The sequence below is a fragment of the Klebsiella sp. K-3 genome, assembly GCF_051207495.1.
Taxonomy (GTDB): Bacteria; Pseudomonadota; Gammaproteobacteria; order Enterobacterales; family Enterobacteriaceae; genus Klebsiella; species Klebsiella aerogenes.
The window spans coordinates 56,506-114,176 of the sequence record NZ_JBPNXF010000002.1; the positions used below are offsets into that span (position 1 = coordinate 56,506).

51 protein-coding genes, 1 pseudogene and 2 riboswitches (2 of these 54 only partly in view) are annotated in these 57,671 nt (G+C 54.7%); of the genes and pseudogenes, 29 read left to right on the top strand and 23 right to left on the bottom strand.

The window, feature by feature from the left end; genetic code table 11:
- Nucleotides 1-806: the 3' portion of a bestrophin family protein gene (locus ACSEMK_RS03075; RefSeq protein ID WP_087859604.1), read on the top strand. The gene continues 112 nt to the left of window position 1, outside the view; the window shows 806 of its 918 coding nt (coding positions 113-918); its start codon lies beyond the left edge, outside the window; it ends in the stop codon at nt 804-806.
- Nucleotides 807-844: 38 nt separating this feature from the next.
- Here ACSEMK_RS03075 and ACSEMK_RS03080 read toward each other — a convergent pair whose 3' ends face one another.
- From ACSEMK_RS03080 to ACSEMK_RS03090, 3 genes are read right to left on the bottom strand one after another with little or no spacing between them, the layout of a single operon-like run.
- On the bottom strand, nt 845-1,006 hold the full coding sequence (locus ACSEMK_RS03080) for a DUF2474 domain-containing protein (protein ID WP_064568862.1): 162 nt from the start codon (nt 1,004-1,006) through the stop codon (nt 845-847).
- On the bottom strand, nt 1,006-2,016 hold the full coding sequence (gene cydB, locus ACSEMK_RS03085) for a cytochrome d ubiquinol oxidase subunit II (RefSeq protein WP_015705494.1): 1,011 nt from the start codon (nt 2,014-2,016) through the stop codon (nt 1,006-1,008). Before cydB ends, ACSEMK_RS03080 begins: the two co-directional genes overlap by 1 nt.
- Before the next feature lies 1 nt (nt 2,017).
- On the bottom strand, nt 2,018-3,427 hold the full coding sequence (locus ACSEMK_RS03090) for a cytochrome ubiquinol oxidase subunit I (protein ID WP_015366505.1): 1,410 nt from the start codon (nt 3,425-3,427) through the stop codon (nt 2,018-2,020).
- Nucleotides 3,428-3,880: 453 nt separating this feature from the next.
- Between ACSEMK_RS03090 and ACSEMK_RS03095 the strand changes: the two genes are divergently transcribed.
- The gene (locus ACSEMK_RS03095) at nt 3,881-6,181 is read left to right on the top strand and encodes an FdhF/YdeP family oxidoreductase (protein ID WP_430915110.1); all 2,301 of its coding nucleotides are present in this window, start codon (nt 3,881-3,883) and stop codon (nt 6,179-6,181) included.
- 161 nt (nt 6,182-6,342) lie between these two features.
- Entirely contained in the window at nt 6,343-7,239 is an 897-nt protein-coding gene (locus tag ACSEMK_RS03100; RefSeq protein WP_087859606.1) for a LysR family transcriptional regulator, read from the top strand.
- Here ACSEMK_RS03100 and ACSEMK_RS03105 read toward each other — a convergent pair.
- Nucleotides 7,236-7,964 (bottom strand): annotated as a pseudogene (locus tag ACSEMK_RS03105) (substrate binding domain-containing protein); the annotation flags it as partial. The gene ACSEMK_RS03100 and the pseudogene ACSEMK_RS03105 overlap by 4 nt on opposite strands.
- Here ACSEMK_RS03105 and ACSEMK_RS03110 point away from each other — a divergent pair.
- A complete protein-coding gene (locus ACSEMK_RS03110; protein ID WP_316423944.1) occupies nt 7,897-8,097 on the top strand; it encodes a hypothetical protein in 201 nt (66 codons plus the stop codon). The pseudogene ACSEMK_RS03105 and the gene ACSEMK_RS03110 overlap by 68 nt on opposite strands.
- Here ACSEMK_RS03110 and ACSEMK_RS03115 read toward each other — a convergent pair.
- Nucleotides 8,094-9,500 (bottom strand): MFS transporter, encoded by a 1,407-nt coding sequence (locus ACSEMK_RS03115; protein ID WP_430915111.1) that lies wholly within the window; start codon nt 9,498-9,500, stop codon nt 8,094-8,096. The genes ACSEMK_RS03110 and ACSEMK_RS03115 overlap by 4 nt on opposite strands.
- A gap of 272 nt (nt 9,501-9,772) precedes the next feature.
- Between ACSEMK_RS03115 and ACSEMK_RS03120 the strand changes: the two genes are divergently transcribed.
- Complete coding sequence (locus ACSEMK_RS03120) at nt 9,773-10,291, top strand: anti-virulence regulator CigR family protein (RefSeq protein ID WP_087859608.1); 519 nt, start codon at nt 9,773-9,775, stop codon at nt 10,289-10,291.
- Nucleotides 10,292-10,330: 39 nt separating this feature from the next.
- Here the strand turns inward: ACSEMK_RS03120 and ACSEMK_RS03125 are convergent, their stop codons facing one another.
- Nucleotides 10,331-11,452, bottom strand: a complete 1,122-nt coding sequence (locus ACSEMK_RS03125) for a polysaccharide pyruvyl transferase family protein (RefSeq protein WP_430915112.1) — start codon at nt 11,450-11,452, stop codon at nt 10,331-10,333.
- A gap of 687 nt (nt 11,453-12,139) precedes the next feature.
- Here ACSEMK_RS03125 and mgtA point away from each other — a divergent pair.
- From mgtA to mgtU, 3 genes are read left to right on the top strand one after another with little or no spacing between them, the layout of a single operon-like run.
- Nucleotides 12,140-14,872: a magnesium-translocating P-type ATPase gene (mgtA, locus tag ACSEMK_RS03130; protein ID WP_435336310.1), complete on the top strand. Its 2,733-nt coding sequence runs from the start codon at nt 12,140-12,142 to the stop codon at nt 14,870-14,872.
- A gap of 20 nt (nt 14,873-14,892) precedes the next feature.
- On the top strand, nt 14,893-14,985 hold the full coding sequence (gene mgtR / locus ACSEMK_RS03135; RefSeq protein WP_020078726.1) for a protein MgtR: 93 nt from the start codon (nt 14,893-14,895) through the stop codon (nt 14,983-14,985).
- 11 nt (nt 14,986-14,996) lie between these two features.
- Nucleotides 14,997-15,083: a magnesium transporter protection protein MgtU gene (gene mgtU, locus ACSEMK_RS03140; protein WP_257880777.1), complete on the top strand. Its 87-nt coding sequence runs from the start codon at nt 14,997-14,999 to the stop codon at nt 15,081-15,083.
- A 98-nt stretch (nt 15,084-15,181) separates the two neighbouring features.
- Here mgtU and ACSEMK_RS03145 read toward each other — a convergent pair whose 3' ends face one another.
- Nucleotides 15,182-16,051: an arginase family protein gene (locus ACSEMK_RS03145; protein ID WP_430915219.1), complete on the bottom strand. Its 870-nt coding sequence runs from the start codon at nt 16,049-16,051 to the stop codon at nt 15,182-15,184.
- A 168-nt stretch (nt 16,052-16,219) separates the two neighbouring features.
- Between ACSEMK_RS03145 and ACSEMK_RS03150 the strand changes: the two genes are divergently transcribed.
- Both ACSEMK_RS03150 and zapE read left to right on the top strand, forming a co-directional pair.
- Nucleotides 16,220-16,828, top strand: a complete 609-nt coding sequence (locus ACSEMK_RS03150) for a TetR/AcrR family transcriptional regulator (RefSeq protein WP_087859612.1) — start codon at nt 16,220-16,222, stop codon at nt 16,826-16,828.
- On the top strand, nt 16,812-17,834 hold the full coding sequence (gene zapE / locus ACSEMK_RS03155) for a cell division protein ZapE (protein ID WP_213316118.1): 1,023 nt from the start codon (nt 16,812-16,814) through the stop codon (nt 17,832-17,834). The genes ACSEMK_RS03150 and zapE overlap by 17 nt, the downstream gene beginning before the upstream one ends.
- Nucleotides 17,835-17,910: 76 nt before the next feature.
- Here zapE and katG read toward each other — a convergent pair whose 3' ends face one another.
- Nucleotides 17,911-20,088, bottom strand: a complete 2,178-nt coding sequence (gene katG / locus ACSEMK_RS03160) for a catalase/peroxidase HPI (protein WP_087859614.1) — start codon at nt 20,086-20,088, stop codon at nt 17,911-17,913.
- A gap of 363 nt (nt 20,089-20,451) precedes the next feature.
- Nucleotides 20,452-20,531, top strand: a riboswitch (ZMP/ZTP riboswitch).
- Between the two features lie 17 nt (nt 20,532-20,548).
- Here katG and ACSEMK_RS03165 point away from each other — a divergent pair.
- On the top strand, nt 20,549-21,181 hold the full coding sequence (locus ACSEMK_RS03165) for a LysE family translocator (protein ID WP_087859615.1): 633 nt from the start codon (nt 20,549-20,551) through the stop codon (nt 21,179-21,181).
- Nucleotides 21,182-21,367: 186 nt separating this feature from the next.
- Complete coding sequence (gene mrdA, locus ACSEMK_RS03170; protein ID WP_430915114.1) at nt 21,368-23,287, top strand: penicillin-binding protein 2; 1,920 nt, start codon at nt 21,368-21,370, stop codon at nt 23,285-23,287.
- Nucleotides 23,288-23,292: 5 nt separating this feature from the next.
- On the opposite strand, the gene pqqF is transcribed toward mrdA, so the two are convergent.
- The 7 genes from pqqF to ACSEMK_RS03205 form a co-directional block, all read right to left on the bottom strand.
- Nucleotides 23,293-25,590 carry a pyrroloquinoline quinone biosynthesis protein PqqF gene (gene pqqF / locus ACSEMK_RS03175; protein ID WP_435336311.1) on the bottom strand — a complete coding sequence of 766 codons (2,298 nt, stop codon included), beginning with the start codon at nt 25,588-25,590 and terminating at the stop codon, nt 23,293-23,295.
- Entirely contained in the window at nt 25,590-26,732 is a 1,143-nt protein-coding gene (pqqE, locus tag ACSEMK_RS03180; RefSeq protein WP_435336312.1) for a pyrroloquinoline quinone biosynthesis protein PqqE, read from the bottom strand. Before pqqE ends, pqqF begins: the two co-directional genes overlap by 1 nt.
- Nucleotides 26,719-26,997 (bottom strand): pyrroloquinoline quinone biosynthesis peptide chaperone PqqD, encoded by a 279-nt coding sequence (pqqD, locus tag ACSEMK_RS03185; RefSeq protein WP_113373333.1) that lies wholly within the window; start codon nt 26,995-26,997, stop codon nt 26,719-26,721. The genes pqqE and pqqD overlap by 14 nt, the downstream gene beginning before the upstream one ends.
- A gap of 2 nt (nt 26,998-26,999) precedes the next feature.
- Nucleotides 27,000-27,755, bottom strand: coding sequence for a pyrroloquinoline-quinone synthase PqqC (gene pqqC, locus ACSEMK_RS03190; RefSeq protein WP_087859619.1), 756 nt, complete (start codon nt 27,753-27,755; stop codon nt 27,000-27,002).
- A 2-nt stretch (nt 27,756-27,757) separates the two neighbouring features.
- Nucleotides 27,758-28,675 (bottom strand): pyrroloquinoline quinone biosynthesis protein PqqB, encoded by a 918-nt coding sequence (pqqB, locus tag ACSEMK_RS03195; protein WP_213316115.1) that lies wholly within the window; start codon nt 28,673-28,675, stop codon nt 27,758-27,760.
- Nucleotides 28,676-28,729: 54 nt separating this feature from the next.
- The gene (pqqA, locus tag ACSEMK_RS03200) at nt 28,730-28,801 is read right to left on the bottom strand and encodes a pyrroloquinoline quinone precursor peptide PqqA (protein WP_002905689.1); all 72 of its coding nucleotides are present in this window, start codon (nt 28,799-28,801) and stop codon (nt 28,730-28,732) included.
- A 138-nt stretch (nt 28,802-28,939) separates the two neighbouring features.
- The gene (locus tag ACSEMK_RS03205) at nt 28,940-29,959 is read right to left on the bottom strand and encodes a dipeptidase (protein ID WP_430915116.1); all 1,020 of its coding nucleotides are present in this window, start codon (nt 29,957-29,959) and stop codon (nt 28,940-28,942) included.
- A 247-nt stretch (nt 29,960-30,206) separates the two neighbouring features.
- Here ACSEMK_RS03205 and ACSEMK_RS03210 point away from each other — a divergent pair, with 247 nt between their 5' ends.
- From ACSEMK_RS03210 to ACSEMK_RS03225, 4 genes are all read left to right on the top strand, one after another.
- Nucleotides 30,207-31,199, top strand: coding sequence for an alpha/beta fold hydrolase (locus tag ACSEMK_RS03210; protein WP_213794011.1), 993 nt, complete (start codon nt 30,207-30,209; stop codon nt 31,197-31,199).
- Nucleotides 31,200-31,285: 86 nt separating this feature from the next.
- Nucleotides 31,286-32,023 carry a response regulator gene (locus ACSEMK_RS03215; protein ID WP_045387982.1) on the top strand — a complete coding sequence of 246 codons (738 nt, stop codon included), beginning with the start codon at nt 31,286-31,288 and terminating at the stop codon, nt 32,021-32,023.
- Nucleotides 32,023-33,375 carry an ATP-binding protein gene (locus tag ACSEMK_RS03220; protein ID WP_430915117.1) on the top strand — a complete coding sequence of 451 codons (1,353 nt, stop codon included), beginning with the start codon at nt 32,023-32,025 and terminating at the stop codon, nt 33,373-33,375. The genes ACSEMK_RS03215 and ACSEMK_RS03220 overlap by 1 nt, the downstream gene beginning before the upstream one ends.
- An 88-nt stretch (nt 33,376-33,463) precedes the next feature.
- Nucleotides 33,464-34,654, top strand: a complete 1,191-nt coding sequence (locus ACSEMK_RS03225; protein ID WP_049058346.1) for a cytochrome c biogenesis protein DipZ — start codon at nt 33,464-33,466, stop codon at nt 34,652-34,654.
- Nucleotides 34,655-34,722: 68 nt separating this feature from the next.
- Here ACSEMK_RS03225 and ACSEMK_RS03230 read toward each other — a convergent pair whose 3' ends face one another.
- From ACSEMK_RS03230 to ACSEMK_RS03255, 6 genes are all read right to left on the bottom strand, one after another.
- Nucleotides 34,723-36,204, bottom strand: a complete 1,482-nt coding sequence (locus ACSEMK_RS03230; RefSeq protein ID WP_162750142.1) for a pyridoxal phosphate-dependent decarboxylase family protein — start codon at nt 36,202-36,204, stop codon at nt 34,723-34,725.
- A gap of 9 nt (nt 36,205-36,213) precedes the next feature.
- Nucleotides 36,214-37,599: a diaminobutyrate--2-oxoglutarate transaminase gene (locus tag ACSEMK_RS03235; protein WP_015366536.1), complete on the bottom strand. Its 1,386-nt coding sequence runs from the start codon at nt 37,597-37,599 to the stop codon at nt 36,214-36,216.
- 307 nt (nt 37,600-37,906) lie between these two features.
- Nucleotides 37,907-38,836 carry an ABC transporter substrate-binding protein gene (locus tag ACSEMK_RS03240; RefSeq protein ID WP_430915118.1) on the bottom strand — a complete coding sequence of 310 codons (930 nt, stop codon included), beginning with the start codon at nt 38,834-38,836 and terminating at the stop codon, nt 37,907-37,909.
- Nucleotides 38,837-38,863: 27 nt separating this feature from the next.
- On the bottom strand, nt 38,864-39,604 hold the full coding sequence (locus ACSEMK_RS03245) for an ABC transporter permease (protein WP_430915119.1): 741 nt from the start codon (nt 39,602-39,604) through the stop codon (nt 38,864-38,866).
- On the bottom strand, nt 39,601-40,326 hold the full coding sequence (locus ACSEMK_RS03250) for an ABC transporter ATP-binding protein (protein WP_430915120.1): 726 nt from the start codon (nt 40,324-40,326) through the stop codon (nt 39,601-39,603). The genes ACSEMK_RS03245 and ACSEMK_RS03250 overlap by 4 nt, the downstream gene beginning before the upstream one ends.
- Nucleotides 40,323-41,018, bottom strand: a complete 696-nt coding sequence (locus ACSEMK_RS03255; RefSeq protein WP_430915121.1) for a TenA family protein — start codon at nt 41,016-41,018, stop codon at nt 40,323-40,325. Before ACSEMK_RS03255 ends, ACSEMK_RS03250 begins: the two co-directional genes overlap by 4 nt.
- A gap of 66 nt (nt 41,019-41,084) precedes the next feature.
- A riboswitch (TPP riboswitch) is annotated at nt 41,085-41,188 on the bottom strand.
- Nucleotides 41,189-41,445: 257 nt separating this feature from the next.
- Here ACSEMK_RS03255 and ACSEMK_RS03260 point away from each other — a divergent pair.
- From ACSEMK_RS03260 to ACSEMK_RS03285, 6 genes are all read left to right on the top strand, one after another.
- Nucleotides 41,446-42,570 (top strand): BamA/TamA family outer membrane protein, encoded by a 1,125-nt coding sequence (locus tag ACSEMK_RS03260; RefSeq protein ID WP_430915122.1) that lies wholly within the window; start codon nt 41,446-41,448, stop codon nt 42,568-42,570.
- 14 nt (nt 42,571-42,584) lie between these two features.
- Nucleotides 42,585-43,538: a hypothetical protein gene (locus ACSEMK_RS03265; RefSeq protein ID WP_045382251.1), complete on the top strand. Its 954-nt coding sequence runs from the start codon at nt 42,585-42,587 to the stop codon at nt 43,536-43,538.
- A 66-nt stretch (nt 43,539-43,604) separates the two neighbouring features.
- Entirely contained in the window at nt 43,605-44,711 is a 1,107-nt protein-coding gene (locus ACSEMK_RS03270) for a DUF4056 domain-containing protein (protein ID WP_015705469.1), read from the top strand.
- Nucleotides 44,712-44,783: 72 nt separating this feature from the next.
- A complete protein-coding gene (locus ACSEMK_RS03275) occupies nt 44,784-45,737 on the top strand; it encodes a hypothetical protein (RefSeq protein WP_435336313.1) in 954 nt (317 codons plus the stop codon).
- Nucleotides 45,738-45,846: 109 nt separating this feature from the next.
- The gene (locus tag ACSEMK_RS03280) at nt 45,847-46,269 is read left to right on the top strand and encodes a hypothetical protein (RefSeq protein ID WP_430915124.1); all 423 of its coding nucleotides are present in this window, start codon (nt 45,847-45,849) and stop codon (nt 46,267-46,269) included.
- A 17-nt stretch (nt 46,270-46,286) separates the two neighbouring features.
- Complete coding sequence (locus ACSEMK_RS03285) at nt 46,287-46,835, top strand: RNA polymerase sigma factor (RefSeq protein ID WP_430915220.1); 549 nt, start codon at nt 46,287-46,289, stop codon at nt 46,833-46,835.
- A gap of 47 nt (nt 46,836-46,882) precedes the next feature.
- Here the strand turns inward: ACSEMK_RS03285 and ACSEMK_RS03290 are convergent, their stop codons facing one another.
- Nucleotides 46,883-47,767 (bottom strand): LysR family transcriptional regulator, encoded by an 885-nt coding sequence (locus ACSEMK_RS03290; protein WP_430915125.1) that lies wholly within the window; start codon nt 47,765-47,767, stop codon nt 46,883-46,885.
- 162 nt (nt 47,768-47,929) lie between these two features.
- Between ACSEMK_RS03290 and ACSEMK_RS03295 the strand changes: the two genes are divergently transcribed.
- Nucleotides 47,930-48,907: a nitronate monooxygenase gene (locus tag ACSEMK_RS03295; protein ID WP_113373346.1), complete on the top strand. Its 978-nt coding sequence runs from the start codon at nt 47,930-47,932 to the stop codon at nt 48,905-48,907.
- A 74-nt stretch (nt 48,908-48,981) separates the two neighbouring features.
- Here the strand turns inward: ACSEMK_RS03295 and ACSEMK_RS03300 are convergent, their stop codons facing one another.
- The gene (locus ACSEMK_RS03300; RefSeq protein WP_435336321.1) at nt 48,982-50,265 is read right to left on the bottom strand and encodes a glycoside hydrolase family 10 protein; all 1,284 of its coding nucleotides are present in this window, start codon (nt 50,263-50,265) and stop codon (nt 48,982-48,984) included.
- A gap of 280 nt (nt 50,266-50,545) precedes the next feature.
- Here ACSEMK_RS03300 and ACSEMK_RS03305 point away from each other — a divergent pair, with 280 nt between their 5' ends.
- The 6 genes from ACSEMK_RS03305 to tssM all read left to right on the top strand — a co-directional run.
- Nucleotides 50,546-50,860, top strand: a complete 315-nt coding sequence (locus tag ACSEMK_RS03305; RefSeq protein ID WP_087860815.1) for a DUF2502 domain-containing protein — start codon at nt 50,546-50,548, stop codon at nt 50,858-50,860.
- Between the two features lie 647 nt (nt 50,861-51,507).
- Entirely contained in the window at nt 51,508-52,002 is a 495-nt protein-coding gene (locus tag ACSEMK_RS03310; RefSeq protein WP_430915126.1) for an SH3 domain-containing protein, read from the top strand.
- A gap of 24 nt (nt 52,003-52,026) precedes the next feature.
- Complete coding sequence (gene tssJ / locus ACSEMK_RS03315; RefSeq protein ID WP_430915127.1) at nt 52,027-52,533, top strand: type VI secretion system lipoprotein TssJ; 507 nt, start codon at nt 52,027-52,029, stop codon at nt 52,531-52,533.
- Nucleotides 52,534-52,557: 24 nt separating this feature from the next.
- On the top strand, nt 52,558-53,901 hold the full coding sequence (gene tssK, locus ACSEMK_RS03320; protein WP_430915128.1) for a type VI secretion system baseplate subunit TssK: 1,344 nt from the start codon (nt 52,558-52,560) through the stop codon (nt 53,899-53,901).
- Between the two features lie 14 nt (nt 53,902-53,915).
- Complete coding sequence (locus ACSEMK_RS03325; protein ID WP_032714535.1) at nt 53,916-55,145, top strand: DotU family type VI secretion system protein; 1,230 nt, start codon at nt 53,916-53,918, stop codon at nt 55,143-55,145.
- A gap of 2 nt (nt 55,146-55,147) precedes the next feature.
- On the top strand, nt 55,148-57,671 hold the 5' portion of the coding sequence (gene tssM, locus ACSEMK_RS03330) for a type VI secretion system membrane subunit TssM (protein ID WP_087860814.1). Its footprint extends 1,088 nt past the window's final position; 2,524 of the gene's 3,612 nt are visible here — the first part of the coding sequence; the start codon lies at nt 55,148-55,150; its stop codon lies beyond the right edge, outside the window.

Below are 57,671 nucleotides of genomic sequence, written 5' to 3' on the forward strand. Positions count from 1 at the left end.
CCATCATCAGCTATCAATGGTATGAACAACTTGGCATTCACTTAACCGTTGCGCCCTTTAGCCTGTTGGGGATCGCGATTGCGATTTTTCTCGGCTTTCGTAATAGCGCGAGCTACAGCCGCTTCGTTGAGGCGCGTAATTTATGGGGAACCGTGCTGATTGCCGAACGAACGCTGGTGCGGCAGCTGAAAAATATCCTTCCAGCCGAGGCGGAAACGCATAAAACGTTAGTCAGTTACCTGGTGGCGTTCAGCTGGAGCCTTAAGCATCAGTTGCGTAAAACCGACCCGGCGATCGACCTGTATCGCCTGTTGCCGAAAGAGAAAGTGGCGGAAATTCTCGCCAGCTCAATGCCGACTAACCGAATTTTATTATTGATTGGTAATGAGTTAGGGAAGCTGCGCGAGCAGGGTATGCTCAGCGATATTACCTACGGCTTGATGGATAATAAACTCGACGAGTTAGCCCATGTCCTGGGCGGCTGCGAGCGTCTGGCGAGTACGCCGGTGCCGTTTGCTTACACCTTGATTTTACAGCGCACGGTGTATCTTTTTTGTACGTTGCTGCCGTTCGCGCTGGTGGGCGATTTGCATTATATGACGCCGTTTGTTTCGGTATTTATATCCTACACCTTCCTGTCATGGGATTCCCTGGCGGAAGAGCTGGAGGATCCGTTTGGCACTTCGGCAAACGATCTACCGCTCAATGCAATGTGCAATACCATTGAACGTAATTTGATGGATATGACCGGGCAACATCCGTTGCCGGAAAAAATGCAGCCTGACCGTTATTACAACCTTACATAAAAAAACGCCGGGCGGGTCAGCCCGTCCGGCGTTTAGTATTAGTGAGTGCGCATTCCTGCCGCCGTCATCAATAACTTAAAGAAGGTGGCGACCACGCCGAGCGCCAGCACGCTGGCCCCCCAGATAATCACCAGCCACATCAGTTTGTGCCAGAACGGACGATGATGCGTCGTTAACGTTTTATCAGATTGAGTCGCCATCAATGATACCCCTCATCGGGTTTGATTTTGCCGCGGAACACGTAGTAGCTCCAGCAGGTGTACATCAAAATAACCGGAATGATCAGCAGCCCGCCGACCAGCATAAAGCCCTGGCTCTGCGGCGGTGAAGCGGCCTGCCAGATAGAGATTGCCGGTGGAATAATATTCGGCCAGATGCTGATCCCAAGGCCGCTGAACCCGAGGAACACCAGCGCCAGGGTGAGTAAAAACGGCCCATAGCTGGCCTGACGATTATAGGCGCTACGGACAATCCCCCAGCAGCAAACCAGCACCAGCAACGGCACCGGCATAAACCAGATGATATTGGGGAACGTAAACCAGCGGTGAGCGATTTCCGGGTGAGTCAGCGGCGTCCAGATGCTGATAATGGCGACCACTGCCAGCAACGCCAGCGTCAGCGGGATCGCCAGCTCGGACATTTTGCGATGCAGAGCGCCTTCGGTTTTCATTATCAGCCAGGTACAGCCCAACAGCGCGTAGGCAATCACCAGCCCGACGCCGCAAAACAGCGGGAAGGGCGCCAGCCAGTCGAGGGTTGAGCCGCTAAATTCACGACCCGTGACGCTGAGGCCGTTGAGCAGAGTGCCAACGGCGATCCCCTGACTAAACGTCGCCAATAGCGAACCGCCGATAAACGCTTTATCCCACAACGGACGATGTTCCGGCGTCGCCTTAAAGCGGAACTCAAACGCCACGCCGCGGAAAATCAGCCCCAGTAACATAGCGGTTAACGGGATGCTGAGCGCATCGATGATCACCGCGTAGGCCAGCGGAAACGCGCCATACAGCGCCGCGCCGCCCAGCACCATCCAGGTTTCGTTGCCGTCCCACACCGGCGCGACGCTATTCATCATCATGTCGCGGTCGGTTTCATTTTTATTAAACGGGAACAGAATGCCGATCCCGAGATCGAAACCGTCCATCACGATATACATCAAGGTGGCAAAAACGATGATCGTGAACCAGATAATTGACAGGTCGATACCCATATTATTTTCTCCCTGAGGTATTCATAGGTTCGCGCACTGCGGACAGCGGGCGGGCAGGGGTTTGGTTCTGAGTCGGGTCTTCCGGCGTGTGCGCACTTTCCGGCCCTTTCTTTATCAGGCGAATCAGATACACGTAGCCGACGCCAAACACCGAGGCGTAGACCACGATAAAGGCCAACAGGCTGAGGGACATATGCAGATCGCCATGGGCGGAGACCGCATCCCGGGTGCGCTGAACGCCATAAACTACCCACGGCTGACGGCCAATCTCAGTAGTAAACCAGCCTGCCAGTAGCGCGACCAGCCCGGAAGGGCCCATCAACAGGGCAAAACGCAGGAACGGTTTTGACGTGTAAAGCCGGCCACGCCAGCGCAGCCAGGCGCTGACCACGCCGAGCAGTACCATTAACATACCGAGCCCGGCCATCACCCTGAACGACCAGAAGATAATGGTGGAATTTGGTCGGTCTTCTTTCGGGAAACTTTTTAAGGCTGGAACCTGTTTATCGAGGCTATGGGTCAGGATGATGCTGCCAAGATAGGGAACCTCAATTTTATATTTGGTGCGCTCCTCATCCATATCCGGCAGACCAAACAGCACTAATGGCGTGGCCTCACCCGGTTTATTCTCCCAGTGTCCTTCAATCGCGGCGATTTTTGCCGGTTGATGTTCGAGCGTATTCAGACCGTGCGCATCGCCAATCATCGCCTGAATGGGGGCGACGATCAGCGCCATCCACAGCGCCATCGAGAACATCTTGCGGATTGCCGGCGTGTCATTGCCCTTCAGCAGATGCCAGGCCGCCGAAGCGCCGACGAAAAAGGCGCTGGCAAGGAAGGCGGCGGTGGACATGTGCAGCAGGCGATACGGGAATGAAGGGTTAAAAACGACCTTCAGCCAGTCTACCGGCACCACGATGCCATTCTCGATAATGTAGCCCTGCGGCGTATGCATCCAGCTATTGGACGCGAGGATCCAGAAGGTGGAAAACAGCGTGCCCAGCGCCACCATACAGGTCGCGAAGAAGTGCAGGCCGCGGCCGACGCGATGCCAGCCGAACAGCATGACACCAAGAAAGCCGGCTTCGAGGAAGAAGGCGGTCAGGACTTCATAGGTCAATAGCGGTCCGGTAATACTACCGGCGAACTGCGAGAACCCGCTCCAGTTGGTGCCGAACTGATAGGCCATCACCAGGCCGGAAACGACGCCCATGCCAAAATTAACGGCAAATATTTTTGACCAGAAATGATAGAGCTGGCGGTAGGTATCCTCTTTTGTTTTTAACCACAGGCCTTCCAGTACCGCAAGGTAGCTGGCGAGACCAATGGTAATAGCGGGGAAAATGATGTGGAAAGATACAGTAAATGCAAACTGTATCCGGGCTAAATAAAAGGCATCTAATCCGAACATGGCTCACCCCTGTACGACATTACTTCATTGTATTTATGGAATATTTTCTGCATAGCGGATACGGCTTTACCTGCGTAAAGCCTCCTGTTAATGACAATTAAATTACGGCGTTGCCGGGCATTGAAATATGTTAATGCCCTTGATAATAAAGTTTAAAATTAATTCTTTAATTATCAAATAGGTTAAATTTAACACCCGATAGATAACATCTATTATACAACACGAAATGACATGTTATTATTTAGTTAACGAACAAAATTGCTCATTTCATTTTAACCAGACATTTAGTTAAAGATTAAAAACAACAAGTTAACCCTGTCATTTGCTATTCATTGGAAAATGAAATGTGGTATTTCCCGCTTAATTACTGTGGTTATTTAACATCGCTGCAAAAAACCGTGACCAATGTTGTTAATAACATCCGTTAGCTGAAGAGAGTATTCAGGAGTTCATATGAATAAGAAAAAACGCGCTGTCCCCGGTGTTCATCCCTATGATGGCCCAGCGGGTGGATGGGGGGCGTTAAAAGCGACCGCCATCGCCGTGCGTACGCAAATGGACGCGCTTGACGCCCCGGTCACGCTGCTGCGTACCAACCAGCCTGACGGTTTTGACTGCCCCGGCTGCGCCTGGCCGGATAAAGAACATAAATCAACCTTCCAGTTTTGTGAAAACGGCGCGAAGGCGGTTACCTGGGAAGCCACCAGCAAACGCGTGACGCCAGAGTTCCTCGCTGCCAATACCGTGACCTCGCTGCTGGCGAAAAGCGACTTTGAACTGGAAGGTTACGGACGTATTACCCATCCCTTGTCTTACGATCGCGAAAGCGACACGCTGCGCCCGGTCTCCTGGGAAAGCGCGTTTTCCCGCATTGGCGAAGTATTACAGGGCACGCAGCCCGATGAAGTTGAGTTCTATACCTCCGGGCGCGCCTCTAACGAAGCGGCATATCTGTTCCAGCTTTACGCCCGCGAGTTCGGCACCAATAACTTCCCGGACTGCTCCAATATGTGCCACGAGGCGACCAGCGTCGGTCTGCCGCAATCGATCGGTATCGGTAAAGGCACGGTGTCTTTGGATGACTTTGACAAAACGGAACTGGTTATTTCCATCGGTCACAACCCCGGAACCAACCATCCGCGCATGATGGGCACGTTGCATGAACTGTCTCGCCGCGGTGTGCCGATTATCGTCTTTAACCCGCTACGTGAAAGGGCGCTGGAACGTTTTGCCGACCCACAGAACGTTATTGAAATGGCGACCTACAGCTCGACGAATATCGCCTCAACCTATTTCCAGGTGAGAGCGGGCGGCGATGCCGCGGCGCTGAAAGGGATCGCTAAGGCGTTACTGGAGATTGAAGCGGACCAGGGCCAGGTGCTGGACCAGACGTTTATTAACGAGCACACCCTCGGCTTCGACGCTTTTGCCGAAGATTTACGTCAGACTAGTTGGCCGGAAATTGAGCATGAGTCCGGATTAACTCGTGACGATCTGCAGCGCGTTGCCGTTGCCTACGCCAAATCCAACGCCACTATCGTGACCTATGGCATGGGGATCACCCAGCATAACAAAGGCACCTCTAACGTCCGATTGATCGCCGACCTTCTGCTGATGCGCGGCAATATCGGCAAACCGGGGGCCGGGATCTGCCCGCTGCGCGGTCACTCTAACGTTCAGGGCAACCGTACCGTTGGTATTACCGAAAAACCGAGTGCCGATTTTCTGAATAATCTTGAAAGCGTGTTCGGCTTTGTCGCACCGCGCGGACATGGCCATGATGCGGTAAAAGCCCTGCAGGCGATGGTTGCCGGTGAAGCGAAAGCGCTGATCTGCCTTGGCGGTAATTTTGCGGTGGCGATGCCGGATCATGAGCGGGCGTTCCCGGCGATGCGTGGGCTGGATCTTAGCGTGCACATCGGCACCAAACTGAACCGTTCGCATCTGCTGGTAGCCAAAGAGACCTTTATTCTGCCTTGTCTGGGCCGCACCGAACTCGATATGCAGGAGAGCGGACGCCAGTCAATCACCGTAGAAGACTCGATGTCGATGGTCCACGCCTCATCAGGTAAACTGAAACCGGCCTCTGACCGACTGCGCTCGGAACCGGCTATTGTCGCCGGGATGGCGTCGGCGACGCTGCCGAACAGCAAGATCGACTGGTTATCGCTGGTGGCTGATTACGACCGCATTCGCGATCTCATCGAGCAGACTATCCCCGGGTTCGAGGATTATAACGAACGTATTCGTCATCCGGGCGGTTTTCGTATGCCGCTGCCGCCAACCGAGCGGATCTGGCCGACGCCGACCGGCAAAGCGATGTTCTCGGTGTTCAAAGGCGTCCACGAGAACACCCGCGTTGATGGCGACGACGTGATGCGCCTGGTTACGCTGCGCAGTCACGATCAGTACAACACCACGATTTACGCGATGGACGATCGCTATCGCGGGGTGTTTGGCCGCCGCGATGTGCTGTTTATGAATGAGCAGGATATGGCCGAGCAGGGGCTGGAGCATGGCGACCGTGTCGACATTTTCACCGCGCTCCCTAATAGCGACCTGCGCCTTGAGGATATCACCGTGGTTGCTTATAGCATCGCGCCGGGCACCGTGGGCGCTTATTATCCGGAAGCCAACGTGTTGGTGCCGCTGGATTACATCGATGAAGAGAGCGGAACGCCGTCGTACAAGTCAGTTCCTATCCGCCTGACGCTGCGTTCTAAAGAGGTGCGCGCCGTCCCCGGTCTGCGTTAATTTGCTGAATGTTGCCAGTGGCCTAAGACCGGGCCACTGGCAAATGGCATCTTGAAATAAGCCCCTACCGCAAGTAACATTTAAATAACATATCTTATCGCAGCTGTGTTCTGCATCGCGTCCACGAATGACCAGCGGACGTCACTATTCTGGAAGTTAAGATGGACATTAAACAGCTGAAATATCTGATCGCGCTCGATCAGACGCGCCATTTCGGCCAGGCCGCGGCGGCCTGCCATATCACCCAACCGACGCTTTCAATGCGCATTCGCAACCTGGAAGACGAACTTAATCTCACGCTGATTCAGCGCGGCCAACGCTTCGAAGGCTTCACCCCTGAAGGGGAACGCATCCTCGCCTGGGCGCGGGCGCTACTGGCTGCGCACGACGGCCTGGCGGCTGAAGCGGCGATTTGTCGCGGCCAGATGGTGGGTCAGTTACGCGTAGGCATGGTGCCGTTAGCCAGCCTGAACCCGATGCAATTGATCAAACCGCTGGCGGAAAAATACCCAGAACTGCAGTTCAGTCTGCTGTCGATGACTTCTGAGCAAATTATTGACGGCGTCAGCCGTAACCAGCTCGATCTTGGCATCTGCTATTTGCACCACGTCGATAGCGAATTATTTAACGTCACCTGGCTGCCGAAAACGCGAATGGGCCTGCTGCATGACAGTCGCCATTTCCAGTTTGACGCAGGCATACCCGAGTGGGAGACATTAGCGGGGCTACCGCTCGGTTTCCTTACCAAGGGAATGTATTATCGTGAATCGATCGAAATGAGCTTCAAAGCCAAAGGGCTAACGCCGAAATATGTCTTTGAAAGCGATTCGACATTTCAGATAATCCAGGCGGTACAGGCCGGGATCTGTTGCGCCATCATGCCGCTCAATAACGGCCTGGAAGCGCTGAGCGACAATCTGGCGATTATTCCCATCGCGGAAACCGAAGTAGATTCCACGCTTGCCCTCATCATGCGCAATCAGGAGCCGGTGTCGTCGCTGGCGGAAAAATGTTTCGCCGATGCACAGGCGATCTTTAGCGAAACGCCGCACACTTAATCGGCGGCAAAATGTTGTTGCATGAAATCGAGCCAGACGCGAGATCTGGCGGGTAAAAAATGGCGTTCGCAATACAGCGCCACGAGATGTAGCGGCGCCGGCGGTAGCTCCAGTTCAATCACCTTTAATTGACCTGAGGCGATAAACGGGCGGCAAGCCTGTTCAGCAAGGATGGCGAAACCCACGCCAGCGACGGCGGCATGAAGGGCGATCTCTCCGCTATTCACCCGAAAGTGGGCCTGGACGTTCACTTTTTTAAACACGTTCCGTGCGGTGATGAATTGCCAGGCTTGCCCCTTCAGCGCGCTGACGGTGGTGATACAGGGAAGCGAGGCAAGCTGCTCGCAACGTACTGGTTGGCCGTATTTTTCTAACAGAGAAGGTGCTGCGACAACACAGCAGGGAAATGTCGCTAACGGCCTGGCGATATAGCTGGCATCATCCATCTTGCCACGAACGATGGCGACGGCAATGTCAATATCCTCTTTAAGCGCGTCGGCTCCGGCAAGGCTGACCACACAGCTTACTTCAATGTTGGGATAACGCATGGCGAACTGCGCCAGCAGGGGGCCAAAAATCGTCGGTCCTATCTCGTTGGGCAGACATAAGCGCAACAGTCCTTCAGGATCGGCCTGCTGTTGACTGCAAGGCGGTTTCATGTCATTCAGTACCGCGCTTGCTTTTATGCTCTGCTCACTGTGGCTGGCCGATGGCGAGATGAGTCGGCAGGCGTCTACTGGCTTGATTGCATCTAGCGGAGTTAGCGCCTTGCTGCTGCCATGTTTACTGCGCTATCAAGAAAAAATACTCGTACGCAACGCCGCCGAACGGGCGCCCGGCGGCGTTAGTGAGGTTTAAATATTCTCCAGGCGAATTCCCCGGGTTCTTGGCCCAAACACGCCTACCGACAACATGACCATCAACATACTGGCGACGATAAAGCTAATTACTCCCGGGGTACCGGCATATTGCAGGATCACACCAATCATAATACTGGTGACCGCGGTAGACAGACGGCTAAAGGAGTAGCAAAAACCTACCGCCCGAGCGCGGATGTGGGTCGGGAACACTTCGGCCTGATACGCGTGATAACTGATGGTGAGCCAGGCATTAGACCAGGTGATCATAAAGCCGCAGATAACCAGCAGTACTGGGTTATTTTGTAAAGCGAACAGTGTGCCGAAGATCACCGTCATCAGCGCTGACAGGACAATTTGCCATTTGTTTTCAAAACGATGGACAAAACGAGTGCAGAACAGGCAACCAAGCGGATAGGCAAGGGTGATAAAGAAGGCGTACAGCAGGCTGTGGGTAATGCTGGCGCCCTGGCCGGAAAGCAGCGCGGGCAGCCAGTTACCGAAACCAAAGAAGCCGATGGCCTGGAAAAAGTTCATCACCATTAACATTAGAGTGCGTTGCCGGTACTGCGGCGCCCAAATTTCTTTAAAATTACCGCGCTGCGGCGCCGCTACCGCCGACGTGGCAGGGCGTCGGGAAGGCGATAAACCGCAGCGCTTTTCCATTTCACACATCACCCGGTGCGCGTCATCGTGGCGGCCTTTGCTTTCCAGCCAGCGGGCGGATTCCGGCAGCTTTTTACGGATGACCCAAATGACCAATGAACACAGGGCGCCAAGAATAATCACCCAACGCCAGCCGCTCAGGCCGAGGATGGTCATTGGCACCAGTAGCCAGGACATCAGCGCGACCGTCGGGACCGAGAGAAACTGAATAAAGAAGGCGTAGGCGAAGGCTTTATTACGTAAATGCGTCGGCATCCACTCACTGAGATAAGTATCAATTGTTACCAGTTCAATCCCCAGGCCGACCCCGACCAGGAAACGAAAGAAAATGACCCCTTCAGCGCTATTTTGTAGCGCCATAATCAGCGAAAAGATGCCATACCATGCCAGCGCGAACATAAAGGTCAGGCGGCGTCCGAGCCTGTCCGCGAGCGGCGCGAGCAGACTGGCGCCGATAAACAACCCCATAAAGGTCGAGGAAGCGAAGGCTGCCTGATCGGCAATACCGAATACCCCGTCTTTTCCGGTATGAAAAATATTCTCGGCTAGCAGGCCAGTGCTGATATAACCGGTCTGGAACAGGTCGTAGAGTTCGAAAAAACCGCCTAATGCCAGCAGGGTGATAAAAGACCAAAGACCGGGCGAGGAGGGCAAAGCGTCGATACGCGCGGTTAAGCTGTCGGGATGTTGTCCTGGCGAGCTAAAGGAGGCCTCGCCGAGAACCTGGGTGGTAGACATATTATTATTTTCCTCAGGAGAAATGTTTGCCTGCTAATGTTAATTGGTTGTTAATGGTTTTAAATTTTTAATTGTTAGCGGCATCACGATTTAACAGTCAGAAATCATGCTTAATGCGTTTATGGATGGCGAATATGCTGGTTTTTTGCCTGGAGTCACGGCGGAATTGAAGTAAACGACCGGCGATAGAAATCAGAATAAGTGAAATGGTATCGTTGGCGAATATCACCTACATTTGCAGCGTGTACTCTGTGCATTTAAAGGAAAAGATCATGTTAAAGCGTCAGGTAGTGAAAGCGACATTGGCTATGGTGCTGTCGCTAACAATGGCCGCGGCACCGGCGCTTGCTAATCCCGGAAACGGTAATGGCAACGGTGGTCATGGTAATAGCGGCAACCATGGTAATAGTGGTAATAACGGCAACCATGGAGACAAAGGCAACAATGGCCATAGCGCCAGCCAAAGCGATAACGCCGCAGGCAAGGGACAACGTAAGAACTACGGCAAACCGGATCACGTCAACAGTGATATCAGCTATACCACTGCTCGCGCGCTGGCGGTGAACTATGGTTTAACCGGCTATCAGGCGCTGCCTCCGGGGATTGCGAAAAATCTTGCACGAGGAAAACCATTACCTCCGGGCATCGCTAAAAAAGCGGTGCCCGCCTCGATGCTCAACCAATTACCTTATTATCCTGGCTATGAGTGGCGGGTCGTTGGTGACGATCTGGTATTGATTGCGCTGAGTACCGCTGTGGTCACCGCGATTATTAATAGCGTATTTGATTAAACCTGAAGCCCCCGGCGTTGCCGGGGGACTGGAGTGCCGTTATTCCTGATACAGCGCCAAAGCCTTTTTTGACTTGGCAGAGGCAATATTACTGAGTTGCGCTTGAAAATCGTCATTGATAGTTGAGTGTAAATTACCAGCAAGGGTGTCTGCCGATTGCACATTCCAGCCGGTGCCCAGCAGGTTCAACGATTCGTGCTTGTTCTTATAATATTCACTATCAATATTAAGTGCGGTGCCTTTAATCCCAAGGCAAGCGCCTACCAGATGGTGATGAAAACGGGTACTAATCATCTCACCATCAGCCTGAACCGGGATACCTCCATGCCAGACATGCGAGAAAGGATAAAAATCAATATCAGGGATGGCCTTCTGCAGTTCGACAAATGCCGTGTTGTCGGCGCCTGGAATAGCTTCTATATAACCTATTTTCTTGCCGCATTGATGCTGTTGCTGAAGGTAATCGGCAACCTGGGAAACAAGTTTTCGAAATATATCGTCTTCAGAGAGTTCATTCTGAATGCAGCATAAAATATCCGGCAGATCGGGGCTATCGTTTTTGTATACCACATCCAGGTCATAACCCAGGAACACATCGTCCTGAGTATTTTCAACCGCAAATCGACTGGCAGTAGCAGGATCGCGAACGGAAAAGTAATCAAAAGAGGTTATCGCATCGTTAAAAATTTCAGCGGCAAGGAACTCTTCGTGCGGGTAAATGCTGATGCCGGTAGCAATCGTTTTAGCATGAGAGACCTGTTTTAACGCCTGGCAAGCGAACAGGATGGCATAGTTTTCCTTCCAGTTGGCATTGATATAGCCGCCGCCGAGAATGTGAACAATATCAGCCGAGCGTAAAATATCGATATTCAGGTCAATATCAGGAGAACCATAATCCTTAATAAGACTGGCGGTTTTATGATTTATATCCTTAAGATCGTTGACGGAACGCCAGCATATTTTCCACAGAGTATTAATGGCTTTGAAATTTGGGTGATATTTCATAAACAACGATTGCACGTTACCCGGTTCAGGGGTATCAAGCCAAACTTCATACTGTGGATAATTTTTATAAAGGAAAGATAGCCAAGTGGCGGTGATTAATTCATCGCCATAATTTGGTCTTCCGGAACATGAAACCAAATAAACTCTCTTGCTCATACCGTTTCCTTTATGTAGTTGTGTAAATTTGCTTAAATTATGATGGTATTTCGTACAGATAAATAAATAATGCGAATATTTAAGATGTTAATATAAATAACGTTTATCGTATAGGTATGTAGTCTGATTTGGTGATGTGGGTGGCACAATGTTCACAATGACTGCAGCATGCTGGCGGCCGGACGCGTGAGGCGTCGGCTGAATGCGCGCTGTGCCCCCTCCAACGAGAGGCTTTGAACGAACCCGAATCTAAACCAAACCTCACTGACGGGCTTGCGGCACTTTACTCCTTGCAAGTCACGTCTATACTAAGCACAACTTTACACAGGAGAGATATGTTGGACAGTCACCCTTATTTAAACATCAAGGCAAACTGACGCTATCTACTCTGCGCTGTTTGCCAACCGGCAGGCAGCAATCCTTTCCCGACCCTGATTGCCTCCTGAGAACTGGAATTCGCTTTTTTGCGAGGTAATTCACCATGCTATTATTTTTCTACGCGCTGTTCCCTCCGCCTTTGACGCGGTAATACACGCTCACTCAGGCCCTTAAGGCTATCTCACTGCGGTTTAGCAAACTACGTAGGGATATTTACTGCGCGGAATTGGTGAGTGTGAAAAAAATAATATCTAGCTATGCATGATTTATTTATGCAGGGACAACCACATCTAAATTTGGGGATGAATCATGACTGACATGAAATTAGAAAACCGGAATACCAACCGGTCTGCGTCAGAAAATGATAAGCAGCATAAAAAGAGCTTTGCGATTGAAACGGAGGCCTTTAATAGCCCGGATCACACGTTGGCGCGTTTAAATAGCAGTCGGCAGGGGCTGACGACCGCCGATGCGCTGGAGCGGCTGGAAGACTATGGCCGTAACGAAGTGGCACGAGAAACCGCGCCGCCGTTTTTTATTCAATTACTGCAGGCATTTAATAACCCGTTTATTTACGTGCTGATGGCGCTGGCGGCGGTCAGTTTTATTACCGATTACTGGCTACCGCTGAGTAACGGTGAAGAGACCGATCTTACCGGCGTCATTATTATCCTGACGATGGTAAGTTTGAGCGGTTTATTACGCTTCTGGCAGGAGTTCAGGACCAACAAAGCCGCGCAGGCGCTGAAATCCATGGTCCGTACCACCGCAACGGTACTGCGCCGCGGGCCGGGCAATATTGGCTCCAGCCAGGAGGAAATACCCATAGAAGAGCTGGTGCCGGGAGATATTATATTTCTTGCCGCAGGCGATCTGGTGCCGGCAGATGTTCGTCTGCTGGAATCACGGGACCTCTTTGTCAGTCAGTCTATTCTTAGCGGTGAATCACTACCGGTAGAAAAATATGATCTCATGGCCAGCGTGTCGGGTAAATGCAGCGATCGTTTACCGACGCCGGATAAAAATAACAGTCTGTTAGAGATGGGTAATATCTGTCTGATGGGGACGAACGTCACCAGCGGTAGAGCGCAGGCGGTAGTGGTGGCGACCGGCGACCGAACCTGGTTTGGCTCACTGGCAAAATCGATCGTCGGCACCCGTACGCAGACCGCCTTCGATCGCGGCGTGAATAGCGTCAGCTGGTTGTTAATTCGCTTCATGCTGATCATGGTACCGATCGTGTTGTTGATTAACGGCTTCAGTAAAGGTGATTGGGTGGAAGCCTCGCTTTTCGCCCTGGCGGTGGCGGTCGGTTTAACGCCGGAAATGTTACCCATGATCGTCAGTTCGAATCTGGCGAAGGGCGCGATCGCCATGTCGCGACGCAAAGTGATCGTTAAGCGTCTCAATGCCATTCAAAACTTCGGCGCAATGGATGTGCTGTGTACGGATAAAACCGGCACTCTGACCCAGGATAATATCATCCTTGAGCATCATCTCGACGTCGGCGGCGCGGAAAGCAATCGGGTATTAATGCTGGCGTGGCTGAATAGCAGCAGCCAAAGCGGGGCGCGCAATCTGATGGATAGAGCCGTGCTTCGTTATGGAGAAGGACGGCTGGCGCCGACGGAAAAAGAGCGCTTTGTGAAGCTCGATGAACTGCCGTTCGATTTTGTTCGCCGCCGCGTATCGGTCTCGGTGGAAGATAGCCGCTATGGCGATAAGAGCCTGATTTGCAAAGGGGCGGTTGAAGAGATGCTCGAAGCCGCGACCCATATCCGTGAGGGCGACAAGGTCGTTGAACTGGACGCGCTGCGCCGGGAACTACTGCTGACGAAAACCGAAGATTATAACGCTCAGGGCTTCCGGGTATTGCTGGTCGCTACCCGCAAGCTGGATGATGCCGCGCTAAGCGTTCCGCTCACTGCCGCCGATGAACAGGGGCTCACTGTCGAAGGCATGTTGACGTTCCTCGACCCGCCGAAGGAAAGCGCGGTCAAAGCCATTACCGCACTGCGTGATAACGGTGTCGCGGTTAAGGTGCTTACCGGTGATAACCCGGTCGTAACGGCGCGGATTTGTCTTGAAGTGGGTATTGATGCGCACGACATTCTCACCGGCCAACAGGTTGAGTCAATGACTGACCGTCAGCTTCAGCAGGAGGTGGAGAAACGCGCGGTGTTCGCCAAACTGACGCCGCTGCAGAAGTCGCGCATTCTGCAGATGCTACAGAAAAATGGCCATACCGTTGGTTTTCTGGGCGATGGCATTAACGACGCCCCGGCGCTGCGCGATGCCGATGTGGGTATTTCCGTCGATAGCGCGGCGGATATCGCGAAGGAGTCATCGGATATTATTCTGCTGGAAAAAGACCTGATGGTGCTGGAAGAGGGCGTTATTAAAGGACGTGAGACCTTTGGCAACATTATTAAATACCTGAACATGACCGCCAGCTCCAACTTCGGCAACGTGTTTTCGGTGTTAGTCGCCAGCGCCTTTATCCCGTTCCTGCCGATGCTTGCTATTCATCTGCTGATCCAGAATCTGATGTACGACATCTCACAGCTGTCGCTGCCGTGGGACAAAATGGATAAGGAGTTTTTGCGTAAACCGCGCAAGTGGGATGCGAAGAACATTGGCCGCTTTATGCTGTGGATTGGCCCCACATCGTCGATATTCGATATCACCACCTTTGCTCTGATGTGGTATGTCTTCGCCGCCAATCATGTTGAGGCGCAGGCGCTGTTCCAGTCCGGCTGGTTTATCGAAGGGCTGCTGTCGCAGACGCTGGTGGTGCATATGTTGAGGACGCAGAAAATACCGTTCATCCAAAGCCGCGCGACGCTCCCGGTATTGCTCACCACCGCCGCTATTATGGCCATCGGCATTTATATCCCATTCTCGCCGCTTGGCGCCATGGTGGGGCTTGAGCCGCTGCCGCTAAGTTATTTCCCGTGGTTGGTTTCCACGCTGCTGAGCTACTGCCTGGTGGCGCAGGGTATGAAACGTTTCTATATCAAGCGCTTCGGCCAGTGGTTCTGATGACAAAAAGGAGGATGACGATGAATCGTTCACCGGAGGATCTCATCGCCTGGATGTTTTTACTGGCCGGTTTGCTGGTACTGGCGCTGGCGATACGGCAAATCTTTGAATAGCGGAGGGGACTATGCGCAAAACGTCGTTAGACCCAATCTTTATCCAGGCTGTGTTGATGATGGTGGTGATAGTCTTACTCACCGTCTGGATTAGGTAGTTTAAGGCCCGGGGCATTATTGCTCCGGGCATGATGTAACGTCCCTTCGGTATTCGCTCTGGCGCCTGCAACATGGCAAAAGACACTTCCCACGACGATTAGCTCAATAATGGTAGAGCTTCGAGCATATTCTTCAGGTTTAAGGCATCCCAGGGCAAGTGTTCGGCGACGGTGAGCCCCACCGGTTTGGCCTGCACGGCGGCCTTGTGGATAAGGTTAACCACTTCGTCAATTGTTAGTTTCCCTTCTGCGACGTCGCCAAAATCGTGTACGCCGCGCCCCGGTCGGGCAAACAGCACCGCGCGAAACAGGGCCGGGTCGAGGACATCCAGATCGAGATGGACGGCAAGGTACTCAATACCTTCCCGCGCAATCCACTCGTCTATTGCTTGAGGATGTTGGCGTAGTTCTGCCGGGCTCAAGGTCGTAATACCGTGTTCGCTGATAAACTGCCTTTCAACATCCAGCGGGCTATGGATCCCGGCAATAAGGGCTTTGCCAGGCGATAAGGGCTTTCTGACCACCTGGGTTAGTTCCACGTCGCCATTGCCCATTAACGCCCCAAGAACGTGGGCATGGGCATGTGGGTACTGCTGGGGCGTCATGACGTCAGGGTGAGAATCAATCCATAACACCCCCAATTTATCGCCATATTTTTCCGCAAGCCAGGCAAAAGGAGCCAGAGAGACCAGGCAATCGCCCCCTAAGGTGACGATGGTCTCTGGCTGATTTCGCGTGATTTTGTCTTGTGCCTCATGCAACTGTTCAACGATCGCCCGGCGGCCGACAATACCTTCTTCATTCGCCAGTTCAGCGTCTGTGGGTTCAGGTACGCTGATTTCCAGAACGACGCCTTGCGCTGGGGGCGCCAGCCAGGCCAGTAGCTGCGAACCGAAAAAGTAGGGCGGATTGTTACCGCCTTGCCACTGCGGGAAAAGTAAACGCAGACTGGCTTGGGTATTTGGCATCATGGTTCTCCTCATATTTATCATGGTAAATGAACGAACGTTCATTCATTTATAATGAAGCGCACAGTCGGTGATGGCAAGTAAAAATGGTTATTTACCCTAACATTAGGTTGCTAGCCAAAAAGCGGTTGAAGCAGGTAGAATTGCCCATCGCCGGAGGTAGTTGAAATGTTAAATAATTCAGAAACGTACCATAAGCTGATTGTCGCCGCGGCGGCGTGCTTTGCCGAAAAAGGATTTAATGGAACCAGCGTGCGCGAAATTGCACTGCGCGCAGGTATTAGCCTCGGCGCGATGTACACCTACTTCAAAGGCAAAGATGAACTCATTGAGGCGATTATCCTTGAAGAGCAAAAATCGGCATTAGCTAAGCATCAGGAGCGCTTCGAAGGTTCCCATTTTGCGCAGATTTGCGCCTTAGCCGTTTCCTGTATAGAAGAAGTGGGGTATCCCTCTTCGCATCAGCTGTGGGTGGAAATTATTGCGGAATCGGCAAGAAAGCCGGCGCTGCGGCAGATTTTCGTCAAAAGCGACAGGGTTATGCGCGACGGAATGGCACAGATTATTGCTCAAGGAATTGCCGCAGGCGAGCTCAGCCCACACGTTAATGTCGAAGAAGCAACGCTCACCATCTTTGCGTTCATCGATGGCCTGATTGGCCGTAAAGCGATGAATCCCGCATTTAGCGTGGCTACGGATCTGCCGCATTTTGACAACGTCATGGCGGCCATTCTCGATAAAAATAGCGCCAGTGAATCGCATGCCACAGTACGCTGATTTCTGTTTTAGCGCCGTGATGGCCCAACGGGCGGCAAAAGAAAATCTCACCCTTGATGCCGACCAGCTCGCGTTGGTCGCCAACTTGCAAACGCTGAGCCAGCAGTTATTCCGGCAGCAAACGGCAATACAAGGATTGTACGTCTGGGGGCGAACCGGGCGCGGGAAGAGCTTTATTCTCGATAGTTTCTTTGCCAGCTTGCCGCTGCGTGAAAAGCGGCGGGTGCATTTTCATCACTTTTTCCGCGAGCTCCATCAGCGGCTGAACGCCCCTTCGGCGCCGCGATTGCCGCAAGTCGTCGCGCAAATGACCGACAACTGTCGTCTGCTCTGTTTTGATGAGTTTCATCTTCATGACCCGGCTGATGCGATGTTGATAAAGGTGCTACTGGAGCATTTGTTCGCGCGAAATATCGTCTTATTAGCGACTTCCAATTATCCGCCCGACCGTTTGCTGGCGAATCCGCTTTATCACGAACGCTTTTTGCCTTCCATTAACCTCATTAAACACCATATGAGGGTAACGGCGCTAAACGGCGAACAGGATTATCGCGAGCGACATACCTCGCTGGAGAATGATTTCTGCCGGGGGAAGCTGCTGGAACAGCCAACTCTCAGCACCCGCGCGGCGCTCGGATTGCCGGATATTGCCCAGCAGGCGCAGACTCTGGAGGTGGGTTACCGGACCTTGCAAACGGCATCGCAAGGCAGCGCTTTTTTACATTTCACTTTCGACCAGCTCTGCCTTGCGCCTACCTCGGTCATGGATTACCTGACGCTATGTGAGCAGCATAAGAACTGGCTCGTCGAGAATGTTCCACCGTTGGGGCGAGTTAGCCCTGCAGCGCAGCAGCGTTTTATCAACGTGGTGGATATCTTGTATGAAAAGCAGTGCCGCTTAATATTAATTACCGATTGCGGGCTGGAAACACTGGTGGCGGATGTGGAGCTGGATGATATTCAACGCACCTTTAGTCGGTTACAGCAGCTCGCGCGGGAAGCATAAAAAAAGCGCCTCTCGATAATGAGCGGCGCTTTAACCGAGTAACCTGCCGCTGGTTATTCACCGGCGGGCAGGGGAATTACAGATCGAAGCGGTCCAGATTCATCACTTTCGTCCACGCGGCAACGAAATCCGTGACGAATTTCTGTTGCGCATCGGCGCAGGCATAGACTTCGGCCAACGCGCGCAGGACCGAGTTAGAACCGAACACCAGATCGACGCGAGTGGCGGTATATTTCTCTTCGCCGCTCTTACGGTCGCGACCGGTAAACAGCTCCGCCTGATCATCAGCGGCTTTCCAGACCGTGCCCATATCCAGCAGGTTGACGAAGAAATCAGTGCTGAGGACGCCGACGCGATCGGTGAAGACGCCATGTTGGCTGCCATCGAAGTTAGCGCCCAACACGCGCAGGCCGCCGACCAGCGCCGTCATTTCCGGCGCCGTCAGGGTGAGCTGCTGCGCCTTATCGATCAGCAGCGTTTCCGTCGACACTCCGCCTTCGATGCGACGGTAATTACGGAAACCGTCGGCCAGCGGCTGCAGCAGATCCATTGCTTCAACATCGGTCTGATCCTGGCGCGCATCAACGCGACCCGGCGCGAATGGCACGTTTACGCGAACGCCGGCAGCGGCAGCGGCTTGCTCAACTCCCACGACGCCCGCCAGAACAATGATATCCGCCAACGAAGCTTTACCGGATGCTTTCTGGATTGCCTGTAGCGTTGGCAGCACTTTGCTGGCAATGGCATTTACCGGCCATTCTCTCTGTGGCAGCAGGGCCAGACGCGCGCCGTTAGCGCCGCCGCGCTTGTCACCGCCGCGGAAGGTTGAGGCGGAAGCCCAGGCAACGGAGACCAGTTCGCTAACCGACAGGCCTGAATCCGCAATGGCCGTTTTCAATGTGGCGATATCGGAGGCGGTTGGGTTATGTGTCGGTGCCGGTAATGGATCCTGCCAAATCAGATCTTCTTTTGGCACTTCCGGGCCGAGATAACGGGATTTTGGCCCCATATCACGGTGAATCAGCTTAAACCAGGCACGTGCGAAGGCTTCGTTGAAGGCCTGCGGATCGTTCAGGAAACGGCGTGAGATTTTGCCGAATTCCGGGTCGAAGCGCAGCGTCAGGTCCGTTACCAGCATCGTCGGTTTACGTTTTTTATTCGGATCAAACGGATCGGGAATAATCTCCGGCGCATCTTTCGCTTCAAACTGAATTGCGCCCGCCGGGCTGCGCGTCTGCACCCATTCATATTTGAACAGGTTCTCGAAGAAGTAGTTGCTCCATTGGGTCGGGGTTTGCGTCCATACCACTTCCAGACCCGAAGTGATAGCGTCCGCGCCTACACCGCTGCCGTAAGTACTGCTCCAGCCGAGACCCTGAGATTCCAGCGGGGCGGCTTCTGGTTCTGGGCCAACGTGGCTTGCCGGTGCGGCGCCGTGCGTTTTACCCAGCGTATGGCCGCCGGCGATCAGCGCGACGATTTCTTCATCGTCCATCGCCATATTGCCGAAGGTGGCACGAATGGCTGCCGCGGCGGAAAGCGGATCGCCGCTGGCGTTAGGGCCTTCCGGGTTGACATAGATCAGACCCATTTCGGTGGCGCCCAGCGCTTGTTTTTCCAGGCTTTCCGGGTGGCGGTGCTTCAACCACTCTTTTTCATCGCCCCAGTCAACGTCGAGGTCTGGTTCCCACACGTCTTCGCGGCCTGCGCCGAAACCGAAGGTACGGAAGCCGGCGTTTTCTAATGCGACGTTACCCGCCAGCATATACAGGTCGGCCCAGGAAATTTTCTGACCGTATTTTTGTTTTACCGGCCACAGCAGGCGACGGGCTTTATCAAGGCTGACGTTATCCGGCCAGGAGTTAAGCGGAGCGAAACGCTGCTGCCCGCGACCCGCGCCGCCGCGGCCATCAACGGTACGGTAGGTCCCCGCGCCGTGCCACGCCATGCGAATAAACAGGCCAATGTAGCTACCCCAATCGGCGGGCCACCACTCCTGGGAGTCGGTCAGCAGTGCGCGAAGGTCGGCTTTTAATGCGGAGTAGTCGAGCTTTTTAAACTCTTCCCGATAGTTGAAGTTTTCACCCAGCGGGTTAGAACGGTTGGAGTGCTGATTCAGCAGGTCAACACGAAGTTGGTTGGGCCACCAATCACGGTTAGCGGTACCGCTGCCGGCGCTTTGCTTCGGCGTCTCGGCGTGGAAAGGGCATTTCCCTGCGGATGGGTTGTTAGTGGGATCATTTGACGTGCTCATATCAGGCTCCGTTTGCTTTTGTGAATGCCATTACGATATACACTGCTACCAATAAGCGATATTTGAATGAGTCTACGGATTTAATAGCTTTTACCGTTCAACAAACATAAATAAAACCAGCGTTTTATTGTGTGTAATCGGCGAAATTCAAAACCACACCTTTAAACATAGTCGTAACGCAGCGGTAAAGGAAACGTTATGATGCGTTAACCGCTACGGATCGCTAATTGTTTGAGATATGACAATTTTACTGCGATGAAAGGATTAGCGTTGCCAGTCAAGCGGCGTGCCGAAAACGCCGGTAAACCCAAACGGTCGGGAAGGGCGAAATGGTTGTCGACCGAACGGGAATAAGCTAATACTTAGACACCATGTGACTGGCGCTAAAGACAGAATACTGTTGGGGAGCATGGTCAAGTACGCCGCGCGCCTGGGCATTACCCCTATCTGGAGATAAGTTATGCCTGAATTAGCTTCATTATCGGCTTTTGCCGCGGTGGCGTTGGGGTTGGTGTTAACGCCTGGCCCCAACATGATGTACCTCACTTCACGGTCGATTTGCCAGGGAAAACGCGCCGGCTTTATATCTCTTGCTGGCGTTGCGGTGGGATTTTTCTGTTATATGCTGTGCGCCGCTTTTGGCATAACCGCGCTGGTTTTCGCCGTACCCTATGCCTACGATGCGTTGCGAATTTGCGGAGTGGCTTATTTACTCTATTTAGCGTGGCAGGCGATTAAACCCGGCGGGCGGCCGATTTTCGCGGTACGCGACTTACCGGCAGATAGCGGGCGTAAGCTGTTTCTGATGGGCTTTCTTACCAGCCTGGCGAATCCTAAAGTGGCTATTATGTATTTGTCTTTGCTGCCGCAGTTTATCACCCCCGGACTCGGCAGCGTGCTGAGTCAGTCGCTCATACTAGGCTGCACCCAGGCGCTAATAAGCGTGGCGGTAAACGGACTTATTATTATGCTGGCCGGGCAGGTGGCGCTTTTTCTTGGGCGGCGGCCGGGCTGGCAACAATTTCAACGTTGGCTGATGGCGACGGTACTTGCCGGAATGGCCGTGAAAATAGCTTTTGAGGCCAGAAAATAACCGTTGCTGGCAAACCCCGCATGCTTATGCCTTTCTCAACCGGAGAAAGGCATCTCACGTTCTAACATACTGATACATTTCTGCCAGTTCATTAGCAACCTTTCTGTAGGGCTAATGCGTCAATAAAGCTATTCTTCCCCGCCTTTATTTTTTGTGCTTTCCAGTGACGCAGGTAAATTGCCGCCAATGCCCCTATTGAGAGATGAGATCCGCGACCACTCGGCAGAAGAGATGCTGTTTATCCGCCGCGCCGTTATTGCTTTCCTGTTGGTGGTGGTTTGCTTTGGCGTGTTGATTTTCAATCTCTACCATCTCCAGGTAGAGCAGCACGATTTTTATCAGACTCGTTCCAATCAAAACGACATTAAAATGCTGCCGATCGCGCCAAGCCGGGGGCTGATTTTCGACCGCAACGGTATTCCGCTGGTGCAAAATATTACCCTGTATCGCCTGCAGGTGATCCCCAGCAAGATTGCCGATATGTCGGTGCTGCTCCAGGCGTTAAGCCCGATTGTCGACCTGACGGCGGATGATATCGCCAGTTTCCGCGACGATATGCACCACAATAGCCGCTATAAAGAAGTGACGCTGAAATCCGATCTTACCGATGTGGAAGTGGCGCGCTTCGCGGTCAACGAATTCCGTTTTCCTGGCGTCACCGTCGAGAGCTACCAGCAGCGAAGTTATCCTTATGGCGCGGAACTGGCGCACGTCGTCGGTTACGTTTCTAAAATTAACGATAACGATTTGCAACGGCTGGCGAAAAACGGCGAAGCAGAAAACTACGCGGCTGACCGCAATATCGGCAAACAGGGAATTGAAGGCTATTACGAAAAAGAACTACACGGCACCACTGGTTATCAGGAAGTCGAGGTAGACAATCATGGCCGCGTTGTTCGCCTGTTGAAAGAAGTCCCGCCGGTCGCCGGCAAAAATATCTATCTGACGCTCGACCTGCATTTGCAGCAGTATATTGAGTCGGTCCTGAAGGGCCAGCGCGCCGCGGTCGTGGCCGTCGATCCGCGCGATGGCGGCGTACTGGCGATGGTCTCCAGCCCCAGCTATGACCCTAATCCCTTCGTTAAGGGGATTGGTTACCAGGCTTACAAATCACTGCTCGATAACCAGGATCGCCCGCTCATTAACCGCGTCACTCAGGGCTTGTATCCCCCGGCTTCTACGGTCAAGCCGTATATGGCGCTCTCAGCCCTTTCTGCCGGGGTGATCACGCCAAATACCACCTTCTTTGGCGCACCGACCTGGACGTTACCCGGTACTCAGCGCCGCTATCGCGACTGGTTAAAAACGGGGCACGGCATGTTGAACGTGACCAAAGCGATTGAAGAGTCGGCGGATACGTTCTTCTACCAGGTCGCTTTTGAAATGGGCATCGATCGCATACACGAGTGGTTGAGTAAGTTCGGCTACGGACAATCGACCGGAATCGATCTCAATGAAGAATACGCCGGGGTTTTGCCGAGCCGCGAATGGAAACAGCGGGTCCATAAAAAACCGTGGTATCAGGGCGATACGATTTCCGTCGGTATCGGCCAGGGCTACTGGATCGCCACTCCTATTCAAATGGTGAAAGCGCTGACCACCCTAATCAACAACGGCAAGGTACAAAACCCGCATCTTTTGTATTCAATGAAGCAGGGGAATAAGGTCGAACGCTTCCAGCAGCCGGCCAATTTACCGCAGGTCGGCGACCCGAAATCGCCATACTGGGGGATTGTCCGCAATGGTATGTATGGGATGGCGAACCTGCCGAACGGAACGGGATATAAGCTGTTTCATACCGCGCCGTACCAGATTGCGGCGAAGTCCGGGACCTCGCAGGTGTTTAGTCTGAAGGAGAACCAGACCTACAATGCCAAAATGATCCCGGTACGTCTGCGTGACCACATTTTTTATACCCTGTTTGCACCGTATCAGCATCCGAAAGTGGCGATGGCGCTCATTCTCGAAAATGGCGGCGGCGATGGCGTTGTCGCCGGCCCGACGGCGCGAGCGATTCTCGACCATATCTTCGACCCGGCGAATGCGCCGGCTGCGGATAGCGCGCAAAGTAACGTTCCGCAGGTCGAAAGCGCCGATGCGCAGTAACCACTTTAAGTGGCGGACGTCGTCGGCGCGCTATACAGGATTCGCCAGCTGCGGCGACGGCGAGTTATCTCACGCCATAGCGTGATGACCTCGTCCAGCCGCAGGTCGTTAACGTTCTGCGGCGTGGCTACCGGGAGATGATAGTGCTGGCGCAGGGCGGAGAGTGCGGTGGCGCTGGCGTCCTGCTCCTGACCGTTCTGCTCAGCCAGCTGGTGTTGTAACTGGCTGAACTCGGCTTGCCCACACAGCGTTAACTGGCGAAGAAAGGTTTTACAGCAGCGTAGTAGATTACCGGCGGAACGGTCGGGCGATTGCAGCGCCAGCAGCAGGCCATCGCGATCGGCGATCCGCTGATAACGGCAGCTCACCACGTAGCCAATCTGCTGTTCGACCCGCAGACGCTGGAAGCATTGCGGCTCGCAAAGTAGCGCCAGCAGTTGCAGCGCGGCCAGTGATGCCCCCTCAGGCAATGGAATAAAAACCAGAAGCGCGCTATCAGAGCTGGCGTGAGGAATACGCTGAATACCGCGGCGACAGCCTGCCGAAGAGCGAAGCTCGGCGTTGACCGGGGCGTTGAGCAAGCTCAACAGACGGGCAACCTGCCGCGCCAGTTTGCCGCTGCCGCCTACCATCGCCGCCAGCCAACCCTCCTGCGGCGGAGCGATAGCCAATTGTTCAGGTAATTGTTGCAGTAGCTGGCGAATGGCGATGGTTTCAGGTGCGACCACCGTCCCCGGCGCGGGTTGAGATAATCGGCGCATGAGCGCGGTGACGACGCGCTCCGCTACGCCGCCGGATTCAGGTAGCTGTAGAGTAAGCTGCCAGTTGCCGTCCACCGTTTGCCACTCGCCGCTGCCGCCTGTATGGCGAAGTTGCGCGAGCAAGGGGCGGAGCTGCTGGCTTATCGCCATACCCTGCGCCTGGCTAATCACGCTATAGAAAGGTTTGCGAACGATCAGCGTTGGCGTTTGATTATCTGCAATGACGTGCAGCAGCGGGCTGGTCGTTGGCGGCAGGTCAGGTGCATCAGCGGTCGCCGCCTGCGGATAGAAGCTAAATGCCAGCGGATCAATCACGACTGTCCGTGGCTGCCTGCGGCCGAGCGGCAAGGTAAAGCCCTGGGTTGCCACGCGATCGCCAGCCGCTATTTTGCGGCACACCAGCGAAGAGGCTGGCGCCGCCAGCAAGCTGGCGCAGAAACGGGCAAAGTCGACGGGCGGGGAATCGGGCGCAAAACCCAATGCCCGCTGACGTAACTGTTCAAGCGGGGTGAGTGCGTTAAAACGCCGCTGTGCCAGCCTGTAATAGTGCAACTGCTGTTCAGGCGAGGTATGGCGCAATGCCTGCAGCCATCGCTCGAGATGCTGATTGATGGCGTCGGGATGGTCGCTGCTGAATACCAGCGCCAGCCAGCCGACGCGTTCATCCTGGTAAAGCCAGTTCAGCGCGACATCGTCCGCGAGCCCGCATTCACGTAGCCCGGCCAGCAGGCTGCCGGGCGCTTCATCCAGTAAGAATTCGCGAAAAGTAGTGACATTGTCACTTATTTCGATCAGCGGACAACGCCATACCGCCGGTTTGTCTTCAACGGCCAGTTGAAAATCCACATTATTGCTAAAATACGCAGACGACGGGCTTTCCGGCGGCAGGCCGCCAGGGAACCCCGCGGCAAAAAAATGGGCCAATTTGGCTAATTCATCAAGCGACTGCGGCCCCTGAAGCCATAGCTGCAGATGGCTGGCGACATAATAGCGCTGATGAAACTCGCCGAGCGCGCTCTGCAGCGCAGGCAAGTTTCCGCCCAGAGAATCCATGCTGCCGACCTGAAAACGGCGAAAAGCCGCGGGCGCCGCCATCGCGTGACGGGCCGCGGCTTCACGGCGGGAGGGATCGTGCTGCTGGATAAGCCGGTTTTCCGCATCGATGACCGCCAGTTCCTGACGGATATCTTCAGGCGACAGCAGCGGCGCCTGGAGCGTATCCCGTAGACGGGTGATGCCCTCGGCCAGACTATTGGGGGCGACCTCGAAGAAATAGGCGCTGTGACGGGCAAGGGTGGTGGCGTTGACGCTGCCGCCCTGGCGTTGGATCCACGCCATTAATCGCTCATCATCGTGATAGCGCTGGCTGCCGCGAAACAGCAAATGTTCCAGTAAATGGGCCAGCCCCGGCAGGGCATCGGTTTCGTGATGGCTTCCGGCGCCCACCTTAACCAACGCCGCCGCACGCGTTGCCTGCGGCTGATGAACCAGCGTTGCGCGAATCCCGCCTGCCAGTTCCACGATGCGGGTGGCGGTGGTCATCACAATTCCCGGGTTTTATAAATCAGCTGTGAACGGGTGCGGTTACGGAACTGCAGCTGGCTGATTTTGATGTCGCTACAGGCCGCTTCGCGCCGCGCTTCGAGGATTTTATGATGGTGCGGCGATTTGCTGCACACCGGGTCAGCGTTATCGGCATTGCCGGTCAGCATAAAGGCCTGACAGCGGCAGCCGCCGAAATCTTTCTCTTTTTCATCACAGGAACGGCACGGCTCCGGCATCCAGTCAAAGCCGCGGTAGCGGTTGAAGCCAAATGAGTCATACCAGATCGATTCCAGACTCTGTTCCAGCACCGACGGGAACTCGACCGGTAACTGGCGAGCGCTGTGGCACGGCAGTGCGGTGCCTTCCGGGGTTACGCTGAGGAATATCGAGCCCCAGCCGCCCATACAGCCTTTGGGTCGTTCTTCGTAGTAGTCCGGGGTGACAAAAAGAAGATTGGTCAGATTACCGTTAGCCGCCATTTTGTGTCGGTAATCAGCAACGACCTGTTCAGCACGGGCGATCTGTTCGCGGGTCGGCAGTAACCCTTGACGATTGAGGAACGCCCAGCCGTAAAACTGGCAGGTGGCGAGCTCAACGTCATCCGCTTCCAGCACGATACACAGCTCGATGATTTTATCGATCTGGTCGATGTTGTGGCGATGCAGGACAAAGTTCAGCACCATCGGGTAGTCGCGTGCTTTTACCGCTTTCGCCATCGCCAGCTTCTGCTGGAACGCTTTTTTGTTGCCCGCCAGCGCCGCGTTAAGCACTTCATCGCTGGCCTGGAAGCTAATCTGGATATGATCCAGCCCGGCCTCGCTGAAGGCGTCGAGTTTGCTCTCGGTGAGCCCAATGCCTGACGTAATCAGATTGGTGTAAAAACCGAGGTCGCGCGCGGCGCGTATAAGCTCCGGCAGATCTTTACGCGTCAGCGGTTCGCCGCCGGAGAACCCCATCTGCACGCTACCCATGGCCCGCGCCTGGCGAAAGACCTCAATCCACTGTTCGGTGGTGAGTTCTTTCTCCTGCTGAGCAAAGTCCAGCGGGTTAGAACAGTAGGGGCACTGCAACGGACAGCGATAGGTCAGCTCCGCCAGTAGCCACAGCGGCGGATTAACGGCGGGTTTATTCTGGCTCACGGAAGATAATCCACTTCTGTTGGTAAGCTATCTGCAGGAATTCGATGACGTCGTCATCGACGCCGCCCGCTTCCGGGAAACGGGCGTTGAGTTCGGCGATTATTTTTGCCGCGTCGCGTTGACCATCGACCAGTTCGAGGATCGCAGCGGCGGTTTCATTCAGTTTCGCCATTCCTTCCGGATAGAGGATCACGTGGCTATTCTGAGCGGCTTCCCACTGTAGACGGTAGCCGCGACGAAAGGCAATGATTGCGCTCTTTTGCATAGTTATACCAGTCGAGTTGTGTGCCAGGCCGCCTTGTCGGTGACCGTATGATAGGGAGGGCGCTGCAACGCGTAAGCCATGGTCATTGCATCCAGCATCGACCACAGAATGTCGAGCTTAAATTGCAGGATCTCCAGCATCCGGTTCTGCTTTTCCGCGCTATCGCAGTAGATCTTCGCCAGTTCCAGTCCATGTTCAACGTCGCGATTGGCCTGGCTTAAGCGGCTGCGGAAGTAGAAATAGCCTTCTTCTTTGATCCATGGATAGTGCTGCGGCCAGCTATCGAGGCGCGACTGATGGATTTGCGGGGCAAACAGTTCGGTCAGTGAACTGCATGCCGCCTCCTGCCAGTTGGCACGGCGGGCGAAATTGACGTAGGCGTCGACGGCAAAACGCACGCCGGGCAGCACGTGGCGCTCGCTGAGTAACTCATCGCGGCTTAGACCCACGGCTTCGCCTAACTGCAGCCAGGCTTCAATACCGCCTTCCTGGCCATTACTGCCATCGTGGTCGAGGATCCGCTGCACCCATTTGCGTCGGGTTTGTGGATCGGGGCAGTTCGCCATAATCGCCGCGTCTTTTAGCGGGATATTGGTCTGGTAGTAAAAACGGTTCGCCACCCAGCCCTGGATTTGTTCGCGGCTGGCCTCGCCGTTATGCATCGCAATATGGTACGGATGATGGATATGGTAGTAGGCGCCTTTTTCCCGTAGCGCTTGTTCAAACGCTTGTGGCGATAGGGTTTCGCGTATCTGCATAGTTAGTCCTGAAGCGTGATAGGCATCCCGTCCCAGCTCACCTCAATTCCCTGTTGCGTCAGGGCCTTGCGCTGCGGCGATTGCTCGTTAAGGATCGGATTAGTGTTATTAATATGAATCAGAATTTTGCGCTTTGCCGGGAGTGAGGCCAGCAGCGCCATCATGCCGTGTTCATCGCCAAGCGCCAGGTGGCCCATATCACGACCGGTATTGCGCCCGACGCCGGCAGCCTGCAGTTCGTCATCCTGCCAGACGGTGCCGTCAATCAGCAGGCAGTCCGCTTTTTTCAGCCACGGCAGGAGCGCTTCGTCCGGTTCGCCAAGCCCCGGCGCATAGAACACCGTCTGGCCGTTACGGCGGTTTTCGATAAACAGCGCCACGTTATGGCCCGGCAGCGGGCGATCGCGAAACGGCGAGTAGGGCGGCGCATTGCTGGCGATGGGGACGGCGGTAAACTGCAGGTCGGGACAGGCGTCAACGGTAAAGCGATTCAACGGGGTCACAGGATGGTGAATCAGGCCGCCGTTCCAGTGCCGTAACATGGTAAAAATGGGAAAACCCGTGCTGAGATCCTCATGTACCTCCGGCGTGCACCAGACCTGATGGGGGCAGCCTTCGCGCAGGCTCAGTAGTCCAGTAGTATGGTCAATCTGGCTATCGGTAAGGATAATGCCGCCAATATGCGTGCCGCGCAGAACGCCTTGTTTATTTAACTCTGGCGTATGGGCAATCTGCTGGCTGATATCGGGAGAGGCGTTACACAGCACCCACTCTTTACCGTTATCACTCACGATAATGGAAGATTGAGTACGGGCGGTGGCCTGAATCGTGCCATTGCGCAGACCCTGACAGTTGGCGCAGTTACAATTCCACTGGGGAAAGCCTCCGCCAGCGGCGGAGCCGAGGACTTTTATAAACATGAAGACGGACCAGATAAAAAAACAAAATGCCCGCACGGACGGCGGGCGGAGCGATTAGCGGTTGGAAATGTACAGCGTCACTTCCAGACCCAGACGTAAATCAATAAAAGCAGGTTTCTTCCACATTGTTTTTTCCTCTATAAAAATGCGACATCAACATCGTCGGTTGTGTCGGTTTTGTGATGGCAATCAAATATTGCCCCTCAGGGGGATAAAGGTCAACCGGCAACATGTAAGTATTTAACCTTATATTTACAATATAACCTATTGTTGCCAAACATTTTTTAATACCTTTTGCCAGTTGCCCCACAGCAGTTTATCCAGCACCAATTGTTCATAACCACTATGGCGCAATGCGTTGATTAGCCGTGGTAAACCGCTCACATCGCCCAATTCGTCCGGTAGCGTGATGCCGTCAAAATCGGACCCCAGCGCCACATGATCGTCGCCCATGATGTTAATAAGATAGTCGATATGGTGAACGATGGTACGCAATGGGGTATCGCTATCGCGTTTGCCGTCGGCGCGCAGGAAAGCGTTGCCGAAATTGACGCCGACCACGCCGCCGCTGTCGCGAATCGCCCGCAATTGTTCATCGGTGAGATTACGCGGCTGCGGGCATAGCGCATGGGCATTGGAATGGGTGGCTACCAGCGGCGACGTCGAGTGATGGGCGGTATCCCAGAACGCTTTTTCATTCATATGAGACACGTCAATCTGCATCTTCAAGGCATTGGCCTGCTTAATAAGATGGATACCTGCCGCTGTCAGTCCAGGTCCAGTGTCCGGGCTACCGGGAAACGAACCGTTAACGCCGCTGCCGAAGCGGTTTGCAATATTCCAGAACGGACCAATGCTGCGTACCCCGGCGGCATAAAAGGCCTGCAGGTCGCGGCCCTCGCCATCAAAACCCCCGGCGCCCTCAATATGCGCCACCATCGCCAGTACATTATCCTGGCGGCAGCGTTCGATATCCGCCGCGCTCAGACACAATCTCACGCGTCCAGCGGACTGCGCGACAAGTTGCTTCAGAATGGCCAGTTGCTGCCAGAGGATAGCGATCGGATCCCACCGTTGGTTGGCGTGTTGCGGCGCCATACGGGCAATATATTCCTGCGGCGGCACGAATAGCGCGAACAGCCCGCCGGCAAATCCGCCTCGCTGCATGCGCGGATAGTCGAGATGACCGTTCTCAATCCCGGCAAAGAAAGCGGTTGCAGGATCCTCGCGATGGTGAAGCCATAAATTGAGCAGCAGGTCATTGTGACCATCAAAAATCGCCATAGCGCGCTCCATCTGCTGGTTGTACTGGAAATGCCTGACACGGTAACTGATTTGTTCGCTGCGGCAAGTGGAAATTCACAACTTAGCAACAATCGCCAAATCTGGCGTTTGTATCACACTGTATCAATCGGCAAACCTCATACATGGCGATGCAAAAACACGATAAATCCCACACATGCTGGATACACAGGCCTGATTAACTGTTCACGTACTTGCTTAACACTTCCAGATAAAAGGTGAAATGAGGATGAACAGATTATCCGCAATCCGTCATGTCAGCGCTGCGGCGCTGTGTCTCTCCGCGCTGTGGTCCGCCAGCGTGTGCGCTGCTGAAGACGCAGGCGCTTTCGACAAGGTGCAACAAATCAACGCCGGCGATTTGAATATCGGTTATGTCGATATGGGGCCACGCGATGGCCAGGCGGTAATTTTGCTGCACGGCTGGCCGTATGATATTCAAAGCTACGCGCAGGTGGCCCCGGCGCTGGCGCAGAAGGGTTACCGGGTCATCGTGCCGTATCTGCGCGGCTACGGCTCCACCCGTTTCCTGTCGGCTAAAACGCCGCGTAACGGTCAGCCATCGGCGATGGCGGCGGATATTGTGCATCTGATGGATGCGCTAAATATTAAGCAAGCGGATTTCGCCGGCTTTGACTGGGGCGCGCGTACAGCGGATATCGTCGCGGCGCTCTGGCCGCAGCGGGTTAAGTCGCTGGTATCGGTGAGCGGATATCTGATTAGCAGCCAGCAAATTGGCGAGAAGCCGTTACCGCCGCAGGCGGAACTGTCGTGGTGGTATCAATTCTACTTTGCCACCCCGCGCGGCGAGGCGGGCTACCGGCAAAATACCCATGACTTTGCCAAATTTATCTGGCATCAGGCTTCGCCGCGGTGGACATTCACGGATGCCACGTTCGCCAATAGCGCGAAAGCGCTGGATAACCCGGATCACGTTGCCGTCACCATCAGCAACTACCGCTGGCGCCTGGGGTTGGAGCAGGGCGAAGCGAAATATGCGGCCTACGAACAGCGACTCGCGAAACTGCCGGCGATTAGCGTACCCACGATTACCATCGAGGGGGAAAACAATGGCGCGCCGCATCCGGCGCCGGATAGCTATCGGGCGAAATTCACCGGTAAATATGAGCATCGGGATTTCAAAGGCGCAGTGGGACATAACCCGCCGCAGGAGGCGCCAGCGGAATTTGTTCAGGCGGTTATTGATGCCGATCGCTTATAAGCCTCACCACGCCGCAAGCGCAGAGTTGCGCTTGCGGAAAAGCCGCATATGCTTTTCATGAGCTTATTTTTCCGCAGGAGACGCCTTTGGAACGTATTGACCACATCCTGGTTGTCGATGACGATCGCGATATCCGCGAACTGATCGTGGGTTATCTGGAGAAATCGGGCTATCGCGCCAGCGGTGCTGCGAATGGCAAAGCGATGTGGTCTGTACTTAAAAACCATCAAATCGATCTGATTGTCCTCGATATCATGCTGCCCGGCGATGATGGTTTAACCCTTTGTCGCCAGTTGCGCAATGATGACCAACAGGATATCCCGGTGCTGATGTTGACCGCGCGTAGCGAAGATAGCGACCGTATACTTGGTCTCGAGATGGGGGCCGACGATTATCTGGTGAAACCCTTCGTGGCGCGGGAGCTACTGGCGCGGATCAAAGCCATCTTACGCCGCGCCCGCGCGCTTCCCCCCAATTTACAAATCAGCGAAGCCGGCAGGCTTATCGCCTTTGGCGACTGGCTGCTCGATACCTCGGCGCGGCATCTACTGGACGAGAGTGGCACAATTGTGGCGCTAAGCGGGGCGGAATATCGCCTGCTGCGGGTGTTTCTTGATCATCCTCAACGGGTGCTCAACCGCGATCAGTTGTTGAATCTTACCCAGGGGCGTGATGCCGAACTGTTTGAACGGTCTATCGATCTGTTGGTGAGCCGTCTGCGTCAGCGCCTGCGGGAGGACGCGCGTGAGCCCGCTTATATCAAAACCGTGCGCAGCGAGGGTTACGTGCTGTCAGTGCCGGTGTCGATCCGCGAGGCGCGATAATGAAAGTGTGGCCGGCGTCACTGCAGTCGCGCTTAATGATAATGATTTTTCTCGCTCTGCTGCTCGCTAATGCCCTGACGCTATCGCTTCTGCTCTACGAGCGCATGAGCAGCGCCCGTAGCGTCATGCTGGGCAACCTTGAATACGATGTCGCCACCAGCGTGGCTATCCTTGATCGTCTTCCTGCGCAAGAACGGCCGCATTGGTTGCCGCGTCTGGCGCGCGGTAACTACCGCTATCAGCTTTCTGCCGGACAAACTGGCGATTATCCCACCAGCTGGCGTACCCGCGATGCGGTACGCTCGTTACAGGAAGCCCTGAGCGGTCGCTATCCTGTGAGTATTATCGCCGTCCCTGGACCGCGCGAACATATTCAGGCCCACGTCACCCTGCGCGACGGCGCGCCGCTCAGCATTGACCTGTGGCCAAAGCTGCCGGCCATCGCACGTTGGCTACCGCTGGTGCTGGTCGCGCAGTTTCTGTTACTGCTATTTTGCGCCTGGTACGCCGTCCGCCAGGTGGTCGCGCCGATGACCCGCTTTACCCGCGCCATTGATACGCTGCAACCGGCTACTCCGGCTGCAGGGCCGCTGGCCGAGAAGGGACCACAAGAGGTGCAGCGCGCGGCGCGCGCCTTCAACGCGATGCAAAAGCGAATACAGGACCATTTGCAGGAGCGCACGCGGATCCTGGCGGCGGTCTCCCACGATTTGCAGACGCCGATTACCCGTATGAAGCTAAGAGTCGAGATGGCCGACCAACCGGCACTCCGCGATAAGCTGTTACAGGATCTCGATAGCATGACCCGACTGGTTCGCGAAGGCATCGCGCTGGCACGATCGGCCGAACCGCTGGCAGAAGCGCCGCAGCGGATGAGTCTCAATGCGTTACTGGATAGCATCGCCTGTGATTATGCCGATATCGGTAAAGCGGTCAGTTTTCATGCCGCTAAAGGGGTGGACGTCATGACGCTTCAGCCGCAGGCGCTGCGGCGGATCATGAGTAACTTAATCGATAATGGGCTGAAATACGCCGAAAAGGTGGAAATCAGCCTGAGTTACCCGCCGAATGGCGATGTTATCATTCACGTTGTTGATGACGGCCCCGGCATCCCGGAAGGAGAGCTCACCGCTGTACTGCAGCCGTTTTATCGGCTCGAGCAGTCACGTAATCGCGATACCGGCGGTACCGGTTTGGGGCTGGCAATCGCCGCCCAGCTCGCCGGGCAGATGCAGGGAAGTTTGACTCTGCACAATCTTCAACAGGGCGGTCTTGAGGCGCGGGTACGTCTCAATGCCGCCGTTTTGTATCCTTCTGTATCCATTCCAACTGCAGATAAATCCCTATACTAAACCGCCGTTTCACGGACATATCCTCCATACAATCTCCTGTTGTAATGCTGACGTTGCCACTTCGGCAACGTTGCGAAGGAGAATGATCATGGCTGTTGTGATTGCATTTTTGGCCGGTATGTTGACGCTGCTTAGCCCCTGTACCTTACCGGTGATCCCGCTGGTGTTTGCCAGCGTAAGCGGGCGTAAGGGACAACTGATCCTGTTGTTGTTCGGTATGGGGTTGATGTTTACCGCTGTATCGCTGCTGGCCACGGCGGCAGGGGGATGGTTAGTCAATCTGACTATCGTCGGGCGTTGGCTGGCGCTGGGCTTTTTGGTCGTTGTGGCTATCAGTTTGCTGTCAACACGCGTTGCAGGCTGGCTCGGATCGCCAGCGGTTGCGTTGGGTAATCAACTTAACCAACAGAGCTATCGTTATGGCAGTGGGCTCGCTTCAGTATTCGCCGGACTGGCGATTGGACTACTTTGGGCGCCGTGCGCGGGACCGGTGCTGGGGGCGATATTTAGCCTGGCGTTGTTGCAAGGAAATTCAGTGACGACCGGCATCTTGCTGCTTTCCTATGCCAGCGGATGCGCGCTGATGTTGCTGCTATTGGGGTGGTTCGGCGCGCGGCTGATTTCCCGTTTGCGCGGTGGTCAGGTGATAAGTGGGCGGTTACGCCAACTGGCTGGCGTGGCAATGTTGGCCGCAGTGGCATTAATCGCCAGCGGTAGCGATCGTTATCTGCAGGGCGCCAGCGGTTTAACCCATCGTCTGGAGCAGCGGCTCAGCGCGTTTATGCCCCAGGATCAACAACGAGTTCGGCTGGAGCCGATCGTTGCGCCGCGGCCAACCAGCGCTATGCCGGAATTGCAAGGCGGTACCGCATGGATTAATAGCCCACCCCTTACCAATGCGGCGTTAAAGGGCAAGGTGGTGCTGATTGATTTTTGGACCCGCGATTGCATCAACTGTCAGCATACGCTGCCTTATGTACGGGCGTGGGCCAATAAGTATCGCGATGCGGGGCTGGTAGTGATTGGCGTACATACGCCGGAATATCCGTGGGAACGGTCGTTGCCGCAGCTTCGTGAAGCGGTCAGCCAGCGGCAGCTAAACTATCCGGTTGTCGCAGATAACAACTACGCCATCTGGAATGCGTTTGGTAATCAGTACTGGCCGGCGCATTATTTCTTCGATGCGCGGGGACAACTGCGTTATACCGCCTTTGGCGAAGGTGATTATGCCCGTCAGGAGCAGGTGATCCAACAACTGCTGCGCGAAGCGCGGACGTGAGGAGGAAATAAAAAAGCCGATAACAGCAGTTATCGGCTTTTGCAGGACACTCGCTAATCGGCAGCGTCTTATTTCGCCAGCAGTTCCTGGGCGGTGCGTTCAACGAGGCTCAGCAAGACCTTCACATCGTCCAGCGTCACCACCGGGTTGAGCAGCGTCAGCTTCAGGCAGGTTACGCCGTTATGCTCGGTCACGCCGACGTTGGCACGGCCGGATTCCAGCAGGGCGTCGCCCACGCGCTGGTTGAGCAGGGCGATCGCGGCGGTATCACTACCAGCCATTTGCGCCGGACGTGAGCGGAACAGCACGCTTGCCAGCTGCGGCTGCATGACCAGCTCCAGCGTTGGCTGAGACTTCACGAATTCCGCGACGTTTTTCGCCATCGTCACGCCATGATCGATGATTGAAGCGTACTGTTTCTTGCCCAGTGCCTCAAGCCCCATCCACAGCTTCAGCGCGTCGAAGCGGCGGGTGGTCTGCAGCGATTTGGAGACCAGGTTCGGAACGCCGTGTTCTTCATCAAACTCGGAGTTCAGATAGGCCGCCTGATAGCGCATCAGCTCGTAGTGGCGAGCATCTTTCAGCAGGAAGGCGCCGCAGCTAATGGTCTGGAAGAACTGCTTATGGAAGTCCAGGGTAACGGAATCCACTAACTCCAGGCCGTCGAGGTAATCGCGATACTGCTCGGAGAGCAGCAGCGCGCCGCCCCACGCGGCATCAACGTGCAGCCAGATCTGGTGCTCCGCCGCGATACCGGCAATATCACGCAGCGGGTCAATCGCGCCCGCGTCGGTGGTACCGGCGGTGGCGACGATGGCCATGATCTGCTCGCCGTTGGCCTGCGCTTGCGCAATCTTGGCCTTCAGGTCGGTGACGTCCATACGGGCGAATTCATCGGTTTTCACCAACGTGACCGAGCGATAGCCAAGCCCCATCAGCGCCATGTTCTTCTGCACCGAGAAGTGGGCGTTTTCCGAGCACAGTACTTTGTACTGACGAATGTCGCCCGGAATACCATCCTGCTGGATGGAATGCCCCTGACGGGCAAAGAAGGCGTCGCGCGCCAGCATCAGGCCCATCAGGTTACTCTGGGTACCGCCGCTGGTGAAGACGCCGGCATCGCCAGCCGGATAACCAACCTGGGCGCGCAGCCATTCGATCAGCTTCATCTCGATGATGGTCGCCGACGGGCTCTGATCCCAGGAATCCATGCTCTGGTTGGTGGCGTTGATCAGCACTTCCGCCGCCTGGCTGATAACCAGGCTTGGGCAGTGCAGGTGCGCCACGCACTGCGGATGGTGCACCGACAGGCTGTCTTTCAGGAAGTACTCGATCGCACGTTCAATCGCCGCCTGGTTGCCCAGACCCTGTTCGTTAAAATCAAGGGTGATGCGCTCACGGAGTTCATCAACGCTTTTCCCCTGATACATTTCAGGTTGTTGCAGCCACTGCGCAACCGCCTGGCTGGCCTGGGAAATGACCTGCTGGTAAGCGTCAATGCTTGCCGCGGACCCAGCCAGAATCGGATTCAATTTGGACATTGCGGTCACTTACTCCACTCAGACCGGTTTTACGCCGGCGGCCAGCAGGGCCTGTTCAAACTTATCGAGGAACACTTCCAGCTCCGCGTCGCTAATCAGCAGGGACGGCAGCAGACGCAGTACGCAACCGTGACGGCCACCGCGTTCCAGGATCAGGCCCGCTTCGAAGCATTTCTTCTGCAGCAGCGCGGAGAGTTCGCCGTCAGCCGGGTAGCAGCCCATATGATCCTGCGCCTCGTTCGGCTTCACGATTTCGATACCGATCATCAGACCGAGACCGCGTACGTGACCGATAACCGGATAGCGTTTTTGCATTTCCGCCAGTTTGCCTTTCAGCCATTCGCCCTGGGCGGCGACTTTGTCGGCAATCTTGTTATCACGCAGATGGCGCAGGGTGGTCAGGCCGGTGGCCATCGCCAGCTGGTTGCCACGGAAGGTACCGGTATGATGGCCAGGTTCCCAGGCATCGAACTCTTTCTTAATGCCCAGAACCGCCATTGGCAGACCACCGCCGACGGCTTTAGACATCACGATAATGTCCGGCTCGATGCCGGCGTGTTCGAAGGCGAAGAATTTACCGGTACGGGCAAAGCCTGCCTGAACTTCATCGATGATCAGCAGAATGCCGTGCTCTTTGGTGACTTTGCGGATGCGTTGCAGCCACTCAACCGGCGCCGGGTTCACGCCGCCTTCACCCTGCACGGCTTCAAGGATAACCGCTGCAGGTTTGCGAACGCCGCTTTCCACGTCGTTGATCAGGTTTTCGAAGTAATAGGTCAATGCCTTCACGCCCGCTTCGCCGCCGATGCCCAGCGGGCAACGATACAGGTGCGGATAAGGCATAAACTGGACTTCCGGCATCATGCCGTTGACCGCCGCTTTTGGCGACAGATTGCCGGTCACGGACAGCGCGCCGTGGGTCATCCCGTGATAACCGCCGGAGAAGCTGATCACCGCCGTACGGCCGGTGTATTTTTTCGCCAGCTTCAGCGCGGCTTCAACGGCGTCAGCGCCGGAAGGACCGGTGAACTGCAGGCAATACTCTTTCCCTTCGCCTGGCAGGCAGGAGAGCAGGTATTCAGAAAAGCGATCTTTTAACGGTGTTGTCAGATCGAGGGTATGTAACGGCAAGCCGCTGGTAATGACACTTTGGATGCTCTGCAGTACTTCAGGATGGTTATGGCCCAGAGCGAGGGTCCCGGCGCCGGCGAGGCAGTCCAGGTACTGTTTGTTATCCGCATCGGTCAGCCAAACGCCTTCGGCTTTGGTGATGGCGAGCGGTAACTTGCGAGGGTAACTCCTGACATTCGATTCGAATTCAGCCTGACGAGCCAAAAAGGTTTCGTTGTTCGCGTCCAATAAATCTGCACTTAAAGTATCAATACGGACTTTATCCGTCATCATATCACTCCCACAACCAGCGTTACGTTTGAACTCTGGTTGAATAAAAAGGTTTAGAAAATTGAATCGGCATTCATAAAGCGCGCACAATATATGGCTTTTTAAATCCGCATTCAATCTTTAATTTAAGGCGCTATTTTGACGCGATTATTACATACAGGAATGTCAATATAATTGGCTGATTTTAAAAGTAAATTGCGATTGTTTTTAAAACCATGGAAAGTGTAATTATTAGTGAGAAAGTCTATATATTTTTATTACCGCTTCGCTGAATGACTGACGGAAATACTTCCGTCAGTTTTATGGTTACTTAACGCAGTTCGATCGCATAATTTGCTAAAGGTGTTACTTTTTTCACCAACTTATTGTTATATAAAAATTGTTCATACGCGTCGTAGCGCGGCTTATCTAACGCTGCCGGATCGGTGGCGAACAGCGGCACGCTCTGCAACCACGCCTGCTGGTTCAGTTCGGTATTGAGTTCCGGATGCGCTTTGGCAAATCGCTGCCAGGTTTGTTGCGGATGCGCGCGCAAATAGCTCACTCCCTGCTGTAAGGCGTCGAGGAATTTTTTGATTTTAGGGGCGTTGACCTCGGCTTTGTTTGCCACGATCACCAGTTCGTCGTAAGCGGGCACGCCATAGTCTTCCACATTCATGACCACCGGTCTTTTGCCCTGCAGTTTGAGTTCCAGCGCTTCGATATTGCGATAACCGCCGATAACAGCATCGACCTGGCCGGCCAGCAGAGCGCTGGTGAGCTGGAAATTAACGTTGATCAGTTTAATGCTGTTAGGGTCGATGTTGGCGTGCTGCGCCATGGTGGCCAGCGTCGCTTGTTCAATACCGCTCACCGAGTATCCCACTTTTTTCCCTTGCAGATCGGCCGGAGATTTGATGCGCGGATCCAGCGCAATCACGGTATTTAGCGGCGAGTGGATCAGCGTCCCGACGCGAACCAGCGGCAGTCCTTCATCGGCGAAGAAGTGGACCTGTGGTTGATAGGTGATCGCTAAATCCGCCTGGCGGGCGGCAACCAGACGCGGAGGGAGCGCCGGGTCGGAAGGGGGAATGATATTGACATCCAGCCCGGCATCCCGAAAGGCGCCAATCTGTTGCGCCACCATAATGGGCGCATGATCCGGGTTGATGTACCAGTCCAGTACCAGGGTCAGCTTTTCATTGGCTGATGCCTGGCCGCAGACCAGTAGAGTAAGGCCGGCTAACAGAGGTATACGCATATCTCTTCCTTATTATCTCTTGATAAGTTATTCCGGCGACCAGTTGATCAGCCGGTGCAAAAAGGCATCGACCGCCAACCACAGCGCGATGGTCAGCAGCACTAAAATGAGCAAGGCGGCGAAGCAGATATCGGTTTGCAGGCGAGCATTGGCATTCAGCATTACGTAGCCAAGCCCCTCGGCGGAGCCGACCCATTCACCGATAATCGCGCCAATGGGGGCGACGGCGGCGGCCATCCGCAGGCCGGAACCGAGCGCGGGTAGCGCCGCCATCAGTCGAACATGGCGCAACTGAGCGCCAAAGGAGGCGCCCATGGTGCGGGCCAGATCGAGATAGTCGCGATTGACCCGTTGCAGACCGTCAAAGAAAGCCGAGGTAACGGGGAAGAAGATAACCAGCACCGCCATCATGACCTTGGCGCTCATACCAAAACCAAACCACAGCACCAGCAGCGGGGCGAGGGCGAATACCGGAATGGCCTGGCTGGTCAGTACCAGCGGCATCAACCAGCGTTGTAATCGCGGCGACATGGTCATACAGAGCGCCAGCACCATACCGAGCGCGACGCCGAGCGCCATTCCGCTGAGAATTTCGCTTAGGGTGACCAGAGTGTGGCTGGCCAGATAGCTGCGGTTATTCCACAGCGCTTCAGCGACCGCCGCCGGAGAAGGCAACAAAAAAGTGGGAATGCCGCTGTAGCACGCCAGCTGCCAGAGCAACAGTAGGCCACAAAATACGCTGCACCCGCGCAGTAACTTGCCCCTCATCCGTTCGCCCTCATCAATTGCTGCAGCAGCTGCGACTGGCTTGCCAGCAGCGCGCCATCATCCGGGGCGCGAGGCGGGATTCCGCTTAAATGATGGCTATCATCAATTTCACCATCAGGCGAGAGTACCAGCAGACGATGGCTGAGGCGGCAGGCTTCCATCGGGTCATGAGTGATGAGCACCACGGTACGTCCGGTCAGTAAGCGCGCGGCCAGGGTCTGAATGCGTGTGCGGGTGAGGGTATCGAGAGCGGAAAACGGTTCATCCATCAGCACAATGGGGCGATCTTCATAAAGGGTGCGCGCCAACGCCGCGCGCTGGCGCATCCCGCCAGACAGCGCGGCCGGGCGTTCATCAGCGCAGGAGGCCAGTCCTACCTGCTCAAGAAGCTCGTTGACGCGGGCGTTGTCGACCTTCTCACCGCGCAGCCTGGCGCCGAGGGCGACATTTTCCCGCACGTTAAGCCACGGATAGAGCAGATCTTTTTGCCCCATCCACGCCAGTCGTGTAGTGACGGGAAGGCCATCGCTGGCGATTACGGTTCCGCGGGTTGGCGCCGCCAGCCCGGCGATAATACGCAACAGGCTGGTTTTGCCCGCGCCGCTGGCGCCAAGGAGCGACACCCATTGCCCGGCGGCAATATCGAAAGAGAGATCGTGAAAGATCTCCCGCGAGCCAAAACGCAGACATAAATCGCGAACGTGAATACCTGGCGCCATCACGCCTTGTCCTGCCCGGCGGCATTCAGTCCCATTTGCCAGAAATTGCCTTCCAGCCGGGTAGCGGTAGTAAATATGTCGCTCAGCCCGGCGAACCGTGATTCCGCGCCGCGCTGTTGCCAGAGCGTTTCCAGCAGGCCGATCGCCGCATTGACGCCCTGTAGATAGCTCTCGTCGCCGTAGTTGCGGATCCATGAAGCATAGGGATTATCGTGCAAGTTGGTTTGTGGGTTGTGCAACAGACCGAGCCCGATCTCCGCATAGCCCGCGACGCAGGGCAGCAGCGCCGCCAGCAGATCCAACGCGTCGCCGGAGTGGCCGATATCCAGTACGTAGCGGGTGTAGTTGATGGTTTCCATCGCTTCGCTTTGCAGGGCCATAGCGTCTTCGCTCAACCCCCATTGCTCGCAATAGCCTACATGTAGCGGTAGCTCAGCAAGGATGGCATTCATCGAGGCGGCGGCGGCGCGCATCTCCGGCAACGTGCGAAGTTTGCTGACCAGCAGGGCATAGCTGCGGGCGAAATGGATTAAGAAAAGATAATCCTGGGTCAGATAGCGCCGAAAGGCTGCCTGCGGCAGCGTACCCGCGGCTAATTGCTGGAGGAAAGGGTGCGACACGTAGCGTTGCCATTCGCCACCGGCCTGCTCACGCAGTCGACCGTAAAGACCTTGGGTAAAAGCGGGAATCATCATGGGACCTCCTGAAAATAGGGGGAGATCCGGGCGTGCAGAAGTGTGAACAGGCAAAACTGAAAACTGGCGAACATGCCGACCCGTCCCTTCGCTGGCATGACCCAGATCAGGTTCAAAGGGTTCGGCTTTTACGCCATCTCAGCCCTCACGGGACACCCCTCGGTTGCGACATGTTATACGTCATTCACTTTTTGATTACAACGGCGGCAAGGTAAAAAACGGCGATATCTGTGACACTGTCACTTTTAAGGAGCAATGGGACGGTTCGATAAATAACATTTATCAATTTGTGTGATTAACCACGCTTTTTTATCCAAAAATAAGCAAAGTAAGGAGAGGGTAAGTTGGCGTAGAACAAGGGCTTACGATATATTTTTAGCACATTACATTAATATCCTCTTATGAATGCGTCAGTGCTGGAGACCGCATGAAGCTGGCAGGCCTTACTCTTTTACTGATGCTTGCCCTCGCGCCTGGCGCGTCTATCGCAGCGCAATTATTCGACCCTGAAGACGGCATGCTCGATATGAGCCAGTATCTGCAGGATAACCCGTACGGTTTTCTGCCGGTACCTGTGATGATTACCGAGCCGGCTATCGGCTACGGCGGCGGTCTGTTTGGTTTATTTCTGCACGGTAAAGGCTCCCGCGAGGGCGATCGTTTTATTCCACCGGCGCTGACCGGGTTCGGCGGTGGTGGGACGCAAAATGGGACCTGGTTCATCGGCGCCGCGCATCGTCATACCTGGAATCACGACAGTATTCGTTATCTGGTTGGTGCGGGTTACGCCAATGTCAATCTCGATATCTACTCCGGTGACATTGCCGGTTTTAACAAAAATGTGGCGGTGCAAACCCACACCAAAGGCTTTGGCGGTTTACAAAAGCTGTTATTCCGCGTGGGGGACTCTCCGGTTTTTCTTGGCGCCTCGCAATTCTATGCGCACACCGATGTGACCGCGGATAATCCGCTGATTAACAAGGTGTGGCAGCGGGTGCTCGGGGAAAACAGCACCTCTTCGTCCTTGGGCGTGGTGGCGGAATATGACACTACCGATAATTTTTTCTACCCTAAGAAAGGGTTATCACTGCAGGGCGAGTACCGTTTTTACCGCGCTCTTCTCGGCGGCGACTATCATTACAATCAGTTGTCGCTGGATGGTAAATACTTTATCCCGCTGGCGCCGACCTTAACCCTGGCGCTGGCGGCAAATTATCAGTCGCTGACTCATCATGACAAGCATCTAACGCCTATGGCCCGGCCTTACATCGAACTGCGCGGCATCTCGCGTTTTCGCTATCAGGGCGATTATGTCGCTGTCGCCCAGACGCAACTGGCCTGGCAATTTGCGCCGCGCTGGATCCTGCAAGGTTTTGTCGGTATCGGCAGCGCGAGCGATGAGGCGAGGTCGCTGTGGCAGCAAACCGAAGTGGCGTGGGGCTCCGGGTTTCGTTATCTGGTCGCCCGTCAGTATGGTTTATTTACCGGCGTCGATGTCGCATTTAGCGAACACGAGCAGGCGGTCTATTTTAACGTGGGTTCCGGACTGTAAAGGTACGAATAAAAATGAGATGGAAAACAACCGTCATCACGCTGCTGTTGACCTCTGGCGCCGTGTGGAATGCCTGTGCGGCGGAAAGTGACGACAGCGATAGCTACTTTCCCATCTGGGGCGACGAAGCGCGCGCTCGCGGTTATTCCATCCCGCTGCCGTTTGGCGTCAATCTCAGCTATATGAATATGCGCCAGGATATTATGGTCGACAGCATCACTTTTTCCGGACTGAAGCTGGGTAACCATCCGATCCCCAGCGACATGTTCGCCATCGATGCCGGACACACGCGAGAGAAGAGCAAAACTGAGAACCTGCGGCTCGATATGTGGGTGTTTCCCTTCCTTAATGTCTACGGGATTCTAGGCCACACCCGCGGTTCGTCAGTGTCGAATGTGTCGGTCGATGCCGACCCAACGCAATACCGCGGTCTGGATCGCATCATCGCCGGCGCAGTGCATAACCTTAATCAAAGCGGCGAGTTGCAAAATATCGATTTTGTTCTCGATTTCAAAGGTACCACCTGGGGAGGCGGGTTCACGCTGGCTGGCGGCTATGAGAACTGGTTTGCCCTCGTCGATACAAACTACACCCGCACCGATTTCGATATTCTCGACGGCAGTATTTCTGCCGTGACAGTGTCACCTCGCGTTGGCTATCGCTTCAACCTTCAGGGGATTTCCGGCCCTTCGCATCTCAGCGTGTGGGTCGGCAGTATGTATCAGGATGTGCAGCAGGAATTTAAAGGCAACCTGGCCGATTTGCATATGCCGCCACAGCTGCAGCCATTGATTGCCGCGGTCAATAAAGACGGCGACGGCAAGTTTGATGTCAAACAGAAACTCACTTCACCATGGAATATGCTGATCGGCGCCCAGTACGAAATCACGCGTAACTTCAACGTTCTGACCGAATTTGGCTTTAACGATCGCAATAGTTTCTTTGTCGCCGGTGAATACCGTTTTTGACTTAACGGCGTGTAGCCATCGGCGAGTATGATGCGCGCTGTTTTTGTGTCATGGAGAACGCTTTTGATGCGTAAGAGTTTGTGGTGGTTATTGGCGGCTGCTTTTTCGGTATTTGCCCAGGACCCGGTATTACCGACGATTCCCGTTAACCATGTCAGCCCGGTAGTGGGTGAATTATCGCCGCCGGAATCGCTGCGCCCATGCTGCGCCTTCGGTTTCGATCTGCGGGTGCGCGCCATTGGCGTGCCAATCCCGGTTTATCAGATTGGCAATGTGCTGACGCTCGATACCTTAGGCGAGCATCATTACAACGATAGCGCGCTCGGCGCGGTTAAAAATCTGGTTGGCTTAAGCGATGAGCACAATGGCCTTATTTATACCCGCCGCGGCGGTTTTATTGATATCGCTCATGTGCGTGATACCGCTGATTACACCTTTTATTTATTCAGCCGAATTTACCCGACGCTCGGGCAGCCAGGACGCATCTTTTATAGCGAGGAACTGGGCGTACGCCGCGTCCAGTTAAATGCCTTTACGCCGCCGGCTTCAATGCCGCAGCGATATACGATTGCCGCCTGGCTTGCCGGCCATCTGGCCTTCGAAATTGCGCAATGGCATGAGATCGCCCAATGGTATGGTTTCCAGTCGGTTCCGGGTTTTTCAGAAGAAATTTCCGCTTTTTCACCGGAAGATCTCTATTCCAATCTGCTTGGCGCGCGTCTGGCGATTAACGTCATTTTGCAAGGGCAAGCCGGTTCAGTCGATGCTTATAACCGGGCGATGGAAGCGGCGTTAAAACAGGCGCTGGTCAAACTGTTGGTCGCGCCGCAAAGTGAGACCGAGAGGATGTTCCGTGAAGTCGACGGCGACTGGTGGAACAGTAAACGGCGAGTGCCGGATAAATTTCTGGTGCTGAAGCGGAATTACGATCTCAGCGAAAATCGCCTGCCAACGCCGGTTCCTTTTGAACGCACGCCGCCGTATCGCCTGACGATGCCAAAGGAAGTTGCCGGGTTTACGCTCGCGGAACTGGGTCAACTGCAAATCCATCCGGGGCAGGATATGCAGTCGCTGCCAGCGCCGCATAATTTTTATTCTCCGCAGCAGTTCCAGGAGCTCGCTGATAAAGCGCAGCAGGCGGATGCCATTCAGCTGCAGCGTATTGAAAAATAACTAACGTTTGGACGCTGCTGGCTATACTCAATCAAACGAATTCCCCCGTTATTGATGAGGTAGCATCAGGCTATGGTATTTGGTGTTCCGCGTGCGTGCTGGCTGCTACTGACGGTGCTTTTAGTTAGTCAGGAATGCTATGCCCTGGACGGCAGTCGACTAAAGCAGCGCGCGGATGCGGTGCTCACCTTAATGAGTTACACCGTGGTACCTGACGTTACCGCCAGCGATCTGAATATTGGCTCCGGCGCGAATGAGAAAAACGAACTAACCCTCACGCAATTTGGCGGCGGCGCCACCTTGAGTGAGGATTTTCCGCTCTATCTGGAAGGCACCCTCGGTTACAGTCGCTACGATCCGCAATTTGTGGTCAGCGATGGTGCCCAGAGCCGTACCATTCCCACCAAATGGAACAGTCTGACCGCTACCGGCGGTGTCGGCTGGGACTTTCCATTATATCAGGACCGATGGGGCGGAAAACTGGTGTTACGGCCTATTTTTACTATGATGCTGGGCACCATGGCCAGCGATGCGCGCCTCGGTCGTTGGGCGCTCGAACGTAAAACGGATGCCGATATTCGCTTCCTCGATGGTGGGCGTCTGAACGCCTATGGGTTGGGCGGGTCGCTAATGCTCGATTATGAACTGTTTTCCAACACGCAGGATATTGACATAGAAGCGCGCTATTCCGCGATGAATTTGCAAACCTTCGGTAGCACATCAGAAGCGGTACAGGGGCAGGCCAGTGCCGAAAATCTGGGTATCTACCTTCGTCGACGCGCGCCGATAGCTGACTGGATGTTGCTGAAAAGCCCGGTACGCTATGTGCTGGAAGGGGCTCATACTATCTATCTTAGCGACCAGCGCGGTGAACTCGGCTTTGATAGCCTGAGTTCGCTCGGCATTGGCCTGGAGCTCGACAGCAGCCAGTATCCGGTATTCATCACCCGCACCCGACTGGTGGCCCGCTACATGTTCGGTAATAACACCGAAGGGTACGGCCTCGGTTTAGCGATGAGTTTCTGAGTGATATTACCCGTTTTAGTGGTTGCGCTATTTTTTTTCATTTTGTTGGCAATATTTTCTTCGCTGATTCGTCTACCTCGATACATACATTTTAATGAGGTAATTGACGATGAGAGATTTTGAACGACACGGGCATCATCACCAGGGTTTTGGACGTCATAGACTGGCGCGACCGCTGATTATCGGCGCGCTGATTGTTGTGGTACTGAGTCTGGTCGTGATGTCACTATGGAACGCATTGCTGCCGGCTATCTTCGGGGTGAAAAGCATCGGTTTCTGGCAGGCTTTGGGGTTGCTGGCGCTGTGCCGTATCTTGTTTGGCGGTTTAGGTTTTCATCGCGGTATGTTTGGTATGGCTCAGGCGCGTCGACGCATGCATGAACGCTGGATGACCATGACCCCGGAGCAGCGAGAGGAGTTTGCCCAACGTTTCGGCCGCCACGGACATCGCGGCCGCTGCGGTTGGCATGAACGTCGCGGCGGGCAACCGACTAACGATAACCCATCGGCGAAAACGCCGGATGCCGAGTGAACGAGGTGAAAAACGCGATGGCGGGGGAATCACGGCTGCTGTCTGCGCTTGCCGCCTGTCGTGCGCGTTTAAGCGCGTTTATTCGCGGTAGAACCGCCGTACGTGACGATGCCGATGACATCCTGCAGGAAGTCACCCTGCAACTGATGAAGGTCGAGCAACCGGTGGAGAACGTGGCGGCATGGTTATTCCGGGCGGCGCGTAATGAAATGACCGACCGGTCGCGTAAGAAGCGCGAGTTGCCATTAACATTCGATACTGATGAAGATGGTGATGGCGGCTTTGCCGAGGATGAGCTGGCGGAAACGCTGTTTGGCGTCGCGCAGACGCCGGAGGAAGCATACCTTAAAGAACTGTTGTGGGAGGCATTAACCGAAGCGCTGGCGGAACTGCCGCCGCTGCAACGTGAAGCCTTCGAAAAAACCGAACTGCAGGGCTATAGCTACAGGGAGCTGGCGACAGAGAGCGGCGCCAGCGAGCAGGCGTGGCTGTCGCGTAAACACAAAGCGGTGCTGTTTCTGCGCAGCCGTTTGCGAACGCTTTACGATGAACTTACCGCACCTTAATTCATGCCCGGCGGCAGATAGCGCCGGGCTTTATTTTATCCGTATTCCTATAACATTGTCGCCAGCCACTCGGCGAAGACGCGCACCTTGCGCGAAACATGACGATGGGGATAAATAAGCGATAACTTCCTGGAGGGAACCGGATTATTCGGCAGGACTTCAACCAGCTCGCCGCTTTTCAACCAGGGGTGAAGGAAAAGATCCAGCCCCTGCATAATGCCGAGTCCAGCAAGGCCAGCGGCGATGTAAGTCTCTGAATTATCCACCACCAGTTTACCCGCTAGCGAAATGTTCTGCTGCCCGGCGTCAGTCTGAAACACCCAGCGCATGGTCTGATGATTACTGTTATTCAGCCAGTTGATCGCCTGATGATGCCGCAGGTCGTCAAGGGTTGCGGGAACGCCGTATTTCGCCAGATAGGCCGGGCTGGCGCAGGTTTTCATACCGACGGTACCGAGATGACGTGCGATATAGTCACCGTCTTCAAGCTCGCCAATGCGCAGGACGCAATCGAGGCCCTCGCGAAGCATATCCCGCCGCCGGTCGGAGCTGCTCAGCACAATTTCAATCTCCGGATGTTGCTGATAAAAGGCGGGGAGATTCGGCACGACCACTAACTTCGCCAGGGCGATAGGCATATCTATGCGCAGTTGACCACGTAGCGGACGCTGCGGGGCGAAAGATTCCATAAGCTCGTCGGCCTGCGCCAGCAGAGGTTTACTACGACGATAAAACGCCTCGCCATCAGGGGTGAGGTGGATCTGTCGGGTGGTACGCTGCAGAAGCCGAACGCCGCAGTGCTGCTCAAGCTGCTGTAGCGCTTTCGTAACCGCCGGGCGATGGATCTGCAGATTCTCGGCGGCGCGCGTAAAGCTGCCAGACTCGATAATCTCGATAAAAATCTTAATAGATTCAAACAGATTTAAGTTCATTTGTGCCAATGTGCTCCGATGACAACATCGTATTTCACTTTGATTATTACTTATTTAATAACAGTGAAGGATAACTTTTACTATTTTTCCCAACAATAAAGCGGCCTACAGTGGCGTCATCCCAGCGCTAAGCGCCAGAAAACACACTAAGGAAGCCGCATCATGCAAAACCATTCTGTTAGCCATATTCTCGGTATTGAAAAACCTGTCATTCAGGGGCCGCTATCCTGGCTGACCGACGCCCGATTAGTCGCCGCCGTCAGTAATGCCGGCGGGCTTGGCGTATTAGGGCCGAATGCGGGTTTAACCGCGCAAACCGCCGTCACGACGCCGCAGGAAACGGCAGAAAAGATGCGTGAAGAGATCCGTAAAACGAAATTACTCACCGAGAAACCTTTTGCCGTCAATCTCATTCCGACGGTTGAAAACGATATCTGGACGCCGCCGATTGTAGAAGTAGTAAAAGAAGAGGGGGTTAAAGCGGTGGTTTATACCGGCTATGGTCAAGGAGCTATCATTCCCTCGCTGTTTGCCACGCTTAAGCAGGCCGGGATCAGCATTATTTATCGTGATATTAACCCAACACCGGAAAACAGCCGCGAGGCCGAGGAGATGGGCGCTGATGTTATTGTCGCCACCGGCTTCGACGAAGGAGGCACGCTTCCGGGAACGGCGCTAGGGACGTTTTCAATCGTGCCATTGATTGTTGATGCGGTGAAGCGTGTGCCGGTGCTGGCGGCTGGCGGGATTACCGACCGGCGCACCGCCAGGGCCGCCCACGCGCTGGGCGCACAAGGGGTATTTGCCGGCTCCGTGTTTATCAGCACCACCGAGAGCCGCGTGCCGCCATCGGTGAAAGAGATGATCGTGCAAGCTAACGGTCTGGATTTGCAGCTATTTCGCACATTGCCAGATTACTATCGTTCGCTGCCGGGTAAATTAGCCGCCAGGCTGGTGGCGTTAGATAAATCCGGCGCCAGTAATGAAACCATAGCCGCGGAAATGGGCGGTTTACGTGGCCTGCGAATTGGTATGCTGGAGGGCAACACTGACGAAGGCTACATTTCACTGGGAACCGGCATCGGCAGTATTCAGCGGATTAAGAGCGTAGCGGAAGTGGTGGAGGAACTGACGGTTTAATCTGCCTTCCCGCGCTCTCATGCGGAAAACAGAAACTCCCCGTTTGCGACAACGGGGAGGATGATTAGCCGGAATTAGCTACCCCAGCGCTGCTGCAGATACTGAACCGCCTGCTGGGTTTGCGGCTGGTTAAGGTTGTCTTCACGAAACAGAATCGTCCCCTGAATACCCGGTGTGGTTTCATTGAGGTCGATCTGTTTTTTCAGCTCCGGCACGCCGCCGTCGACCATCCAGTCTGGTTCATTTTTTGACGGCTCGCCGACTTTATACAGCGCCACGCCGATATAGAGCCGGGTGTGAGTGGGTTTCACGACATCGGCCCACCACTTAGCCAGCACATCATAGCGCGCGGCGTCGCGGGCGAACGGCCAGTACAACTGCGGCGCGATATAATCCAACAGCCCTTGTTGTACCCAACTGCGGGTATCGGCATAGGACTCGTCATAGGCCGCTGCGCCGCGGGTGTCAGAACCGGCCGGATCGTGGGAGCGGTTACGCCATACCCCCGCCGGGCTGACGCCAAACTCAACCTGTGGATTGAGTTTCTTGATGGTCTCTGAGACCTGCGCTATCAGCTGTTGGGTGTTGTGACGCCGCCAGTCGGCTTTCGAGGCATAACCCTGGCCATATCGCTGATAGGTTTGATTATCGTTCAGCGTCGATCCCGGCGTCTCAGTATAGAAATAGTCATCAAATTGCACGCCGTCGATGGGATAGTTTTGCACCACCTCCGCCACGATACTGGTTATCCAGTCACGGACTTCCGGGATCCCAGGGTCGAGCACAAAGCGATCGCTGGCAGTGCGTATCCAGTTGCGGTGGAGGACAAATACGCTGGCGGGGACCTGAGTCAGGGTGTGGTTAAGCTCGGCGATGGTAGCGGGTTTGGTATTAACCGATACCCGATACGGATTGAACCACGCGTGAACTTTCATCCCGCGTTTATGCGCTTCATCGAGCATAAACTGCAGCGGATCGTAGCCGGGATTTTCGCCAATTTTGCCGGTCAACATGTCTGACCACGGCAAGATGTGGGAATCCCACAGCGCGGTGCCGTCAGGTTTGACCTGGAAGAAGACGGTATTGATGCCCAGGCGTTGTAGATTGTCGAGTTTGGCGATCAAAGCCAGCTTTTGCTGGCTGATACGGCTTTCCGGGCTACTGGCGATAATTGAACCCACCGGCGGCCAGTCGAGACGAGAAACCGTGGTGATCCAGACGCCGCGTACTGGCTGCTGATTTTTTGCCGATTTTTGCGTAACGGGCGGTTTACTGGCGGTCACCAGCGATTTTGGCGCTTTACTGGTGCAAGTCACGAGCAGCAGTACGGCGGCGGCAACCGCGCCGAGCCGGGTCATGCAGGTGACGGAGAGAAGGCGACGAGAAGCGATAATCATTACTCCCGTAGGCATGTAGACGCTTGAAAAATCACATTGTCTTATGATTCCCCCACCAGGGCAAGCCGCGCTCCGATGCAAAGAAAAAGAAAATGCCTTTTGTCTGGTATCCGTACGCGTAACGTGCAGAACTAACGACAACCTTTCACAGCAGTTAGCTGAAAAAGCAGAATTAACCTGGATAATTAGCTGGTCAGTTGTGTTACAACATATTACGAGACGCACAGCTAAGGAGAATCCGATGCGAAAAATATTATTGCTGGCCGCCGTTTTGCTGGCATCCGCACCGATCGTCACCCAAGCCGAAGAGATTACGCTTTTGCCGGCTATTAAACTGCAGATAGGCGACCGGGATTCCTACGGTCATTACTGGGACGGCGGCCGTTGGCGTGATAAAGACTACTGGCATCGTCATTATGAATATCGCGACAAGCACTGGCGAAAGCTAGAGAAAAAACAGCGTAAAGCCTACGAGAAGGGCTACCACGACGGTCGTAAAGACGCGAAGAAGCGTGAGAAAGAATACTATAAACATCACAAGAAGCATCATCACTAAAACATTAACGGGGCCATCAGGCTCCGTTTTTTAGCTACTGCAATTCACCCCTCAAGATTCAACTCATTATTCGCTGCTGTCGATGGTTTGCGTAAACTGTCTTTAGAAGCCTCCCGCAATAATGTCAAATATCACTTTGATTTTTTACAGCATCAGTATTACCTGATGAAAATAAAAATAGCCTACCAAGATTGGTGGGCAAATTTACCGCGAAATGTTTTTTAAGACTATTCCATATTCACAGCGAATGAAAAATCCGATTTGCAAAATAATTAAATATATCTTTTAAATCACATGGTTAAATTACACTTTCTTTTGTATGGTCTCTGGTATTACACTTTTTCGGCGATTGTTCGACTTTCTGCGCTAAAAGAGCGAGTGAGATTAATCCTAAAAATTTAAATACGCTAACCACCCATAACTACGAGGCGAAATTGCGTATTGAATTGACTCGATCGATCTGTAAAATTGTGTGGTGATAGTTAATGAAATGTAATAAAGGGATCCACTGCGGTGAAGATTCGTGCGGTAGCTATGCCCATACCACACCGGGAACCCTTTTACGCACAGTGATTAAGGATATTCAGACTTGTTATTCAAGCAGGGATAACCCTTAAGAAAATAATAGCATTGCAATGGAAAAGCATATGAAAACGCGAGTGTTTTTAGCCGCTATGATTGCGGTTTCACTGGCAGGGTGCGAAGCGCCACCGAAGCCGCAAATTACCGATGACACCATTGAAACCACGCAGGTTAACGGCGTCAATTTGATCCATCGCCATATTGTTGTTCCTCCAACGGAATTTACCCCGATTAACGCAGAATATCGCGCGCTGTATTCCGCCGCGGTAATGAGCCAGGCCGGGTATGGCGGCAAAGTGATTGTGCAATTAGTTCCAGGTGCTAATTATATCGCGTTGGGGCAGGCCCAGGACGGCTGGATAGCATTAGCCAATGAAGGTCAGGAAAATTTAATTGGCTATGCTCCAGCCAATGCCGTCGTCAAAAGTGAGCTGTATGATAAAACGGTTCGCGAACAGTCGAAGCGCCCGAAGGCGCGTAAGAAAGCGACCTGCGTGAGCGTCGACGGAAATACCAAAGCCTGCAAAAACGGCAATAACGGTACCTGGATTCTGGATTAATCCCGCCTTTACGAGCGACACCGTATGAATAATAACTCTCTTTTACGCCAGGCCATGCTGGCGTTTTATTTGTTTCTTTTTACGTTGGTTAGTGGATGTGGTTCGTCTTCACACAGCGACCCTGCCCGATACAATCTTCAGTTCCAGGCCCACCCGCAAATTAACCGTTCTGCGCCATTAAAGGTCAGAGTGTTAGTGCTGAAATCCGATGCGGAATTCATGTCCGCCGATTTCTACTCCTTACAAAATAACGCGCAAAAAGTTCTCGCCGGCAACTTGCTGAACAGCGATGAATTTTTCCTGATGCCGGAGCAACTGGCAAAAAAACTCAGCGGGCAAAGCTCGCCGGAGGCGCGTTATATCGGAGTGATGGCGGAATACCAATCTCTGGATGGTAAAAAGTGGCGCATTTCTCTTCCTCTGCCAACGCCTGGCGAAACCCCTTTCTGGCAGTTCTGGAAACTGTCGGCAGATCAACTGCAAGCCAATTTATATCTTGACGTTAACGGGATCCGCGTCGTGCAGCAATAGCGCGAGCCCTAACAGGAAATTTGTATGAATAAAGCAGAAAAGGTGGTCTGGACCGAAGGCATGTTTTTGCGTCCGCATCACTTTCAGCGGGCAGAAAGCTACCTGCAAACGCAAATTCGCGAATGGGGCGGATTACAGCGCTCCTGGCTGTGGGGTTTTCTTGAGATTGAACTTGATGATGCGATGCTGCGTCAGGGGTGCATTGCCCTGAGCTATGCCAGCGGCCTGCTGCCGGATGGAACTTTCTTCCAGTTTCGCGATGCTCGTCAGGGCCCGGCGCCGTTGCAAATCCCGGGTAACGTCACGGGCGAAAAAGTCGTATTGGCCTTGCCGGTACGCCGCGGCGGTCGGGAAGAGGTTATCTTCAGCGAGGAAAAAGACTCGCTGGCGCGATTTACCGCGTTTGAACAGGATGTGGAAGATGACAATGCGCTGTCGGTCGGCGATGCCACCGTGCAGTTTGCCCGCCCGCGGCTCACCCTGATGCTGGAAAAGGATTTGACCGCCGAGTGGACGGCCATCGGCGTGGCGTTCATCACCGAAAAGCGCAACGATAACGCCGTAAAACTCGATAATGGCTATATCCCGCCGATGCTTAACGGCATCAATCATCCTTTGATTTACGCGATGATCAACGACTTGCATGGTCTGCTGGCGCAGCGTAGCCAGCAAATCGGCAGCCGGCTGCGACAGCCGGGGCGTTTTAATACTTCTGAATTAATTGAGTTCACTCTACTTGCGCTGGTCAATCGCCATCTCGGCCATCTCTCACATCTCAAAACGCTGCCGTTAGTTCATCCCGAGTCATTGTGGAATAGCTGGCTGCCGTTCGCCGCCGAGCTGACGACCTGGATGGCGCAGCGCGGTCCGGATGCCGCGCTGCCGATTTATGACCATGACGATCTCGCTAGCTGCTTCGGCAAACTGATGTTGTTGCTGCGCCAGGGGTTATCACAGGTAATGGAAGACAATGCCATCCAACTACCGCTGATAGAACGATCGCATGGGTTGAACATCGCGACGGTACCCGAGAGCAGCATGGTGCGTGATTTCGGATTCGTATTGGCAGTTAAAGCCAGCGTACCAGGTGATGTTCTGCAAACGCACTTCCCGGCGCAGATGAAAGTCGCGCCGGTGAGCAAAATTCGCGATCTGGTGCAACTACAGCTTCCGGGTTTGATCCTGCGCGCTATGCCCGCCGCGCCGCCGCAAATTCCGTGGCATGCCGGTTACAACTACTTTGCAGTCGAAAAGGGCGGCGAGCTGTGGAACGACATGGAGAAATCTGGCGCCTTCGCACTGCATCTGGCAGGCGAGTTCCCCGGCCTGGATATGGAATTTTGGGCTATCCGTAGCCCGTCGGAATAAGAAAGCGAGCGTTGATGATGCAGGAACAACAGGCCGCTGCCAGTCATGGCGTGAGCGGCAATAATCCCCTGGTGACGGCCGCCAACCCATTGCTAAATGCGATTCCACAGATCCGTCATTCGGTATCGCACGATGACCAGGCCGGTTTGCGCCAGCGTTTGATTGATGAAATCCGCCGTTTTGAAGTGCGCGGTCAGCAGGCGGGGTTACCCTACGAGGTGATAGTCGGCGCTCGTTACTGCCTGTGTACCGCGCTGGACGAGGCTGCGGCCTTAACGCCGTGGGGGAGTAGCGGCGTCTGGTCGGGCAGTGGTCTTTTAGTGACCTTTCATAACGAAACCTGGGGCGGGGAGAAGTTCTTCCAGCTATTGGCGCGCCTGTCGCAGAATCCACGCGAACACATCAATCTTTTGGAACTGATCAACTACTGTTTGTTGCTCGGTTTTGAAGGGCGCTACCGGGTAATGGATAACGGCCGCACGCAGTTGGAAACCATCAAGCAGCGCCTGTGGCAGATGATTTGCGGCGTACGCGGCGGCTACGCGCCGCCGTTATCGGTTCACGGCGAGGATCGCCCGGTGCTGCGTAAACTGTGGCGTCCGGTGGTGCCGCTGTGGGCCTGCGTCGCGCTGGCGGGGTTCGCCGCCTGTCTGTTCTATATCATTCTTAACTGGCGGCTTGGCGATGCCACCAACCCGGTGTTGGCGAAAATTTACCAGACGCCGTTGCCGGAAGCGTCGATTGCTCAGCCGGCGGAAAAATTGCCGGCGGTACTTAACCTGCGAGGTTTTCTGCGCCCGGAAATTGCCGAAGGGCTGGTTGCGGTCCGTGACGAAGCGGACCGCAGCGTGGTGATCCTCAAAGGCGACGGGCTCTTTGCTTCGGCCTCAACGGTGGTGCGCGATCGCTACGACCCGGTCATTGACCGTATTGCGCAAGCGATGAACAACGTCAGCGGCCGCATTCTGGTGGTCGGCTATAGCGATAACGTGCCTATCCGCAGCGCGCGCTTTGCCTCGAACTACGAGCTGTCCCTGGAACGCGCGCGTTCGGTACAAAAACAACTGCAAAATCATCTGACGCAGCCCGAACGCGTAAAAGCCGAAGGGCGAGGGGAAATGAACCCCATCGCGCCGAATACCACTCCTGAGAACCGTGCCCGTAACCGCCGTGTGGAAATTACTCTGCTGGTGTCGCCCGATAATACCCGGGCTGAGCTGAACGGATTGCCCCAAGGAAATTAAGGATGCTGACACTTCTGCTTTCCATACTGACCAACCGGCTGCTATGGGGTTTTCTCGGCGCCACGGCGGTGGCGGCCGTCATTTGGATGATTGGCCCGCTATTGTCGATTGTCGATACCCGGCCGCTGGAGTCGGAACAAAACCGCGTTATATCTATTGCGCTGGTGTACCTCATCTGGGCGCAAAGCCACATTCTGCCGCGCCTGTACAACGCCTGGCTCAACCGCAAGCTGATGGATAACCTGAAGGAAGACACGCCGAAGGGCAGCGATCCGCAGCAGCGCCTCAATAGCGAAGACCAGATCCTCGCCGATCGCTTTGATGAAGCCGCGCAAATGTTGAAAAAAGCGCACTTCAGTAAAACAGGTAATGGTCAGTGGACCCAGCGCTTTAGCACCCACTATCTGTATCAGCTGCCGTGGTATGTGATTATTGGCGCATCCGGCTCCGGTAAAACCACCGCCTTAGCGAACTCCGGGCTGCAGTTTCCGCTAGCCGACCGCTTCGGTAAAACGGCGTTACGCGGCATCGGCGGCACGCGCAACTGTGACTGGTGGTTTACCAACGAAGCCGTGCTGCTGGACACCGCCGGGCGCTATACCACCCAGGAGAGCGAGCAGGCGCAGGACGCCAGCGAGTGGCTGAAGTTTATGGGGTTATTGCGGAAATACCGCCGCCGCCAGCCGATTAACGGCGTTATCGTCACGGTAAGTATCTCCGATCTGTTAACGCAATCGACGGAGGCCTCGCGGCAGCAGGCGGTTAATCTGCGCCAGCGTCTCTCTGAACTACATGAACAGTTGGGTATTCGTTTCCCGGTGTACGTACTGGTGACGAAGGCCGACCTGCTTAAAGGCTTTCGCGCCTGGTTTGCCGGTTACGACAAGGCGCAGCGCGATCAAATCTGGGGCTTCACTTTCCCGTGGGAGCAGGCAAGCCTTGCTGACTTCGATCTGATGGGCCGCTTTACCCAGGAGTTTGCGTTACTGCAACAGCGGCTTGAAGCGGGGCTGCCGGATACGATGCTGCAAGAGCATGATGCCAAAACCCGCGCCGAAGCCTGGCTGTTCCCGCAAGAGTTTGCGGCGTTGCGGCCGCTGTTAGCGGACTATCTTAGTACCGTTTTTGCCCGCTCTAACTTTGAAACCGAGTTTTCACCGCGCGGCATTTATTTCGCCAGCGGCACCCAGGAAGGGTTACCGTTCGACCGCGTGATGGGCGAACTCAATCGCGCGCTGTCTTTGCCGCAGGGAAATGAAAACGACAACTGGGACTCGGTCAGTAAAGAAGCGCCCATCCCCGGCGCCAAGGGCCAGAGTTATTTCATTAAAAACCTGCTGCAAAACGTGATTTTCCAGGAAGCCGGCATCGCCGGGCAGAACCGTTGGTGGGAACTGCGTAACCGCGCAGCGATCTGGTCAGGCTATGCGGCGCTCGCGGCGCTGTTAATCATTTCATGCGTACTATGGCTGACAAGCTACGGCAAAAATAAGGCCTACCTGCAAGAAGTCTCGGCGAAGGTACCGCAGGTTGAGCAGCAGAGCAAAGCGCTGCAAAACCCCGAGCAGCGCGATCTGTTCGCCATGCTGCCGCTACTCAACGGCCTGCTGGAATTGCCGAAGAGCGCCGACTTTGACGTCAACGACCCGCCGGTTAGCCGCCGGATGGGACTCTACCGCGGTAATGATGTCAGCGACGCCTCGCAGACGCTGTATCAAAAAGCGCTACAGCAAATGCTGCTACCGGATGTCGCCATGCGTATCACTACCTGGTTACGCAACGACAATGGCAGTGACGCCGAATATAGCTACGAGGCGTTGAAAGCCTATCAAATGCTCTATCAGCCCAAGCAGTATGACGGCAAGTTTTTACTCTCCTGGGTGATGCTTAACCTGCAGCGTAACCTGCCGCAAAACGTGACGCAGGCGCAGCTACGACAGCTGGAAGGGCATCTGGTCCAGCTACTGGAACCGCAAATCCAGTCCTCGCCGTATGCCAAAGACGATGCGCTGATCGCCCGCGAACGGGCGTTGATTAACCAGCAGCCGCTCTCCTCAAGAGTGTATGGTCGGCTGAAACGTCTGCTTGAGCATGACGACAATCTGAAAGCGGTCTCGCTGGCGACGCTCGGCGGGCCGCAGAGCGAACTGGTGTTCTCGCGTAAAAGCGGTACGCCGATCGCGGAAGGCGTGCCCGGTCTGTACACGCCAGATGGCTACTGGAAGGTGTTCAATAAACAGATCGATAACGTGACCAGCGCGCTGCATGAAGATGATATCTGGGTGCTGGGCGCCGCCAGCGCGTCGGAAGATAAACAGCAAACCGATAACGCCGTCCGTCAGCTCTATATGCGTGATTTTATCGCCAACTGGGATCGCTTCCTTGCCGATATTCAGCTCAACAATAGCGCCGATTTGTCATCGCGGATCAACACCGCGCGTCTGCTTTCAGCCAGTAACTCGCCGCTGCGCCGTCTGGTTATCAACCTGAGTCAGGTGCTGAACCTGGCGCGCGCCGAGCCGGATA

Coding starts and splice junctions, on each gene's coding strand:
- ACSEMK_RS03080 (WP_064568862.1), bottom strand. CDS start 1,006: ATGGCGACTCAATCTGATAAAACGTTAACGACGCATCATCGTCCGTTC.
- cydB (WP_015705494.1), bottom strand. CDS start 2,016: ATGGGTATCGACCTGTCAATTATCTGGTTCACGATCATCGTTTTTGCC.
- ACSEMK_RS03090 (WP_015366505.1), bottom strand. CDS start 3,427: ATGTTCGGATTAGATGCCTTTTATTTAGCCCGGATACAGTTTGCATTT.
- ACSEMK_RS03095 (WP_430915110.1), top strand. CDS start 3,881: ATGAATAAGAAAAAACGCGCTGTCCCCGGTGTTCATCCCTATGATGGC.
- ACSEMK_RS03100 (WP_087859606.1), top strand. CDS start 6,343: ATGGACATTAAACAGCTGAAATATCTGATCGCGCTCGATCAGACGCGC.
- ACSEMK_RS03110 (WP_316423944.1), top strand. CDS start 7,897: ATGTCATTCAGTACCGCGCTTGCTTTTATGCTCTGCTCACTGTGGCTG.
- ACSEMK_RS03115 (WP_430915111.1), bottom strand. CDS start 9,500: ATGTCTACCACCCAGGTTCTCGGCGAGGCCTCCTTTAGCTCGCCAGGA.
- ACSEMK_RS03120 (WP_087859608.1), top strand. CDS start 9,773: ATGTTAAAGCGTCAGGTAGTGAAAGCGACATTGGCTATGGTGCTGTCG.
- ACSEMK_RS03125 (WP_430915112.1), bottom strand. CDS start 11,452: ATGAGCAAGAGAGTTTATTTGGTTTCATGTTCCGGAAGACCAAATTAT.
- mgtA (WP_435336310.1), top strand. CDS start 12,140: ATGACTGACATGAAATTAGAAAACCGGAATACCAACCGGTCTGCGTCA.
- mgtR (WP_020078726.1), top strand. CDS start 14,893: ATGAATCGTTCACCGGAGGATCTCATCGCCTGGATGTTTTTACTGGCC.
- mgtU (WP_257880777.1), top strand. CDS start 14,997: ATGCGCAAAACGTCGTTAGACCCAATCTTTATCCAGGCTGTGTTGATG.
- ACSEMK_RS03145 (WP_430915219.1), bottom strand. CDS start 16,051: ATGCCAAATACCCAAGCCAGTCTGCGTTTACTTTTCCCGCAGTGGCAA.
- ACSEMK_RS03150 (WP_087859612.1), top strand. CDS start 16,220: ATGTTAAATAATTCAGAAACGTACCATAAGCTGATTGTCGCCGCGGCG.
- zapE (WP_213316118.1), top strand. CDS start 16,812: ATGCCACAGTACGCTGATTTCTGTTTTAGCGCCGTGATGGCCCAACGG.
- katG (WP_087859614.1), bottom strand. CDS start 20,088: ATGAGCACGTCAAATGATCCCACTAACAACCCATCCGCAGGGAAATGC.
- ACSEMK_RS03165 (WP_087859615.1), top strand. CDS start 20,549: ATGCCTGAATTAGCTTCATTATCGGCTTTTGCCGCGGTGGCGTTGGGG.
- mrdA (WP_430915114.1), top strand. CDS start 21,368: ATGCCCCTATTGAGAGATGAGATCCGCGACCACTCGGCAGAAGAGATG.
- pqqF (WP_435336311.1), bottom strand. CDS start 25,590: ATGACCACCGCCACCCGCATCGTGGAACTGGCAGGCGGGATTCGCGCA.
- pqqD (WP_113373333.1), bottom strand. CDS start 26,997: ATGCAAAAGAGCGCAATCATTGCCTTTCGTCGCGGCTACCGTCTACAG.
- pqqC (WP_087859619.1), bottom strand. CDS start 27,755: ATGCAGATACGCGAAACCCTATCGCCACAAGCGTTTGAACAAGCGCTA.
- pqqB (WP_213316115.1), bottom strand. CDS start 28,675: ATGTTTATAAAAGTCCTCGGCTCCGCCGCTGGCGGAGGCTTTCCCCAG.
- ACSEMK_RS03205 (WP_430915116.1), bottom strand. CDS start 29,959: ATGGCGATTTTTGATGGTCACAATGACCTGCTGCTCAATTTATGGCTT.
- ACSEMK_RS03210 (WP_213794011.1), top strand. CDS start 30,207: ATGAACAGATTATCCGCAATCCGTCATGTCAGCGCTGCGGCGCTGTGT.
- ACSEMK_RS03220 (WP_430915117.1), top strand. CDS start 32,023: ATGAAAGTGTGGCCGGCGTCACTGCAGTCGCGCTTAATGATAATGATT.
- ACSEMK_RS03225 (WP_049058346.1), top strand. CDS start 33,464: ATGGCTGTTGTGATTGCATTTTTGGCCGGTATGTTGACGCTGCTTAGC.
- ACSEMK_RS03235 (WP_015366536.1), bottom strand. CDS start 37,599: ATGATGACGGATAAAGTCCGTATTGATACTTTAAGTGCAGATTTATTG.
- ACSEMK_RS03240 (WP_430915118.1), bottom strand. CDS start 38,836: ATGCGTATACCTCTGTTAGCCGGCCTTACTCTACTGGTCTGCGGCCAG.
- ACSEMK_RS03245 (WP_430915119.1), bottom strand. CDS start 39,604: ATGAGGGGCAAGTTACTGCGCGGGTGCAGCGTATTTTGTGGCCTACTG.
- ACSEMK_RS03255 (WP_430915121.1), bottom strand. CDS start 41,018: ATGATGATTCCCGCTTTTACCCAAGGTCTTTACGGTCGACTGCGTGAG.
- ACSEMK_RS03260 (WP_430915122.1), top strand. CDS start 41,446: ATGAAGCTGGCAGGCCTTACTCTTTTACTGATGCTTGCCCTCGCGCCT.
- ACSEMK_RS03265 (WP_045382251.1), top strand. CDS start 42,585: ATGAGATGGAAAACAACCGTCATCACGCTGCTGTTGACCTCTGGCGCC.
- ACSEMK_RS03270 (WP_015705469.1), top strand. CDS start 43,605: ATGCGTAAGAGTTTGTGGTGGTTATTGGCGGCTGCTTTTTCGGTATTT.
- ACSEMK_RS03275 (WP_435336313.1), top strand. CDS start 44,784: ATGGTATTTGGTGTTCCGCGTGCGTGCTGGCTGCTACTGACGGTGCTT.
- ACSEMK_RS03280 (WP_430915124.1), top strand. CDS start 45,847: ATGAGAGATTTTGAACGACACGGGCATCATCACCAGGGTTTTGGACGT.
- ACSEMK_RS03285 (WP_430915220.1), top strand. CDS start 46,287: ATGGCGGGGGAATCACGGCTGCTGTCTGCGCTTGCCGCCTGTCGTGCG.
- ACSEMK_RS03290 (WP_430915125.1), bottom strand. CDS start 47,767: ATGAACTTAAATCTGTTTGAATCTATTAAGATTTTTATCGAGATTATC.
- ACSEMK_RS03295 (WP_113373346.1), top strand. CDS start 47,930: ATGCAAAACCATTCTGTTAGCCATATTCTCGGTATTGAAAAACCTGTC.
- ACSEMK_RS03300 (WP_435336321.1), bottom strand. CDS start 50,265: ATGACCCGGCTCGGCGCGGTTGCCGCCGCCGTACTGCTGCTCGTGACT.
- ACSEMK_RS03305 (WP_087860815.1), top strand. CDS start 50,546: ATGCGAAAAATATTATTGCTGGCCGCCGTTTTGCTGGCATCCGCACCG.
- ACSEMK_RS03310 (WP_430915126.1), top strand. CDS start 51,508: ATGAAAACGCGAGTGTTTTTAGCCGCTATGATTGCGGTTTCACTGGCA.
- tssJ (WP_430915127.1), top strand. CDS start 52,027: ATGAATAATAACTCTCTTTTACGCCAGGCCATGCTGGCGTTTTATTTG.
- tssK (WP_430915128.1), top strand. CDS start 52,558: ATGAATAAAGCAGAAAAGGTGGTCTGGACCGAAGGCATGTTTTTGCGT.
- ACSEMK_RS03325 (WP_032714535.1), top strand. CDS start 53,916: ATGATGCAGGAACAACAGGCCGCTGCCAGTCATGGCGTGAGCGGCAAT.